Genomic DNA, 57,671 nt, shown 5'->3' on the forward strand with positions numbered 1-57,671 from the left:
CTTATGCCATTATAGAGGACAATCAGGCTATTCATCCTTATGCTGATAAAAATATTTTTTATCAGGAACAATGGGTATATGCAGAATACATTGATGAAGATGATGGGGCTGTTGTTTATTATGTCCAATGCCCTGCGACTTGGAGTCAAGCGGAAAAAAATAGAGCTGAAAACCACTTCAATAATTTAGATTTAGCTAATCGATACAGCTTAGAAGCAGGCAAACATTTAAGTGAAGTTATTGACCAAAAAAATGCTTTTGTAGATGTTATTCTTGGGGTTGCCCCACAAGCTACGACTCAAGTAATCAAAAATGGTTTTGTGAATGCTAACCTCCAACCTCTAATAGATTCAGGACAGTTTGCTAACCACTGGAAGAAGGTAATGTACCAATGTTTGGCAAACTCAGTCACATTCTTTGAAGGATAATACTGCGCTTTCTATGCGAAAGGATAGGTAACGGCACAGCAGAAGTAGTATTGTCTAGTAACCGAAAGACGGCATCTCCCTTTGTAACTGTATTAGAATACTTAAAAATAATTGGCGAAAAGACACTTAACAACTGCCTATACCTACTTTACATCTTCTCAGCTATTACTGAATACCTTTAGCCGTGAAGGCATGCTAGAAACCAAGAAAAAGTTTAACTATAATGGAATTGTGAGCTACTTGGATCGTGGGTGATAAGCCTCCCTCGTAGACAATTGTAAGAAAGCCCGTGTCGTTTGATACGGGCTTTTTTTATTTAGACATCAGTTTCTGGTAACAAGGTGTCTTGTGCGTTTTCTATTTCTTCAGCAATGTCTTCGTCATCTTCCGTAAAGTAGGCGATGTGGAACATGGCTTCGCCTTCTTGTACTAACGGGATGTTTTGCTGACCAATTAATATCCCTGCTCGATTCGCGATAACGGAGCCAATGATGTCGCCATATGGACTACCAATATTCGCTAGGGTGTCGCCTTTCTTGATTTGATCACCCAATTTAAAATGGTTGTTCACAATACCGCTGGCATTTGCTCGTAACCATTGGCTGCCGTTGGCAACAAAAGGTGTAATTGCCTTTTTACGCGTTGATGATTTACGCACCATGCCTAAATACTGCAATACATTTGTGATGCCTTTAATACCTGCCAAAATTGAGAAGTCATCAAAACGAAGTGCTTCGCCTGCTTCATAAAGCAAAACTGTCGTTTTGTGTTTTTCGGCGGCTTCTCGTAAAGAACCTTCAATGATATTTGAGTTCAATATCACGGGTACACCAAATGCTTGTGCAAGTTCTTTGGTTTCTACATCAGATAAATCGGCACGAATCTGTGGCAGGTTAGATCGATGGATCGCACCTGTATGCAGATCAATACCATAGTCGCAGTGTTTAACGATTTGATTCAAAAACGTATAAGCCACGCGGCCAGCTAAAGAGCCTTTTGCTGAACCTGGGAAGCAGCGGTTTAAGTCTCTTCGGTCTGGCATGTAACGGCTTTGATTCACAACACCATAAACATTCACCATAGGCACAGCAATTAAGGTGCCTTTGGTCAGTTTGAAGTTCTTTTGGTTAATTAGGCGTCGAATAATTTCGACGCCATTTAACTCATCACCATGAACTGCCGCGCTGATAAAGATAGTCGGGCCATCTTTTTTTGCCCGAGTAATGTAAACCGGCAAGGAAACATCCGCTCCTGTATAAAGCTTGGCAACGGGTAGTTCGATTTTCTTCGTTTCCCCAGGCGCGATGTCAAATTCACCTATCGATAATATAGCCATGATCTTCTCCTACTTACTTTCTCAATAATCTATGGTGCTTATTGATCTCTTGGTAAATCTACATTTTGTTCTATAAAGTCGAAAACCATACCAGCGATATTCTCGCCTGTTGCTGTTTCAATGCCTTCTAATCCCGGTGAAGAGTTTACTTCCATCACCATAGGGCCATTTTGAGAGCGAAGTAAGTCAACACCACAGAAGTTTAAGCCCATTGCTTTGGCTGCGTTGATCGCTGTGTCTTGCTCTTCTTGAGTCAATTTAACAATCTCGGCGCTGCCACCACGGTGTAGGTTTGATCTAAATTCACCTTCTGCACCTTGGCGTTTCATTGCGGCAACAATTTTACCGCCAACAACTAAGCAGCGAATGTCAGATCCGCCAGCTTCTTTAATGAATTCTTGTACAAGGATATTGGCTTTTAATCCCATGAAGGCTTCGATGATGGCTTCTGCGGCTTTGGTTGTGTCCGCAAGTACAACGCCGATGCCTTGAGTTCCCTCAAGCAGTTTAATAACAACCGGTGCGCCACCGACATTTTTTATCAAATCTTTGATGTTATCTGGCTTGCTTGCAAAACCTGTACGTGGAAGGCCAATGCCTTTACGAGATAACAATTGCAAAGAACGCAGTTTGTCACGTGAACGACTGATAGCAAGTGAGTCATTGACATTAAACGTTCCCATCATTTCGAATTGACGAGCAACTGCCGTACCGTAAAACGTAATAGACGAGCCGATGCGTGGAATAATGGCATCATAGCGAGGTAATTCTTCACCGTGGTAACGTACGGTTGGGCGACTACTGGTAATGTCCATGTAGCAATGTAGGGTGTCGATAATATCAACTTCATGCCCTTTTGCTTCGCCAGCTTCTTTCAAGCGTCGGGTTGAGTAAAGGTTTGGACCTCTTGATAAAATGGCAATTCTCATAGTGTTTTCCTTTGTCGTTTCGCCTCTTAAATAAGGCTGTCAGGTTGATAAAGCGCAGTGTATAGTTGATCGTTCAAACAACAAAACGATATATTATGGTGTGTTCGATCAAAATAATTGATTGGTGGGGGTTTTATGAGAATTGAGTTATTAAAGACATGTTTAGAAGTTAGCCAGACATTAAATTTCAGGATTGCGGCTGAAAACCTCTTTATTACTCAGTCTGCTGTGAGCGCTCGAATCAAATTGTTAGAAGACGATTTAGGTGTCTTGTTATTTGATCGTAGCCATAAGCATTTGAAGTTAACACCAGAAGGTAACCGCTTTATAAAGCACGCCAATGAGTTGGTTTTTATGTGGCAAAAAACCAAACATGATGTGGGCATTGCCGAAAACGACACCCATCAATTAACCATCGGTTCGATGATGTCCATTTGGGATATCGTGCTACAAGACTGGTTGCAAAAAATTCATCGAAACTTAGAAGACGTGAGTTTATTTACGAGCACTTATTCAACCACAGAGTTAAATAAAAAAGTGATTAGCCGAGTCATCGACATTGCGTTTGTGTTTGAACCTCCGTTTATCGAAGATTTTGTGACTGAAAAAGTGGCTACCGTGCCTTTGCATTTAGTGACTACTGACCCAGATTATGATGGTGTAGGTAAGTTAGAAAACTATGTCATGGTGGATTATGGTGAATCGGTAAACATACAACATATGAGAGCATTTCAAGATTCTCCGCCAGCAAAGCATCGTATGAGTCAGCCTAGAATTGCACTAAACTACATATTGGAGGCGGGCGGAAGTGCTCACTTACCAAGACAAATGACGTTTGAATATGTACAGAAAAATCAGCTGTTTATTATTGAAGACGCGCCAGTTTATTCCCGAGAAATATTTGCCATTTATTTAGCGAAAAGCCAAAAAGTCGACATCATTGAACAAGCGATTCAGCTTTTCCCTTACTTATCCCATTAACATGCTTGGTGACAATGGCAGAATGGTAACTAAGTGGCTATAGATAAGCATAGTTAAAATAAAGGTTATTTTTTAGTTTGAACAACTTACAACATATATTATTTATGGGGCTCTTATGCAGTATTCAGTTTTAATCACAGGTTGTTCCAGCGGTATTGGGCTTGAAGCCGCTAGAATGCTGCAAGCACGTGATTTTTTTGTGGTGGCGAGTTGCCGTAAAAAAGAAGATGTAGAAGCGTTAAAAGCACAAGGTATCAAACACGTTGTGCAATTGGATCTAGCTGATTCCGCTTCTCTCTCCAAAGGCTTAGAAGACACCTTGGCAATTACTAATGGCCAATTGTTTGCGCTGTTTAATAATGGCGCTTATGGGCAACCAGGGGCAGTGGAAGATCTACCTGTTGAGGCGTTACGAACGCAATTTGAAAGTAATTTTTTTGGTACTCATGAGCTAACAACAAAAGTACTTAAAGTGATGTTAGCGCAAGGTTATGGCCGTATTGTGACGAACAGTTCTGTGCTTGGTTTGGTGGCTGCTCCGTTTCGCGGGGCATACAACGCGAGTAAATTTGCCATTGAAGGTTTGACCGATACTTTGCGCTTAGAATTATCAGACACGCCGATTCATGTGAGTTTGATAGAGCCGGGCCCTATCGAGAGTCGATTTAGAGCTAATGCTCTAGTGGCTTTGAAGAATAATATCGACATGGAAAGTAGTCGTCATAAAAAAGGCTATGAAGAGGCGATTACTCGATTGTCGACAGAAGGGCCTGCGTCATCACATACACTACCAGCTAGTGCTGTGGTAGATAAATTAATCCATGCACTAGAGTCACCGCGTCCTAAAGTACGTTATTACGTGACAATACCTACCTATGGCGCGGCGATAATGAAACGACTTTTACCTGCATTTTTATTGGACAAAATTATGGTTCGTCAAGGTGCTTAGTGTGCTCATTAGTTTCTTCGTTAAGATTTTTAAGCCATTTTACCATGCTGGATAGGTATAAATCACGAGCGACTTGCTTGGATAAAAACAAGTCGTGAAAACCTTGTGGAATCGCTACACAGGTTAGATTTTTGAACGTCCTATTAGCGGCCTCTTGCATGCTATCTACGTCTAATACACCATCACCTTGCTGTATTTCAGAAACTGTTTTTTTGCCAATGGTGCTAATTTCAGATCTGCACATTAAGGTTGGAATGGTTATTTTCTGATTAGCAAGATCACGCTGAGCATGAATGATTTCTCTCAACCAATGGAAAGATAATCCGAAACCTTCTGCAGGTTTCCAGTCCAATCTATAATCCCATTCTCCACCAAACCTAGTGTGTAATGATTTTGAGTAGGTATTAGCTTTTTTACTGTTTAATAGAATAAAAGGCAGTGCGGACACAATCGCACGAATAGGCCAACTGATACTATTAAGTAATTTTGGTGAAAATGGTAACGCAAGGAAGGGACTGTTGAGCATTAGTCCTGTCACGTTAGGAAATGGCTTGTTGTAATGGCTTTCTTTATCAGAGAGGGAGTAAGGCTGTGCGAGGTAAGAGGAAGCAATTAAGCCGCCTGTTGAGTGCGCTAACATTACAACGTTTTTCATGCCATCTTGCTTCATGGTTGCTAAAGCAATGTCTAAATCTTGTCCGTACTGTTCAATTGAATCACACCAATTGGGTAGAGTTGATGGTCGAAGAGAGCGGCCATAACCTTGTAAGTCGACGGCATAAAAACGATAACCAAGCTTGATAAAGTATTCAGCTAGATCTGTTTGAAAAAAATAGTCTGTATAACCGTGTATATACAAAATCGCTTTAGGAGTCCTAGGCCGACCAATATGATTAATTAGCGTAGTGTGTACTTGGCTTTTTTGGCCAGAACTTCTTAATCCAGATAATTCAAAAGTACGAGCACGAAAATTGGCCCCCAATAGGTCTTCACAATCATTTACTTGTTTCCAGTGTTGTCCTATTGGTGCGCTCATAGTGGCTTTCCTATTGTGTTAAGGAGATAGCATTATTTGAATAAATTATCGCCAAGCTGATCAATGGTAAGTTTGGCTTTGCGTAGAGTGATTGTAATGCATTCATCACGACTACCTATTAAATCGGAACGGATGAAATTATGTGTTTTTTTCTCTTCGCCTTCACCTTTCGTGACGATTGCCGCTACTCTAAATTGTCCGTTATCTTTCATTGGTGCTGGCACTATTTCAAAGCCTTTATATTCTACTGTTTCTTCGGCTTTCTCTGGTGCACTCTCTGTTGCTGAAAATAAGCCTTTGAGGCTTGATAAAATACCCATTGTTAACATTCTCCTATGTGTTGCACTATTTCCAAGACTATTCTTCTGGGAACGGCGTCATTAGTCAAACACCATCGTATGATGTTTTCTTTTCTAAGAACAGTCTTAGGAATCTCAGAGACTCAGAAAATATTGATATCGATGAAGATACCGTCTGTTTGTTCTTGCTGTATACTCTCGTTAAATAGAAAATTGAATAATAGGAATCTGTTTATATGAGTGAAACGCAAGCCAACAATCCATTACACGGTATAAAACTAGAAAAAGTTGTGACCGATTTAGTGGAGCATTATGGTTGGGAAGAATTGGCTATTCGGATCAATATTAACTGCTTTAAAAGTGACCCGTCGGTTAAATCCAGCCTAAAATTCTTACGTAAAACGCCTTGGGCGAGAGACAAAGTTGAAGCTTTGTTTTTAGAAACCTCTTTTACTTAGGCTATTTGTTGTATTGATGATGGTGAGTTAGAAGTTACTTTGTCATTATCAAATGCATCATGATGGACAAGATTCCGGCCTAAGTGTTTGGCAGAATAAAGGTTTTTATCTGCATTTCGTAAGAACTCTCTGAAATTTTGATTCTTTTCTAGATTAGTAACACCAATGCTCACTGTGATTTGAATATTGTGGGGGCTGATGTGAAACTCATTGTCTTCAACTTTCTTTCGAATACTCTCCGCAAAATCGTAAGCTTGAACCGCTGTATTGTCCTGAAGAATAATAAGAAATTCTTCTCCACCAATGCGGTAAACATGGTTATTCGGTGTGCTTTCTTTAAGTAATGCTGTCATATCGACCAAAACCGCATCACCTACATCGTGACCAAACTCATCATTTACACTTTTAAAGTGGTCGATATCGACTATCAATAATTGAGTGTTGTCTTCTTTATACTGTGAGTCTTCTTGTTTTTTATTATGCTCTTCAAAAAATAATCTCAATGCGTGACGATTTTTAGCTTTTGTTAGAGGGTCTTCAAATGCCATTTTATGCAACGAAATATTATTTTTCATATGTTGTGATTCATAAAAATAACAAATAAGGAATGTTAAATAATAGGCTAAAGTGAAGTTGAGTAGTGATCGATAGGGGATATTATTATCGGAATCCGATTTTAAAAATAAAATTATAAATATAGGGAAAGAGAGTGAAATTGTGTAAATCAAACCAAGCCTTGCCCCTGCTAAGAGACAAAACATAGCCGGTGCTAGAAGCAACCAATAAATTGATCCTGCGCGTAAATCGGCATGGTAAAAAGTATATAATACTGTAATGCTAATCGAAAAAAGATGTATTGATATGTGCCATTTATGGTTTTTATCTTGGACGGCCATTACAAAGAAATAAAGATTCAACAAACCAAAAAATAACTCAACTAATCCAATGTTAAGCTGTTGTAATACTGTAATATTTAACATACCGAAAAGAACAATAATGACACCAGTAAAAAGGCTTAGCCATTTATGTAGCGTGTTTTTTGCGTCGGTTAATTGTAAGTTCCTTTGAGTATCCATTTATTCTCTATGCTAAATGATTGTTTTGCTTATTATTTATACAGTATTGTCTTTGAAAGGTTCAGTCTAAGTCTACTTATTTTAATAATAAATCATGAGTAATTGCAGTGAAATCGTCAGCAGATTGGATTAAAGACTGTGCGGTTAAGGCTTCCACTCCGTAGATTTCTACTCTGGTTTTATATTTGTCTCTTAATGTGGTGGCTAGCAATCCAAAGTCGCCATCGCCAGAAACTAGAATAAGCACATCACTGTCTTTACCATATTCAATGCCATCAATAGCGATTCCGACATCCCAGTCACCTTTTGCAGAGCCATCTGAGCGCTGAATAAAGGGTTTTAGTTTTACTTCAAAGCCAATCGCTCTAAGAATATTTTGGAACTGACGCTGCTTTTCATCACCTCGGTCTATGGCGTAAGCAATGGCTTTAACAACATTTCGACCTTCAGTCGCTTTCGCCCAAAATTTGTTGTAATCAAAAGGGCGTTTGAACGTATCACGGGTTGTGTAATAAACATTTTGCACATCAACTAAAATAGTGACATTGCTTCCATTCATATTGCTCGTAGCGGCGTTGTTTGTAGAGACAGTACTCATAGATATCCTAACGTGTATTTGATTAAGGCGTAGTAGACAGTGTCATCTTACTTGCTTGGTATAAGTTATTGTCGCCAGCCATTAAGGAGATTTCTTTCAGACTGATTGGAGATGAAGGAGACAATGCCAAGTTTAAAGAGGTAGATGATTGTAAAAAAGCTAAGACAGTATCGGCTATGTGTTTTGATTCTACTGAATAGGCTTGAGCTAAACCTAAGTCTTGGCTACTGATTTGAAGCTTACTTAATAATGCTGACTTATCCGTTTGTGTTGTTGGCGTGTTTGGCCATAAGTACTTCATCATTCCAGCATCTTGGTAACGTATATCTAAGTTGCTAATCTCAACATTATCACCATGAATAATAAAAATTGCTTCGGGTTGTCCTAGTGCTACAGAAGCCAGTAGATCCGTACGCAGCTCCGTCATGGATAAATTTGTATCTAGTAGGTTTATTTGGCTAGAAAATGAAACACGTCCAACATCTTTGATATTTAATACTAAATTAGATGCTGCTGTGAATTGCTCTGATGACGTATTACGCTCTATTTCTGAGACAAAAGATCCTTTGCCTAATAGCGTTTCTATACCAACCGCACGCATCCATCGAGAAGTATCACGAGAAAGGCTAGAAGCTGAGCTTTCTTTTATCCAAAAATCGACATCTAAGCTTGGGTATTTAATCGGATAATGATTAAACGAAATTCGTGCAAACTTTAGCCAAGGAGCGCTTTCCAGACCAAAACTAACGTCTTCAAGGGAAGGCGTTAGAGTGAAAGGATTAAAATGAATACCTTGATAATGCACAAACGGAGTTAGTCCTGAGCTTTCTAATTGTTGTTGAATTTTTTCTGCTGCGTACTGGGTACCAAAGTGTTTGATGGCGTAGATACCTATAATAATAAGGCTGAAAAGTACAAAGAAGGACATTAATAGGCCGACTTTGTTGTCTTTGATCTTTGTTATGAGACGATTCAAGATATTAACTCGTGAGTTGAAGTTGGTGTTGTAAATCACAATAAGCAGTCAGGTTAAGTGTCCTGTGAAAGGGATGCAAATAAAAACTAATAAAGTCTGCTGGAATGGAATAATTGAAATTAATTATTGTTATGTTATAACATAAATAGACTAATTCGATATATCTATAAAGGCAGCGATAAAATGATTCCCAAAAGAACTTTGCCAGTGACCGTGCTCTCAGGCTTTCTTGGTGCAGGAAAAACCACTGTGCTGAGTCATATCTTAAATAACCGTCAAGGTAAGAAAGTGGCGGTTATCGTCAATGATATGAGCGAAATCAATATAGATTCTGCGATTGTACAGAATGATGTGTCACTTAATCGTAGTGATGAAAAGCTTGTGGAAATGAGTAATGGATGTATCTGCTGTACTTTACGTGAAGACCTATTAGTTGAAGTGGGAAAATTAGCAGAAGAGGGACGATTTGATTATTTAGTGATTGAATCAACGGGGATTTCTGAGCCATTACCTGTAGCAGAAACCTTTACCTTTGCAGATGAAAATGGTGTTTCATTATCGGATGTCGCTACTTTGGATACCATGGTAACGGTTGTGGATGCAGTGAATTTTCTAAAAGATTATGACGAAGCGCAATCCTTGCAAGACACTGCGGAATCTTTGGGTGAGGAAGACGAACGCAGTGTAGCGGATTTACTCGTCGATCAGGTGGAATTCGCTGATGTCATTTTAATTAGCAAAACTGACTTAGTTGACGTGACTGAAGTCGAGCGACTCAGTGCGATTCTGAAAACACTCAATACTAACGCTCGAATCATTCCTATTTCGAAGGGCGATGTCGACATAGATGCCGTATTGAATACCAAGTTATTTAACTTCGAGCGAGCTCAACAAGCACCCGGTTGGCTAAAAGAAATGCGTGGTGAGCATCTTCCTGAAACGGAAGAATATGGCATTAGCAGCTTTAGTTATCTAGCTCGACGCCCGTTTCATCCTGAAAAATTCCATAAGTTTCTTCACAATACAGAACGCTATGGAAAATTGATTCGCTCGAAAGGGTATTTTTGGCTGGCGACCCGACCAGAGTTCGCGGGCCAATGGAATCAAGCCGGTGGTATTGCGCGTTATGGTTTTGGTGGTATGTTTTGGAAATCGGTTCCGAAGGCGCAATGGCCTACTGACGAAGAGTATTTGGCTTCTATAAAGGAACAATGGGTGGAGCCTTTTGGCGACATGCGTCAAGAGCTGGTTTTTATTGGCCAGAAGTTGGACCAAACGGCTATGACGTCGGCATTAGAAGAGTGCTTGTTATCGGATGATGAATTATTCAAAGGAAAAGCATTCTGGCAAACCTTAAGTGATCCTTTTGATGAATGGAGAGAAGGAACGTGAGTGCTGTTGCGATAATTGATCAAGAGGTGACTGATCAAACAAAAGAATGTTGCGGTTCGCCCGAGCCTTTATTTCGTCGTGTCAGTGAGCGCAACGATCCAGAAGTACTGACCGATATTTATCGCAATGATACGAATATCGCTATTTGGAAACGAGACGTTTCTGCTGAGTTAATCGCAGCGGTAGACGACTTTATAAACACAAATGAAATGAAGCGAACCATGCTGGCTATAACCGCTAAAAATGCGCATGAGGAACTCCGCAAAGCAATAGGGACAGAAAAAAACATCGCACCTTTAGTGGAAGATATGGCTCAGTTGATAGACATGTTTTGTTGTTTGTTTGATCTCAAACGAGCGGGTGTCAGGCTGACTTCTATGGATCAAGCTATGTGCCCTAGGTTTCATGTAGATAAAATTCCATGTCGGCTTGTTTCTACCTATCAAGGTATTGCAACCGACTGGTTGCCAAATCATCTGGTTGATCGAACAAAACTGGGAGCTGGAAGTGAGGGTAAGCCTGATGACATATCTGGTCTGTTTCATGACCTAAGTGATATTCAGTGTTTAAATCGAGGAGATGTTGCCTTGTTGAAAGGAGAGTTCTGGGAAGGGAACGAAGGTGCAGGATTGATTCATCGCTCCCCACCGCTTCCTGCAGGCGAGCATCGTTTATTACTAACATTGGATTTTATTGATCTTTAGTTCATGGATGGTTTGATTCTCGCTGTGTTATACAATGCATTCTGTTTTATTTATGGACTGATAAATATATGCATTTTCTTACTATTGCGTTAGTTGCCCTTGTTGCTGTTGAACACCTATATATTTTGATTCTGGAAATGTTTATGTGGACAAAGCCAAGAACCTTGAAAGTATTTGGTATGGAAGCAGGATTGGCGGAGCAGACTAAAAATCTTGCGGCGAACCAAGGTCTTTATAATGGTTTTCTAGCCTCAGGATTAGTGTTTAGCTTATTAAATACGAATTATGAATTCGCCCAACAGCTTCAAATGTTTTTTCTTTTTTGTGTGATTGTTGCAGCTGTTTATGGCAGCTTTACTGTGAAAAAAACCATCATATTTATACAAGGTGTTCCTGCAATTTTAGCGCTATTAAGTGTGTTTCTTCTTGGGTAACGTCACCTCTGGATCAGATGTGTTTTGACGAAAAGATTTTTCTTCTAAAAAAACGTACTATAGACAACTGTTTATAGTACGTTTTTTTATATATGAATCATCATTAAGTAGAAATACTAACAAGGAGTCAGTTATTTCATCTTTGATCCCATCACAAGACGATTTGTGGTTTTTGCCCTTAGGCGGCACCGGCGAAATCGGTATGAATATGAACCTCTACGGCCATGATGGACAATGGTTAATGGTAGATTGCGGTGTATCGTTTAATGAACCCTTAAAGCCAGATGACCTCCATACTGCAGAAGTAGTTTGTGCCGATCCTCGTTTTATCTCCGAACAAAAAGAACGTCTTGCTGGCATAGTTATTACCCACGCCCATGAAGACCATGTGGGTGCCTTGCCTGCACTATGGCGACGCTTCAAGTGTCCTGTTTACACCACAGCGTTTACCGCTGAAGTGCTTCGTCGTAAATTGGTTCAAGTCGGCTTGGCTGATGAAGTGCCAGTTATTGTAGTGAAAGACAATGAAACGAAAAAAATTGGCGTATTCAATGTGACTTGGCTGTCGTTAACGCATTCGATTCCAGAACCTTTTGCGATGACAATTGAAACACCTGTAGGAAAAATTTTTCATACGGGTGATTGGAAAATCGATAAGAAGCCAATTATTGGAGAAGGTTTTTCTTCTGCTCGTTTTAGTGTACTCGCAAAAGAAAACATTCTCGCCATGATGTGTGATTCCACCAACGCATTACGAGATGGTCATTCAGTGTCTGAGTCTGATTGTTATGAGGCGTTATTAGCCATCATCGCACCAGAGAAAAATCGTGTTGTCGTTGGTTGCTTTAGTAGTAACGTGGCGAGGTTGGTGGCATTAGGTCGAGTAGCGCAAGAAACAGGACGTTATCTTGCTTTGGTGGGTCGTTCTCTGATTAACATGGTTGGCGCGGCGAAAGCGACAGGACATTGGCCAAGCGACTTACCTTTAATTGACGCAGCTCACATGGGCTATTTACCACGTGAAGAAGTGTTGGCTGTTGTAACAGGCAGTCAAGGCGAGCCAAGGGCGACGTTAAATCGTCTTGCCGCAGGGAATTGTTTTGATTTAACGCTAAACTCAGATGACTTAGTGATTTTTTCCGCGATGATGATTCCTGGAAACGAAGATGCCATTATGCGCTTAGTTGAACAATTTAAAGGTCAAAAAATTCGTACCTTGCAACAGCAGGATACCGAGTTACCGATCCATGTGAGTGGACATCCTTGCGTGGACGAATTAAAACAACTTTATACTTGGGTGCAACCACAAATAGCGGTTCCTGTTCATGGCGAGCCAGAGCATTTAATTGCGAATGGAAAAGTCGCAAAGTCGAGTCATGTTCCACAGCAACTCGTTGGTCGAAATGGTGATATATACGAACTTGCGCCAAGCGTGAAAATACGTCGAAAGCAAGTGTCTGTTGGGCGAATTTCTTTATCTCGTTAGTTGAAGGTAGATATATATTTTTCTATTGGCCTACATATATCTTCGGTTACTAAGTCTTAATTATTTTTCTTATAAGTATTTACTTATATTTTTATGTTGGTGCCTGCATCATTAAATCTTTATTAAGAGGGACGGTTTTATTTTAAAGTATCTTTAGGAATATTTAAGTGAAAAAAAACATTCCTTTTTATCATCTCTTAGGATGCAAAAAACTCCCTTTTTTTGATCTTAAAATAATGTGACTCTGACATGATTCGTAGCAAGTCACAGAGAGCCGCTTTATGAGCACAGAAAACATTATTGCATTGAAAGAACAATTTAAAAAAATTCCAACCACAATTATTAGTGATGCTTTAGGTCGTAATACAGGTATTAATGGATTAAAAAAATATCACCAAAAAAGTCTTAAATTAGTTGGTCGCGCTCTTACGATAAAGTGCAGCCCTGGCGATAATTTGTATATTTATAAAGCTCTTAAGCAAATTAAAAGAGGCGATATTTTGGTGATTGATGGTCGAGGTGCGATAGACAACGCCTTAATGGGCGAGCTAATTATGCTTCAAGGTCTTAAAAATGGCTGTGATGGTTTTGTCATCGATGGTGCTATTCGAGACGTTGAAGCTTTTGAAGAAGTTCCAGTTTATGCGCGTAATAACACACATTTCGGACCTTTTAAGAATGGGCCTGGTGAAATTGGTGTACCCGTGTCTATTGGCGGTCACATTGTTATGAATGGCGATATTATTGTAGCGGACGATGATGGTGTGGTGTCTTTCCCTGTAGCAGACGCTGAGGAAGTTGTGAAAGCATCATTAGTATTGCTGGAAAAAGAGGACGGTATCATTGAGCAGATCACGACAGGTAAGATGGATTGGGTTGATCAGATTTTAGATAAGGCAGGTATATAAAATGACAGCCAGCATCCTATCTCAGAAAGTCATAAACCTTAACGAATCGGCGAGCTTGAAGGCTGCGGCCTTAGCTCAGAAATTGATTTCCGAAGGAAGAAGAATTATTAATTTTTCAATCGGAGAGCCTGATTTTAATACACCTGATGCTCCTTCGTTAGAGGCAATAAAAGCCATTACTATGGGCAAGACTCATTATTCTAATCCGCAAGGAAATTTAGATTTACGAGAATCTATTTGCGAAAAATTGCAACGCGATAATGCGCTTGACTATGGTACGGACGAAATAATTGTCGGCAGTGGTGGTAAACACATTATTTACCATGCTTTTTTAGCAACCATTAATCCAGATGATGAGGTGATTGTTCCATCTCCTTATTGGGTGTCTTACCCTGATATTGCGGCACTTTGTGGTGGTAAACCTATCATTGTTCAGCCAAATTCTGAAAGCCTAAAGCTAGAGGCAGAGGAGTTAGAGAAAAATATCAGTGCGAAAACAAAGTGGGTTGTATTGAATTCACCGTCTAACCCAACGGGAGCGGTTTACACTGAAGATGAGTTACAAGCGATTGCAGAGGTGCTTAAAAAGCAACCGCATGTACTAATTTTGTCAGATGAAATTTACGAAAAGTTTGTGTATCCGCCAGCGAAGCATGTCTCTCTTGTTAATGTCGCGCCAGACTTAAAAGAGCGTACTTTAATTGTTAATGGTGCGTCTAAAGGTTATGCCATGACAGGGTGGCGTATTGGGTTTGGTGCTGGTTCAACTACTTTGGTTGCCGCCATTAAAAAGCTTATTTCTCAAACAACCACTTGCCCAAGCTCCATAAGCCAAGAAGCCGCTAAAGTCGCATTTTCAGAGACTCAGCCTTCTATAATGATGCGCGATAGTTTTCAGGGAAGACGAGATCAAGCCGTTACGATTTTATCGACTTCTGAGCTTTTGGGAGACATACGCAAGCCAGAAGGCGCTTTTTACCTGTTCTTAAATCTAGAAAAGATTGTTGGTAAGCAAACAGCATCAGGTAAGGTACTTAATATGGATGATGATGTCGTCGAGTTTTTACTTGAAGAAGCAAATGTATCCACTGTTTCTGGCAGTGCTTACGGTTTTTCACCTTGTTTGAGAATCTCTTTTGCTTGTTCGATTGAGCAGATTACCCAAGGTTGTCAGGCGATTGTTGATGCGTTAGCAAGCCTAAAAGATTAGTCCAAGCTTTTTTGTTTCCATTACCCTCCCTGTGATGATTTACCACTGGATCCTTGTGATTCAGTGGTTTTTTTATTCTGACGAGCTTAGATTATTGGTAAAGTGGATTTCTTTATCTTGGGAGTATTTCTAGATATCTCATAAAACAAAAAATACATGTGCCCAAACACTGGCATTAGCTGGAGTATATAAATGATCACCTTTAAACAAGTAGAAGCTTTATATTGGATTTCAGAGCTAGGTAACTTTGCGGCTGCCGCAGATAAATTAAATACGACGCAATCTGCTATTTCGAAGCGAATAAATGAGCTTGAATCGGTTTTTGATATAGAGGTATTTGATCGGTCTAGACGAAATGCAAAATTGACAGAAAAAGGCACTGAATTATTGGCCTTGTCAAAAGACATGCTCGACATGCGAGATTATGTTCTTGAGCGAATGAGTAGCCCTGAAACCCTCCATAAGCGTTTTCGTATCGGCGTGACGGAACTCACCGCATTAACTTGGTTGCCTAAATTGGTGAAGCTGATTGCACACAACTATCCTAAATTAATTATTGAACCTCAAGTTGAGCTAAGTTCAACCCTACTTGAAAAACTGGCAAATGATTCTTTAGACATGATTATTGTGCCGGATGTTTATGAAGATACAGCCTACAAGGTGTGCCGTCTCAAAACGGTAAAAAATGCATGGATGTGTACGCCAGACTATGTACCGACTGATGGACCAATTGACTTTGAGTCTCTCTCTAAACTGAATGTGCTGACTCAAAGTAACTTGTCTGGAACTGGGGTGATTTATGAAAGATGGTTTTTGCAGAATGGTTTCAAAGTAACGAGAAAACTATTGAGTAACAGTTTGGTCGCGCAAATTGGTTTGACCCTATCCGGTATTGGTATTAGTTACTTACCTATTTCTGCGATGAAAAAGCACCTAGATAGCGGTTCATTAAAAATATTAGACATTACGCCTCAGCTTCCTGAAGTGAGATATGCCGCACTTCATAGGGCGGATCGCGATTCTAAACTTTATAGTGATGTTATCAGTTACGCATCTGCATCTTGTGATTTTGATGGGGTTTTGATCGGCGCTTCTTAATATCACTAAAAGTGATGGTTTCGAATGATTTTAAGTCTCTTTTTTATTTGTTTTCTTCGCTATAGAGTAATTTCATCACACAAGTTAAAACGTTTCCGATCAATATGAAGAACGACAATAGATTTTTTATTTATGAAAACGTCACCAGAAAATAAACCAGAATTAATCATAAGTATGATGGGTGAGGCCGCAATATTATTTGATGCAGGAATGGAATTAGATGCTCCTGAATTAGGATTGCAGACAAGAATTTGGAGTGTTTCCAAAAGGCTTGAAGCAATCAAAGGGGTTTCTGAAGTCATTGTTGGTATGAATAATTTCTTAGTGTCATTCGTACCAGCAGATTTACCTCATGCAGAAGTACAGCAGAAGGTCTCTGATTATTGGCAGCAAGATGCGCTTGAAGGCGCTTTGAATGTGAAATCACATATTATTGATGTGGTTTATGGCGGAGAGTATTTAGAGGATTTGAAACGGGTTGCGGAATACAGCCAGCTGTCTATAGATCAAGTTATTGAACTTCATTCCACATCAAAATACACGGTTTTTACTCTAGGTAGCCAACCCGGATTACCTTATTTGGGAGGTTTACCCAGTCAATTAGATATTCCTCGCAGGTCTTCTCCTAGAGCAAGAGTCGAGTCCGGTGCCGTTATTATTGCAGGTGGGCAAGCCAGCGTCTTGTCTCGAACATCTGCTTGCGGTTGGCATGTTATTGGCCAAACAGATTATGACGTTTTTAATATTAACAATGACAGTCCTGCGGTATTTGCTCCAGGTGATATTGTGGAATTCAGAGTAAAAGGGGTTCACCTTTGATTGAAGTTATTACTCCAGGTATTCAGACCACAATTCAGGATAGAGGGAGAACAAAATTCCGTGCAATAGGCGTTGGTTTTAGTGGTGCTATGGATGCATTTTCTTCTGCAATCGCTAATCATTTGGTTATGAATGATGAAGATGCCGCTGTATTGGAAATTACGTATGGTAACGCCAGTTTTCGTTTTCATAGTGATACATATATTGCTCTTACAGGCGCAGATACATCGGCTACTCTTGACGCAAAATCGATACCTTGTTGGTGGTCCTTTCCGGTAAAAGCTGGACAGGTATTAAGGTTAAAAATGAGCTCTGAGGGTTTAAGGACCTATTTGGCTGTTGCGGGTGGTTTCAATGCCCCAGAGGTTATGGGATCAAAGTCAACGGATCTAAAAACTCAAATAGGTGGACTGTCTGGTAGGCCATTACGTAAAGGAGATGAATTATCCATTCCTGCATACAAAGGGCCGCAATGCCCTTCCTTTGGTCTTTCTAAATCAATTCAGCCAATGCATAAGCCAGTGAATGGCGAGTGCGTGGTTCGCTTTATTGTAGGGGCTGAGTGGACATATTTAACAGATGATAGCCAGCAAATGGTTGTGTCATCTCCTTGGCAAGTGAGCAATGAAACTAACCGTCTTGGTGCTCGTCTAGAAGGAGTACCTCTTTCTCTGAAAGCACCTTTAGAATTAATGTCACACGGCATTGTGCCTGGCTGTATTCAGTTACCGCCTTCAGGGCAGCCTGTCATTCAGTTGCAGGATGCGAATACCTGTGGCGGTTACCCAAAAATAGGGGTTGTGATTGCCAGTGATATGAGATTGCTGGCACAGATTAAGCCGGGCAATACGGTGAAATTTGAGATGTGCAGTGTTGAAGATGCGTTAGAAATTGCAAAACAAGAAAGAAAAAAACTATCCAAGATATTTCATAATATTGACATGATGAGAAAAACTTTTTCTCATCAAAAGTAACGGTGATATATGCGAACAATTGATATAAATTCAGACATGGGCGAAGGCTTTGGTGTATACAAATCCGCTCCTGATAGTGAGTTATTACAGTATGTAACCTCTGCGAATATTGCTTGTGGTTTTCATGCTGGTGATCCACAGGTTATGTTAAAAACCATTAAAGAAGCACAACGAAATAATGTTCGTATTGGTGCGCACATAGGGTATCCAGACATCCAAGGCTTTGGTAGAAGAGACATTAAGTTTTCACTGGATGAGTTGTATTCGATGGCCTTATATCAATTGGGTGCATTGTCTGGTATCGCGAAATCTGTCGGTGCTAGTGTTACTTATGCAAATTTCCATGGTGCCTTAGGAAACCTTTCTTTTCGGGATGAAGAGGTAGCAAAAACACTTATTTCAGCGATAAAAGATTTTGACTCAAATTTGATTTATATCGGTATCTCAAATACCTGTGCAGCAAGCGAAGCAGAACGTCAAGGCCTAAAGGTTATGTACTCATTTTTGGCTGATCGAGGGTATACCTCTGCTGGTTTGTTGGCAAAAAGAGGCACACCTAATGCCGTGATAAAAAATTTAACTCAGGTTAGTGATAGAGTTAAAAAACTCTTAACAGAAGGCCTTGTTGAAACAACAGAGGGTGACTGTATCAACATGAAAGTTGATTCCATATTGGTTCACAGTGATACACCAAATGCTTTGGAATTAGCAAAAGTTATCAAAAACGCGGTTGTTGAAAGTGGCTGTACTGTGACTGCGGACTAAACTAATTATCTTATTCATAAAATCATATGGAATCACTTTGTTAATTGGTTTTAATGATTATGTAGCCCTTTACTTAACAAACCCTCGTTAGCTAACTGTGATTTTTTATTGAGTCCTAAAAGTGATCTATCAAGATAAATAAATATCCCTTTTTTTTCTATTATAAGTGCTGTCTACTGATTTCAACCCTACCAAAATAAAGCGACAGAGATTGCTTTTGCTGGGCATTTTAATTATTACTTAAGGAACTTTTACAATGAAATCATTAAAAAATATTGCTTCGCTGTGTATGGCAACAACGGTTGCTTTTACAGCCCAATACTCTATTGCTGCGACTCAGTGGGATCTTCCACTTGCTTGGCCTGCTGATAACTTTATTACTAAAGCGGTCACTGAATTCACTGATGATGTGAAAGCTACAACAAATGGAGAACTTGATATCATCACTCACCCTGGCGGCTCATTAGGTTTTAAAGGCCCAGATATGTTCGGTGCGGTACGTGATGGACTAGTGCCAATCGGTGATATGCTGCTGAGCCAACAAACAGGTGAAGACCCTCGTCTTGGTTTAGCATCTTTACCTTACTTAATTGGTAGTCTTAAAGAGCTTGAAAAATTTGGTACTTTCTACCGTCCTCTTCTGGATGAGATTTATGCAAAAAATAACCAAAAAATTCTTTTTACACTTCCTTGGCCTGATCAACAAATTTTTACTACAGAAGCCATCGAAACAATCGATGACATGAAAAATGTAAAAATCCGTACTTTTAATAAAAGTACTACAGAAGTATTTGAGGCTGTCGGTATGACTCCGGTTCAGCTTCCTTGGGGCGAAGTAGTGCCTTCATTAGCCTCTGGTGCAATCGACGCTGTAGCGACTTCTGCAGCTTCTGCGGTTGATGGGTCATTTTGGGAATTCCTAGGCTATATTTATCCGACTCGTCAATCTTGGAATACGAATGTAGTGAGCGTTAACCTTGATTACTGGAATGATTTGTCAAAAGATAACCAACAAAAAATTGAAGCATTAGCGAAAGAATTCGAACCTAAAGTATGGGCTTCTATAGATGGCATTAATGTTAGTGATATGAAAAAGTTAACAGATCACGGCATGGTTGCAGGTACTATTAGTGATGATTTGAGAGCAAAATTTAAAGAGCTTGCTTCACCATTGCGTGAGAAAGAAATCAAATTAATGGGACCATCTGCACGTAAAGTGGTAGACGCCTTTCAAGCAGCAAATTAATTTCTATTATTCAACCATAATAACCCTTGATAGCATTCAGCTTTCGAGGGTTATTTCTATTTATTTGGAGGAAATATGATTGTTGTATTAACCAAATTAGTTGACTGTGTTTGCTTGATTGCATGCTATATCTCAGGTATCGCTATTCTTGCTATTGCATTGATGCAAGTAACAGAAATTATTGTTCGCAATGCCTTTGACTACAGTTTTCCCTTTGTTTGGGAGTTTGCATCGTATTTGCATATTGGTGCTGTTTTTCTTGCCGCAGGCTATACGTTGCGTTCAGGAGGTCATATTCGAGTGACTATTCTTCAACGTTTTCATTCTAAGGCCTTTGAAATTGGTGCAACATTAGTAGCGTTAGCTATTTCTACTTTTTTATCCATGGCGATTTTTAAGTTTGCGTTTAAGTATTTTGAAACAGGGCGTACCTCAGGTACTGTGAATGATATCCCGCTTGCTATACCTGCTTTTTTTATGGCCTTCGGTGCTGCATTACTCACAGTACAGTTGGTGATGAGGTTGCTTCAAACCATCACAAATAAACCGTTTGAAAGCGCTCCGCATCTGAATAATGATAACTCGTAGAAGGAATGCACCGATATGTCACTTCCAATAATTACCACCTTTGCCTTGCTGTTTTCTTTATTAGCTTCTGGCGCATGGGTATTCCTTTCATTGCTTGGAGTAGGAATAGGTAGCCTTTCTATTTTTAAAAGCATTCCTGTTGATCGAATTTTGTCCCAAACGGTTTGGAATGGTCTTTCATCACCTGAACTGGTTGCTCTACCTCTTTTTATATTAATGTCTGAGTTGCTCATGCGTTCTCGTTTTATTGATGGGCTTTTTAGAGCCATTGAGCCTTGGGTAAGACGCTTACCTGGCGGACTCCTTCATACCAATGTGGTTGGTTGTACATTTTTTGCTTTGATTTCAGGTTCATCTGCCGCGACAACCAGTGCAGTGGGTAAGATCACCTTAAAAGAGCTAGATGCACGAGGTTATGATTCTCAGCTTGCTATGGGAACACTCGCTGGCGCAGGGACATTAGGTTTCTTAATCCCACCAAGTATTATCATGATTATCTATGGTGTGTTGTCTCAAACATCGGTATTGAAGTTGTTTGCCGCGGGTATTATCCCTGGGCTGATGTTAGCGCTTTTGTTGATGGTTTATATCGCGTTTGCTGATCGAAAAAGGCACACTCGTTCGGAAGCGATAGATGAAAACATATGGAAAGATAGGTTGGTAAACCTTCCTGCTTTGACGCCTTTTATTATCCTCATGTCTGGATTACTAATCGCTTTGTATGGTGGTTTTGCTAGCCCTTCTGAAGCCGCTTCGATTTCAGTTGTGATTACGCTGTGTATTATGTTGTGGGAGAAGTCACTTAATTTAAAAGCCCTAATGGCTGCTTTGATTGGTACGGCTCGAACGGCGAGTATGCTGGGGCTTATTATTGCATCGGCGTCTTTTTTATCGACGGCAATGGGCTTTCTTGGGCTTCCACAAGCGATATCGGGTTTGATTAGCTCATTTAACTTATCGCCACTCGAATTGGTTGCGCTCTTGGTTGTAGTGTACATTATTTTAGGGTGTTTCTTAGAAGGTATGTCTTTGATTCTAATGACATTGCCGCTAGTTTTACCACTTATTACTGCTGCAGGATACGATAAGATTTGGTTCGGTGTGTTCTTGATTATCGTCGTAGAACTGGCGCAAATATCGCCACCTGTTGGGATGAATTTATTTGTTATTCAAGGACTTACGGGCGAGAAGCTGGGTGAAATTGCGAAATCTGTGTTGCCTATCTTTATCATTATGGTGTGTTTTGTATTCTTCTTAGCTGTCTTTCCTGAAGTTGTAACCTTCTTGCCTTCATTAATGGGTTAATTATTTTCTCTTATAGATTTAACTTAATTCGCCCATGGATGGGCTGAATTAAGTTAAATCTGTTTAATCTGTGTTTCGATTGCTGCAGTTAGTTAATCGGTGCGAAAACGGTTTTAGAAGTTTGCCCTGGAATTTCTTTGGCAAGTTTTGGCACTAAATATCCTGGTAATTCTGCGGCGACTTTTCCCATTAATTTCTGTGCGTCTTCAACGCTTATATCAAAATGTGCTGCACCTTCTACTGGGTCGAGCGTGAACATGTAATAAGGCAAAATACCAGCAGAAAATACGGCTTCACTTAAGTTTACTTGCGCTTCTACGGAATCGTTTATGCCTTTGAGTAATACGCCTTGGTTCAATACTGTAACGCCAGCTTGTTTGAGCTTGAATGCGGCTTGAGCCAGTTCTTCGTCCATTTCGTTAGCATGGTTAATATGCCACACCATAATAATGTCGAGTCGAGAAGCGCGAATCCAATCGATCATGTCCTTTGTTACTCGTGCTGGAATGACCACGGGCAACCTAGAGTGAATGCGTAGGCGTTTTATTTGGGGTAAGGCTTCGAGTTGTCGAATCTTTTTAACCAGTAGGGCGTCTTTCATCATCAAAGGGTCACCGCCGCTTAGAATGACTTCGTTTACGTCTGGGTGTGCTTGGAGATAATCTATGACAGATTGCCATTCTGCTTGCGCCAGTTGATTATCACCATAAGGAAAATGACGGCGGAAGCAGTAACGGCAGTTCACCGCACAAGTACCTGTTGTGATGACTAATAAGCGCCGTTTGTACTTATGTACTATGGCTTTTTGTGGGTTATGATCCGCTTCTTCTAATGGGTCTTTATTGTAGCCCAATACTTTTTGCATCTCGGTTGCACTGGGTAAAATTTGTAACAACAGCGGATCGTTCGGATTACCGTATTCAATACGTGATAAATAAGGGCGCGGTACCAAAAGCTTAAAACTCTGATGTGCTTCTGTACCTTGTTCGATCAAACTCTCAGGAAGGCCAAGGTGATAAATTAGCTTAGGTAAAGAGGTAATTGCCCGTGAAAGGTGCTGTGACCAGCTTAACTCGTTCTCTGTTTGATTGTTTGTTTGTATTGGTATCACGTCAAATGTCTGCAAAATTGAGTTCAATTAGGGTATGATTGCGCCATCTTATTTTTTGGTCTGTAAGGCTGATGGCTCTTGAATCGATCTTAAGACTGACATCATACGTCAGTCAGAGCTTTTTCTCTAAAATATACTGTGAGGATGTATGGCTAATCTTTCTACCAGCGATATGCGCACCGGCGCTAAAGTACTTGTTGATGGCGACCCATGTTCTGTATTAGAAAACGAACATGTTCGACCAGGTAAAGGTCAGGCGTTTAACCGCCTTAAGTTACGTAACCTGAAAAGTGGTCGTGTATGGGAACGTACTTTTAAATCTGGCGAATCTTTAGAAGCGGCAGATGTGATGGAAACCGATATGGAGTACTTGTACACCGACGGTGAGTTTTGGCACTTCATGGCAGTTGATGGCACTTTTGAACAACACGCAGCTGATGCCAATGCTATTGCTGACACAATCAAATGGTTGAAAGAACAAGAGAAATACGTTGTGACTTTGTACAACGGCGCACCATTACTCGTAACACCACCTAACTTCATTGAACTTGAAGTAAAAGACACAGATCCAGGTGTAAAAGGCGATACGGCAAACGGCGGTTCTAAACCTGCTTATTTGGTTACTGACGCTATGGTTCGTGTACCCTTGTTTATCAATATTGGTGAAGTATTACGAATTGATACGCGTACAGGCGAATACGTTTCTCGCGCAACAGGTAAGTAATAGCTTACTCGTTTTAGCAAGCGAACATTAAAAAGCCCTCGATAGGAAACTATCGAGGGCTTTTTTCATTAACTTCATACTATTTCGTATTATCTGTAATTGCCTTATCAATTGAATAAGCACCAGCGCCGCTGAAGACTAAAGATACAGCAACGACGAATAGGGTAAGCGCATATTCGTAGCCATTTGCAGACATGAATAACCCATTAGAAATATGTACAGTAAAAATAGCCATTAGCATAGTAAAGGCAATAACAGCTGCTGCTGGTCGGACGAGTAAGCCAATAATCAGTGCTAAGCCTCCGAAGAATTCAGCACTACCAGCCATAAGGGCCATGAAATAACCAGGTTCTAAACCAATAGAAGCCATCCATTGTCCTGTACCCTCTAGACCATATCCACCAAACGAGCCAAATAATTTTTGTGCTCCATGCGCCATTAAAATAACGCCAACTGGAATACGTAATATCGTGCTAGCTATGCCTGATGTTGTATTGGTTAAAGTATTGATCAAAGCGTTTTTCATTTAGGTTTACCTTATGTATTCAGATTGTTCTATTAAGTTGAACGCACTATAACGAATAAGGTGACGCTTAAATAGCGGAGGTTTTTGAGGTGGCAGTTCAAATAAATTGAACATAGACGAAACGGTTCGCTTGTGATTTGCTTGCTCACTATTAATCAATCGAAAAACAATAATAAGTAAGGTGAAATATGACAAAGTCATTAATGGGTAAAGTTGCTGTTGTTACTGGTGGTGCGTCAGGAATTGGTCTTGCTAGCGCTGAATCTATGATGGCTGAAGGTGCTTTAGTCGTTATTGTCGATCGAGATGAGGCGACATTAGCGACATTGAAAGAAAAGCATGGCGACGCTTTGATAACCTTACCTACGGATTTACTTGATACAGAAAGTTGTGCCGCTTTGATTCCTCGAATTTTGGAAAAAACCAAAGTGATTGATATTTTCCACTCTAATGCTGGATTATACGTAGGTGGTGATTTGGTGGATGCAGAAAACGATGCCATTGACCGCATGTTAAATTTAAACATCAATGTTGTGATGAAAAACGTGCGTGATGTTCTTCCTCACATGATCGAGCGTGGTGTTGGGGATATTCTTGTTACCAGTTCACTGGCAGGGCATTATCCAACACCTTGGGAGCCTGTTTACGCGTCGTCAAAATGGGCGATTAATTGTTTTGTACAAACTGTACGTCGCCAAGTTTGTAAGCAAGGGATTCGTGTAGGCTCTGTTTCACCAGGTCCAGTAATTACTTCCTTGTTGTCTGATTGGCCAGCCGAAAAACTAGAAGAGGCAAAAAACTCAGGTAGCCTGATGGACGCCAGTGAAGTCGCTGAGGCTTTGTTGTTTATGGTGACTCGCCCACGTCATGTGACTATTCGAGATATTGTCATCATGCCTTCACAGTTTGACTTATAGGTGCGTTGATTAGTTTGCTTTAGTTCAACAGGGAAGAGGTGACCAAATGGGTGTTCTCTTCTTGTTATTAAAGTAGTCCTAGTAGGGCTACATTAGGGCTACTTCCTATTCAGCTTAAGTTGCAGGCGTTTTTAGATAGGAAGTTATTTACGGCGTTCAATGCCTATTAGTTAGTAGGGATGGTGATTAATGCGCTCAGTAATACTTTGTTTAGACTGCGCTTAATTACTATGTTGTTTTCTTTATTTGGTTCATCCGCTTTTGTAACTCTTTTTCTATCCTATTACGGTCATAAGGTTTCATTTTTTTCCATTGACTGCACTCTGGGCGAGTACGTGCACAACCTAAGCACCAGCTGTTTGGTCCTGAAAAATTACAGAGGTCTATACATGGGCTTTTCTGCTTTTTCACGAGCTCTCCACTTCAATGTTCTGCTTGTCAGAAAACTTATTATTTATAATTTTTTTAATGTTTCTTCGACACCTGTTTCCAGTTGGCGTAGGCGGTTGAGTTCCTCAAAAATTCGTTGTTCTAAATTTTTAAAGTTGAGGGGCAGAGTTCGCTGGCAGATATGGTAGCCTTTGCCTATCGTTTGGTATCCTTTCCAGCTTTTTATACGGTCGCTTTCTCGCTCTAGAAATTTTTCAATAAATTCAGGTTGAGATGGACAGTCTTCTTCCGCATGCATGCAAATAGGAAAAGATTTTTGCTTTATCTGAGGTGCTTCAATAAACGTTTCAAAATGAATGCCACCCTGGTTATGGTTATGCCAGCTTGATTTGTAGAGTTGTAGATAAGGGCCGCGGTTGTATATCTCCCAGCCATCGTCAAACCAGTTTGCATTTCTGAGCAACTTTTCGAGATTGCGGAAAACATTTTTTACATCTTTCATAAAGCTAAGCCATGTCTATTATTCGATTTTTGTAGCGCTCTTGAGTGGAACGGTGTCCATTCAAGAGCGCTATTTTATCTTACTAAAGGCCGCGTCACTAACGGCCTTTCTAGATGGATAGTGAACTATTTATATAGGCATCTTTCTAGTGAACCGCGGATATAGTCTTCATCGAGATTTTTTCCAATAAAAACCATTTTGTTGGTTGGTGCTTCATCACCCCAAGGTTTACCTTGTTGTGCACCAAGCAGCATATGAACTCCTTGATACACAATTCGATGACTTTCATCATGTATACCTAGCACGCCTTTCATACGGTAGATGTCAGCGCCTTTTTCTTGCAAGAAAATCCCTAGCCATGCATTGATAATATCGCCATCAAATACTCCCTGTAATTCGATAGATACCGAAGATACGACATCGTTGTGTTCATGCTCGGCATTAAAGTAATGCTCAGCCACGGGGAAATATTCTGTATCGTCTTGGCTTAAGAGTGCTAATTCAAACTCTTCAGGTGTGTGCTGAGCAAAAACAGCGATGTCTTTAGGTGTTTTTACTTCCAAATAGAACTCATACATATCCTGACCTTCTAGCTGAAGTTGATAGCACTGATTGGTTAGATTGAGTATTTGCTTATGGTTAATGGGCTCACCTGTTTTCGAGAACTCAATAAATATCGTTTCTGCCAAATCAAGCACTGTGGTCTCAGAGGTCTTATTGACGTCAGTCATAAGAAAAGTCATGTCAGGATCTGGACCATTTGCCATTTTAAAATGATACTGTCCAGCTGGTAATTGCCATATGCCACCCCACTCGAAAGGGTACTCTGGTTCCAAAAAGTTTGGTTTCATATCCATGGCGCGTTGAAGGTTAAAACCACCTATGTCTAGTAGCTCCGCTATAGGGGCGTCAGCCATAGTGGCAGAATAGAACCCCGCTATTTTGTTCATGTCTTGCAAACGTTTTTTCAGGTCGAACATTTGATCTGTTGTTACTAAATCGGCTTTGTTTAATATTATGCGATCAGCGAAACCCACCTGTGACATAACTTCATTAGTACCGTCATCTAGATGCATACTCACGTGCTTGGCATCCACAAGGGTGATAATACCATCAAGTTCGTATAGTTCATTAATAGAAGGATCGACGAAAAATGTTTGCGCAACAGGGCCGGGATCGGCCATGCCTGTGGTTTCTAAAATGACGCGGTCGAATTTGTCTTTACGCTCAGCCAATTCATTTAAAATACGAATTAAATCCCCACGGACAGTGCAACAGATACAACCGTTATTCATTTCGAATATTTCTTCATCGGCGTTAATCACTAGGTCTTGATCTATGCCTATTTCACCAAACTCGTTCTCGATTACCGCGATGCGCAGACCATGCTCCTCTGACAAAATACGATTAAGCAGAGTCGTCTTGCCACTACCAAGAAAGCCAGTGAGCACGGTAACGGGAATCGTATTAGACATTTTTTTCTCCTAAGATATTTTTATTATGTTATATCATAACTTTTAAGTGTGTTGACGATACTCCTTGGAAGCCAGTTTTTCAAGATTTACGAGTGAGGGTCATTAACAGAAGTGTCATTACTTTTATTGGCTTACAAACCTTTCACTAATATGCACAAGGTTTTTAATTGTTGATAAGTATTGAGTTTATCAACAATGTTTTCCGGATATGAATCAACAGAAAAATCCAGCGGCCAGCCGCAGTTGATCCGAAAGCAGTCATGATAAAAATCATGCGTACTAAAACAAGCGCCACTGCGCATGTCGATCTGTTTTTCTAGAGCGGCTTTTTCTAGCTCGATGCTATTTAAGTTCGGGATCTGAACCCAGAGAACCATGCCGCCTTGCGGTTGGCTTATTCTTGCTTCATTGGGCAAATGTTCAATAAGAAACTGTCGATATTGATGGACTTGTTTACTGAGCATTAAGCAGGTTTTATTTACATGGCTGCGATAATCCCCTGTATTGATAAATTCTGCCATAGAGGATTGCATTAAACCGTTTACGCCAAATCCTGTGGCGATGTGTTTTTTTAGATACTGGGCTAAATATCGCCCCGGTAAACACCAACCAAGACGCAAGCCCGCAGCGAGGGTTTTTGATACCGAACCACACCAAAGTACATAACCTTCTTTGTCCCAATGTTTCGAAGGTAGGGCGTTTTGCTTTTGATGGCTGAGTTCAAAATAAATATCGTCTTCAATCATAGGTGTTTGGTATGTCGCAGCCAATTGGGCCAGCGCTTGTTTCTGTTTGGCTGGTAAGGTTAATCCTGTTGGATTGATGTTCGAGGTGCTGAAAAGCGACGCGGCGACTAAGCCTTGCTGCAATATCGATTCGAAATATTCCAAATCGAGCCCTGTTTCTTGCACTGGAATTTCAATGACATTGCGAGAAAGGCCGACCAACAAATCCAATAAACCACTGAAACAAGGCGAGCCAATCGCAATGGTATCGCCTTCGTTGGTGGTGGTTTCTATGGCTGTGCGTATTGCATCGATACAACCATGAGTAATCACCAATTCGTCTGCTAGAAAAGAAAGGTTGTCATACTGAAAGTGATTGGCTAACGAGCTTCTTAAATTTTGTTCACCTTGTGGCTCAGGGTAGTCAAATAGTTGTTGTCCTGCTCTCCTGGTGACGCGCTTTATGCAACGTTGTAACTCGTTGGTGGGTTGTAGCTCTGGCGCAATCATCGATGTTCCCAATGGCGTAAAAAGTGCTGATATTGGGTTGTAGCCATTACTCGGTGCGAATTTTTTGGGATCTCGTTGTTCCATGTTTTGAAAGTCTATCGTAGGAAAAATATTGCCCTCAGGTTGATTAATCATGTGTTGATTGGCAACAAAGTAGCCTGATTGTGGTTGTGCGTATATCCAGCCCGTTTGTTGTAGATAATCATAGGTTTTGGTGGCGGTTGTCATGCTCACTTGATGTTGTTTCGCCATCGCTCGTAAGGCGGGTAAGCGCGTACCAACCGATAATTTTTGCGATTTGATGTCTTCAATAAATTGATTGGCGAGGCTTTCGTATAGCGTCATTACATGACCTTTAGCTTAATTAATAAAAACGTTTTTTGTGAATTGTACTCTGTTTTTTGTTAAAAATTGAATCTGCACTCTTTTTGTTTTTTCACTGATACTGCTGTTATTGACATTATTCTTGATAGAGAACGCAGAAATGAAATTACGAGATTTAGGGTTATTGTTTGCTTTAATGGCGCTGTGGGGATTTAACTTTAGTGTGATTAAGCTTGGGGTGAATACGATTGATCCTTTGGTGCTCACCGCATTACGTTTCAGTTTTGCTGTGTTTCCCTTAGTGTTTTTTATTAAAAAGCCTGATGTGCAATGGCGTTATTTAATCGCTTATGGCTTGTCTTTTGGTGTTGGCGTTTGGGGGATGACGACCTTGTCGATTGGTGCTGGATTATCGGCTGGCATGGCATCTTTGTTATTGGATATGAGTGTCGTGAGTGGTTTATTTGTAGGTTGGTTTTTCCTTCACGAGAAGATCACTAAGAATAAACTTTTGGGTACAGGCCTAGCCTTATTAGGTTTGGTGTTGATCATGTACTCAGAAGGCGGAGCGGTTACTTTAAAAGGCTTAGTTTTTGTGTTGATCGCTTCGATATTTTGGAGCTTTAATGCTTTGATTGTGAAGCGAGCCAATACCCAATCCATCTTTGCTTTTAATATTTGGGGAATGCTATTCGCCCCTTTGCCATTGCTATTATTGGCCGTGTTTTCTCATGGTTCAGAAATAGTGACAAACCTGCCTAATCAGTTTAACCAATGGACGCTGTTTTCTGCTTTGTTTCAGGCGTATCCAACGACCTTGTTGGGCTATTGGTTCTGGAATAAGATGATTATGAAATACAGCATTTCAAGCGTTGCGCCCATGACATTACTGGTGCCTGTATTTGGTATCTTGGGTGGGTGTTTTTTTTATGATGAAGTGATTGGCGTGAACCAGTTAGTGGCGGCCATACTCATTCTATCGGGATTGTTTATTGGGCAAATGGCGTTACCACGGTTCTTACAGATTAATAAGACCAAAATCATATAGGAGAAAATGAATGCAAGATATTCATTACGGTTTGATTATGATCGCCGCACTTATTGCGACGGGAAGTCCAGGGCCAGCGACATTAGCCATTGCAGGAACTTCAATGAATTTTGGCCACCGTCATGGGATTGTGATGGCGTTAGGCATATTAACAGGGTCTTTTATATGGTCCTTTTCGGCTGCATTCGGCATGGCGGCCTTGATGTATGCGAATGCATGGTTGTTTGATATTTTTCGTTATTTTGGCGCGGCGTATTTACTGTATTTAGCCTACAAATCGTTCAAATCCGCTTTATCTCCTAAAGAACTCATATTAGAGAGAACGGTGGGATTTTCGATAAGAAGTGCGTATTTACGAGGGTTGGCGATTCATCTTACGAACCCTAAAGTCATCTTGTTTTTTGGTGCGTTATATTCAATGGGCGTGCCTAGCACTGTTGGTATAGATGGATTGCTATCGATTATTTTTCTTGTGGGAATACAGAGCGCTTGCCTGTTTATCGGTTATGCCCTGTTATTTTCTTATGCCCCCGTCAGGCATTTCTATTTTAAAATGAGTCGTGTTTTTGACACTGCTTTCGCGTTTTTCTTCGGCGTCGCCGGTATTAAAATACTGCTGAGTAAGCTAACGGCTTAACTCAGCCTTTGCTATGATGGCTTTTATTTTCCAGAGCTTTTCTTATGTACGATGCATCGTTATGGCAACCCAGTGCTGATCTCTCCATTTTAAAAAAGCGTGCTCAGCTGCTGAAGGCTGTTCGCGCTTTTTTTGATACACGATATGTGATGGAAGTGGATACGCCTTGCTTGTCGTTGGGAAGTATTTCTGATCCTCATATTGAAGTGTTAAACAGTCATACTCGCTCCCAAGGCCAAGATTTAACCTACTATTTACAGACTTCTCCTGAATACGCTATGAAACGCCTGCTTTGTGCTGGCTCTGGTTCTATTTATCAATTGGGGAAAGTCTTTCGAGCGGAAGATGTTGGTCGTCGTCACAGTATCGAATTCACCATGCTGGAATGGTATCGTGTTGGATTTGACCATTGGCAATTGATGGATGAAATTCAGTGTTTACTGGTGACCTTGTTTGGTGATGACTCTCTACAGTGTGAACGTCTAAGCTATCAAGATGCATTTCTGCGTCACACAGGACTTGACCCTTTTTCAGCCAGCTTGGCTCAGTTGCAAGAATATTCTCATGCATGCACCGAATACGGGTTACAAGAAGTCGACAGAGATACCTTATTAGAGTTGATTTTTTCCAGTGTGGTAGAGGCTGCTATAGGTACTCAGCAGCCTTGTTTTGTTCATAGTTATCCCGCGTCGCAAGCCGCGTTAGCAAAGACACACATGGATGAAAATGGTCAGCTGGTCGCCGCAAGATTCGAGTTGTATTGGCAAGGTATGGAACTGGCAAATGGGTATCATGAACTGACGGATGCAGAAGAACAGGCAAAACGTTTTGCTGAAGATAAAGCGACCCGTTCATCTTTAAAACTTGCAGACAGACAGTTTGATGAGCGCCTGATTCATGCACTAGAAAGTGGTATGCCTGAATGCGCTGGCGTGGCATTGGGTATTGATAGGTTGTTAATGCTGAAGTGTAGTAAGTCACATATTTCTGAAGTATTGCCGTTTGCCCATTCACGCTCTTGATGATTGTTTTTATAGTCTCAGGGTAGTTACTAAAATAATAACAATGACGTACTAGTTTTTGGAGTCAAAGTGTTGAAAGAAAAATACGGTGTGAGTATGAAATGGTTTGCGTCATCAAAACAGGCCGTTTGGCTGTATTTTTGTGCATTTTTCATCGTCATTTTATTGATCTGGAAAGGTGGCGAAGCCGTTCGCAATCAGCAAATTAAGACTTTACGACTTGATTCCTTTGAAGAGTTAAATCAGCTTGCCAGTGTGTTAGAAAGTGCTATTGCCAAATACCAGCACATGCCAACTTTGCTGGCTTCTAACGATAGAGTGAAAAAGGCTCTGCGAGATGGTTTTGAATCAGACATCAATCAGTTGAATCGAGAACTAGAGCAAATCAACCGGATTACCGAAGCATCGGACAGTTATATTTTGAATGCGGATGGATTGACGATAGCCGCTTCTAACTACGCAGGTGCCAGTAGCTTTGTTGGCAGTAATTATGTATTTCGACCTTATTTTAAAGACGCTATTGTAGGCAAACCAGGACGATATTATGCATTAGGCATTATGTCGAATCGCCGCGGCTATTATTTTTCTTACCCTATTTATGAAGGCGATTCTATTATAGGCGTGGCGGTTGTAAAGGTGGATTTAACACAATTTGAAAAACGTTTTGCCAACCAAAATTATGAGTTTGTACTATTAGATCCAGATAATGTTGTATTTAGTGGCTCCCGTCCTAACTGGCTGTATCGCGTATTAGGTGAGTTATCTCATGAAGAGCTAAAACGCATTGCGGATTCTCAGCGTTATGGCGATAAAACGATTGAAAAATTGGCGATCACCTACAAGAAGCCGTTTGATGATCAGTCTTACATTGTAGAAATTCTAGAAAATCGGATGACGAACAATAGCGATAATTTGAATCGCGTTTCTTACCTTAAAATGAGTCGACCGATTCGTCTGTTGAATTTCCAAATTTCTATTTTAGCACCGCTTAAAATCATCAATGAAGATATTGCATTATGGCGTGCTATTTTTGCTGGTGGTGTGACGATTACCGCCTTACTTTTTGGTTTGGCTATGTTGCGTACTCGAATGTTGCGTGAGCGTTCCGATGCTAATGAAATGACACGACACAATCAGGCTTATATTCGTGAGGTCATTCAAAATACTCAGGCAGGCTTGGTGACGTTGGACGGAAGCCACAGAATAGAGTCTTTTAACCCTGCCGTTGAAAAGCTAGTAGGACAACCACTTGCGCCTTTGGTGGGGCAGCCTTTGAGTGTTTTATTTCAACCTGACGAGCAAGATGCATCAATATTATCTGATCATGAGAATTTTTGGGATGCGGCAAACAGTTTAGGTATTAAAGTTCTCACTAGAGAAGGCCGCTTATATTATTCGAATAAGGTGTCTGTACCTGTAGAAATGACTCTGTGTGAAATGCAGTTGCCTAATCGCCTTAGTTATTTGGTTACTTTCCATGATATGACAGAGCGTAAACGTTATGAGCAAGAAATCACCCAAGCGAGAATAGATTTAGAAGAGCGAGTAAAAGCCAGAACCTTCGAATTGGAGAGTGCGAACACACGATTACGTGATGAAATGGAAGAGCATAAGGGGACTCAGCGTGAGCTAATTCAAACGGCGAAATTGGCTGTGTTGGGCCAGCTCAGTGCGGGTTTAAATCACGAGTTAAATCAACCATTAACGGCTATTCGAGCCTTTGCTGGTAACAGTTTAAAGTTTCTTGATAGAGGCCTTTATGATCAGGCTCATGCAAACTTGCAGCATATTAACCAGCTTGGTCATCATATGGGGGATATCATTGCTCGTTTCAAAGTATTCGCTCGTAAAGGTGATGTTCAGCATGGACCTATTGCGGTTCAAACTGCCATTATGGGGGCGCTTAAAATTATTGGCACTCGTTATAAAGAAGTAGATATCACGCTCACAGTAATGGAAGACCAAGACTTTATCGTCAATGGTGATATGGTTTTTTTAGAGCAAGTTTTAGTTAACTTATTGGCAAACTCTGCTGATGCGATCGTAGAGCAGCCGAATGGCTCGCGACAGGTTGCTATCATCCAAACGGCTATAGAAAACGACATTGTTATTCGCATACAGGATTCAGGAAGTGGTTTAAGTGAAGAGGCGATTAAGCATCTTTTTGAACCCTTCTTTACATCTAAATCGTCGGGGTTGGGTTTAGGTCTCGGCTTGTCTATTAGTCAGCGTATAGTTGAAGCGATGGGTGGGCAAATTAGTGCACAGAACCAAGTAACAGGTGGTGCAGAATTTTGTGTTAGGCTACCTCGTTTTATTCCACATACATCCCTTTCTGATGCAGCTATAGAGGAACACTAATGCAAAGTGGTAACCAAGTACTCTTAATTGATGATGAGCAAGCGGTTCGCATGGCTATTTCTCAGACATTGCAGCTGGAAGATTTTGATGTCGCTGAATTTTCAAGTACGCAAGGTGTTGTTGAACGCCTGTCTTTGGATTGGTCCGGCGTCATTGTTAGTGATATTAACTTGCCTGGAAAAAGTGGTTTAGAGCTTTTTGAAGAAGTTAAAAAAATAGACGCTGAAATTCCTTTTATTTTAATTACAGGTCACGGTGACATCAGTATGGCTGTCAGTGCAATACGTGACGGTGCCTATGATTTTATTGAAAAACCTTTTTCTAACGAAGATTTTATTGAAGTTGTACGTCGAGCCTCTGAAAAACGTCGTTTAACGTTAGAGAATCGAAACTTACGTCTTGAATTGGTAGCGCAAAATGCGCCAGGCCCCCGAATCATTGGTAACACATCGGGTATTCACCGTTTACGTCAGGCGCTATTACATGTGGCGGACACTGCCGCAGATATCTTAATTCAAGGTGAGACTGGCACAGGGAAGGAGTTAGTTGCCCGATACATTCATGAACATAGCTCACGTCGAGGCCATGCTTTCGTAGCTATTAACTGTGGCGCAGTACCTGACTCTATTATGGAATCTGAGCTTTTTGGTCATGAAAAGGGTGCTTTTACAGATGCTAAAACTCAGCGTATTGGTAAGTTAGAACACGCTAATGGTGGTACTTTATTTCTTGATGAAATTGAAAGCATGCCCATGTCTATGCAAATACGTTTATTGCGTGTTTTGGAAGAACGTCGCTTAGAGCGTTTAGGGTCAAATACTGGTATTGATTTAGACTTGCGGATTTTAGCTGCGACTAAAGTAGATCTGAAACAACTGAGTGAAGGTGGCACGTTTCGCGAAGATTTGTATTATCGATTAAACGTAGTGCGAGTAGATATTCCGCCATTGCGTGAACGAAAAGATGATATCTCACTGCTCTGGCAACATTTCTGTTTGGTGGCCATCGCGCAATATAAGCGTGAGTCTGAATCTATTTCGGCAGAGCGAATGCACAGCTTATTAACCTACGATTGGCCAGGTAATGTACGAGAGTTAAGAAACCTTGCTGAGCGATATGTTTTGATGGGTGAGGCTGGGTCTTTTGAGTTCGATGAAATTATCACAAATGAGAATAATCCCGGTGTCATGACTTTACCAGAGCAAATGGAGCGTTTCGAAAAAACCTTGTTAGAACAGGAATTAATGCGCCAAAAAGGGTCAATAAAAAGCACCATGGATGCACTTGGCCTGCCTCGTAAAACGCTGTATGACAAAATGCGGAAATATGGTTTAGATAAGGACATTTTTAAGCAGTAATCTTTGGTCTAGAGTAGTAATTGTACTATTATATTAACCTCTAATTATTAGACATAACGCTCTGAATGATTAGCTTATATCTTTTAATAACATTTCTTATTGTTTGGAGGTTAAGTGTCGCCACTTATTAGACATTGCCTGCGTAAACTCGGGCGAGTTGGTTTAGTAGCAACATTAACAGTTTTATCTACTATTTTGGCTTATCTGCTTAATTTCTTCCTTGTTGAAATATTGGGTTTTACGTACATTCCTTTCGAAGATTTTATTTTAGTTTCTAGTATTACTGTTTTAGTTACTCCGCTTCTTTCCTGGTATTTAGTTGGTCTATTTTTCAAGCTAGATGAAATGGAAGTTAAGATGACTCAATTGGCGACAATAGATAGCCTAACAAATACCTATAATCGCGGGTATTTTTATGAAAAAGTTGAACAGTTTTTATCGAGCATTCCTAACAGTACTAGTTTACCCGCGAGGGCTGAAAAGCTATCTCAGGGCAATAGATTAGATCATGGGCATTTACCTGGTTTTTTCATCTTAGATTTAGACAACTTAAAACCAATTAATGACCAATATGGTCATGCAGCGGGTGATAAAGTGTTAGCTGCTTTTAGTTCTGTATTGCTTGAATTGGCCCCTGAGCCGAATGTTGTTGGCCGTTTGGGTGGTGATGAGTTTGTTGTTTTTTTGCATAAAACCACTCAAATTATTCCGCAAGATTTTGCAGAACAGATTTTAGAACGTGTTCGATCTGCAAACGTAGAGTTTGATGGATGCCCTATCTCATTTGCTGCCAGTATTGGATTCTCTAACATTCACGGCTCCGATAGCCATGCTATCGATATGGCAATGAAAGCCGCCGATAATGCGTTATATAAAGTGAAACGCTCAGGTCGAAATGGTTTTGCAATGGGTTATGCTGAGCATTGATATCACCTAGGTGTAGATAAATATTACAACAAAAATGGCGGTCTTGATGGTCGCCATTTTTGATTCTATTGATACTTTTAGTTATTCACCCTTTAGTCTCCTAGGACAAGACCTTCACGCCTTGGATCCGCTCCACCGAGTAAACCTTTGTCTTCAACAATAATACCTTGGATACCTGAGTTCAAATCTCTAACCAAGACTTTGAATCCCATTTTGGTCAATGGCTTCTCGAAACGTTCGGCTTGAGTGCCTTTTTCAAGGTCGTATGTACCAAATCGATTTAACATATTCGGTAGGGATATAGCGTCCTGAATATCCATTCCCCACTCAAGATGAGCAATCAGAGTTTTCGCTACATAACCAATAATACGGGAGCCTCCAGGAGAGCCAACCACCAAATAAGGTTTGTTGTCTTTCATTACAATGGTTGGAGACATAGAAGAGCGAGGGCGTTTTCCAGGTTCTAAACGGTTGGCAATTGGATAGCCATTTTGGTGAGATTTGAAAGAAAAATCTGTTAGTTCGTTATTTAATAAGAAGCCGTTGCTCATAACCGTTGAGCCGAAACCGCTTTCAATTGTCGTGGTGACAGACACGGCGTTGCCTTCTTTATCAACAATAGAGATATGACTAGTTGAAGGGAATTCAATTGCTATGTCGTCTGCTTGTGCAATTGGGTGGTGCCATTCTGGCTCACCAGCGGTAACTGTTTCTAATGCTTTACCTGGAGTAATGAGCTTGGCACGTTCTGCTAAATAGCTTTTGTCCAATAACCCTTGAGGCATAGGTACATAATCTGTGTCAGCCATGTAGCGACCGCGGTCTGCAAAAGCAAGGCGAGAGGCGTCGCCGATTATTTGCCATGCTTCGGGAGAGTCTGCACCTAGCTTGGCAAGATCAAATTCCTGTGTGATCCCTAAAATTTGACCAACAGTTAATGCGCCAGAGCTTGGCGGCCCCATTCCACATACATCAAATTGTTTGTAAGGTAAGCACACTGGTGAACGTTCTTTGATTTGGTAGCTGGCAAGATCTTGTTCAGAGAGCAGGCCCGGATTATCAGCGATGCCTTGTACCTGAGAGATAATGTCTTTGGCAATTCGGCCTGTGTAAAATTCATCAGCACCGTAAATCGCTAGTAAACGTAATGTTTCATAGTATGGGGTATTTTGTAAACGGCTACCTGCCGCACGAGGTGTGCCGTCATAATTGAAAAAATAGGCCTTTGTTTCTGGATAGCGCGATAAATACTCAGCACTTCCCTTAATGGATTCAGCAAGACGTGGTGACACAATAAAACCTTCCTGTGCAAGTTCTGTTGCTGGTGCTAACAAGTCTTCCCAAGGCATTTTACCGTAACGTTCGTGCAACTCAGCCATTAGTTTTACTGTACCAGGTGTGCCAACAGAACGACCACCTACAACAGCTTTATAGAATGACAGCGGCTCGCCATTCTCATCTTGAAATAACTCTGGTGTTGCCGCCATTGGAGCCGTTTCTCGGCCATCAAAGGTCGTCAGTTTTTGTTTTTTTGCATCGTAATATACGGCGAAAGCACCACCGCCTAGACCAGAAGATTGAGGCTCAACTAAACCTAACATCATTTGTACAGCAACTAAGGCGTCGATGGCAGAGCCGCCAGCTTTCAAAACATCATAGCCTGCTTTACTGGCGACCGGATTGGCGGAAGCCACCATAAAGTCCTGCGCATGTGTTAATGCTTTGGTTTGTATACCACTGGAGGCCTCTGGTGCAACAGAGTCAGCTACTTGTCCAGCAGCAAAAGAATGGGAACCAAATAGGCATAATGGAGTGAGTACTAATAAATGTCGCCATAGTATTGATCGCGTCATGATAAAAAACCTTTTCATCTAATGAGTGGAATAGGTCTGTATTGTTTAAGACCTATAGGCAAAATTGAAATCCATTACCTTAATATCTAAGCATAATTATTTTTTACCGAAAATACTTAAATGAGATAAGGGTCAACATTTACAATAAATGGATGTAGTTTTCTTTGTGTTATTCTGGATAAATAACCATCGATATCTTATAGGTATCGATGGTCTACAAAACATAAACTCTATAAACATAATTTGGGTGTTGTTATGAAAGAGATGTTTGATCTAAGGGGTAAAGTCGCGATTATTACTGGCTGTAATACAGGATTAGGGCAAGGTATGGCATTGGCTCTGGCTGAAGCTGGCGCAGACATAGTGGGTATTAACAGAAGTAACCCAACAGAGACTGCTTTACTAATCGAAAAAACAGGTCGTAAGTTTCATAGTGTTATTGCGGATATGAGTAAGATGGAAACCACAGACCTTGTTATAAAAGAGGCTGTTTCTGCGTTTGGTAAAGTCGATATTCTAGTCAACAATGCAGGCATTATTCGTCGTAATGACGCCATCGACTTTACTGAGAAAGATTGGGATGAGGTGATGGATGTTAACTTGAAAACCTTGTTCTTTATGTCTCAGACTTTTGCCAAACAAGTGATGAAACAAGGTTCTGCAGGCAATATTATTAACATTGCTTCTATGTTGTCTTATCAAGGTGGTATCCGTGTACCGTCTTATACTTCGTCAAAAAGTGGCGTGTTGGGTTTGACTAAAGCCTTAGCGAATGAATGGGCGCAACATGGTATTAACGTCAATGCCATCGCACCAGGTTACATGGAAACCAACAATACCCAAGCGTTACGAGCGGATGAAAATAGATCGAGTGAAATATTAGGACGTATTCCAGCCGGACGTTGGGGAACGCCAAGTGATATGGCGGGGCCGATTGTGTTTCTGGCGTCTGAAGCATCACGCTATGTTCATGGTTATACCATTGCCGTTGATGGCGGTTGGCTAGCCCGTTAGTAAGTTTTATTAAGTTGTTAGTATGGTTTAAATAAAAAAAGCGCCTTTCGGCGCTTTTTTTATTTGGAGCTGATAATAGATATTCAGCTGTTACTGAACAATCTCTGGTCCCATGATGCTGTACGGCAACGCAGTAGAAAGCGCTGGAATGTACGTCACCAATACCAAGAACACCATTAATACAGCAACGAAAGGCATAGCGGCTTTAACAACGCGCGCTAAGCTCATTCCGGTAATGCCAGATGTCACAAATAGGTTCAGACCAATCGGCGGTGTGATCATACCGATTTCCATGTTTACTACCATGATGATACCTAGGTGAATCGGGTCAATACCCAATTGCATCGCGATAGGGAAAACAACAGGTGCAACGATAACCAATAGGCCAGATGGCTCCATGAACTGTCCACCAATTAACAACAAGATATTGACCGCGATCAGGAAGGTAAACCAGTTGAAACCAACATCCAGCATCCATTCTGTGATCATTTGTGGAATACGTTCTGCAGAAAGCGTGTGAGCAAACAACAAAGCGTTAGCGATGATGAACATCAGCATAACGGTTGTTTTTGTGCCTTCTAGCATAACTTTACGAGACTCTTCACCAAACAACGAAGGGAAGAAACCGCGTAGCATCATAGATAAGTTACGGCCCCAAATAGGCATACCAGCCAACAAACAAGTGCCGATGGATTCTTCTAACTTGCTAGAGCGTTTGAAGACATAAAAGATCGCCAGCATAGCAGACATGATCACGCCCCAAATGGCACGGTCTCCACCAGTGATGGTTTCGCTGTCTGCCCAAACAAAGAAAGACATGATTTCCCAAACAAGGAAGAAAGAAACACCGTAAACCATGCCGTTAAAACCAACACGAGCATGTGGTGCGTCTTCATCGTTTGTCCATGTTTTGCCTTTTAAAGGTCCCATGTCACGGTAAACAAACAAGGCGATAAACATAGAGTAAACCGCTGCAACAACTGCTGCTTCTGTTGGTGTAAATACACCACCGTAAATACCGCCCATGATGATAACAACAAGGAACAAGCCCCAGCCTGCTTCTTTACCACCACGAATAAGGTGACTAAAACCTTTCCATTCTTCTGATGGAAGGTTCTTGATACGAGCCACAACATAAATCGCTAGCATCAACATACCGCCAGCCATCAAACCAGGAATCACACCTGCTAAGAACATACGACCAACAGAAACATCAACGGATGCAGCGTAAACCACCATAACGATAGAAGGTGGAATCAAAATACCCAATGTACCCGCGTTGGCAATGATGCCTGCTGCGAATTCTTTTGAATAACCTACTTGAGTCATACCCGCAATCGCAATCGTACCGATCGCAACTACAGTCGCTGGAGATGAACCAGACAACGCGGCGAACATCATACATGCCAACACAGACGCCATTGCTAGGCCGCCTCTGAAGTGACCAACACTAGCAATAGCAAAGTTAATTAAACGTTTTGCCACACCACCGGTCGACATATAAGACGAGGCAATGATGAAGAACGGAATCGCCAACAAGGTGTAATGTTGACCTGCACCAAATAATGAAATGGCAACAGATGACAAAGAGTCGTGAGAGAAAAAAGTAATAAACAAAATGGACGATAAGCCCAAAGAAATACCAACCGGCAAGCCAATAAATAGCAGGATTAGTACAGATGAAAATAGAATAATAGATTCCACGATTAAGCTCCCGCGTTAGTCTTTCAAGACGTTTTTGTTTTCTTCGACAAGATCTTGAGCTTCATGCCCACTGATCAACATGCCACGTTTTCCACGAGCGATATCAATAAACGCTTGTAAAGAACGGTAAGAAAGCAGAGCCAAACTGATTGGCAAAATAACAAGCACTACCCAACGATGTAGGCGAGGGCGCAAATCAAACATTTCCTGGAAGAAAACAGGGTAACGAAGTTCTTCTGACCCTAGACCGATTTTGAACATTTTCAGCCAGTACTCGATCGCACCACCTCTAACGTCTACGCCGAGCATAGCTAACCAAGTCGAGTCGAGTAAAATCAATCCGTACAGCATAGCGGCCGCTGCACCTACCATAGACAAGGCTTTAGAAATGCGTTTAGGAACAGCATTTAAAACAATGTCGACACCAAGGTGAAGGCCAGTTTTTATACCGTAGCTCATACCCAATAGAATTAACCATGAGAAAGCAACGGTATTGAATTCAAGTGCCGCATCCCAACCTGTATTAAAGCCATAACGAGCAACAACCTGCCCAAATGAAACCGCCATAATGGAAGAGATAACGATAATTAGGAGATTTTCTTCTGCCCGCTCCATGACTTTTGGAAAGCACTTTTCCAGTACCCAAAGGGCAATAATAAATACTAATAAATAAAGGTGTGGCCAATGTGCCATGGGGGTCGTCTCCTAAAAGAAATGGACCTTAACAAGTTAAAGCGCAGTATGAGGGATACATTGTGTATTCGAAGGGTATGATCAAAAAGCACAGGGTAAATCACAAAAGCTGACTCAGTTTAAAACTGAGTCAGCTGACTGCAATGTAAAAATTAATTAAGCGCCAGCAGCGGCTTTAATCAAATCTTTACCGATATCATTTTCAAACTTTTTCCAAACAGGGCTCATTGTATCTACCCACTCTTGGCGCTGAGCTGGAGTCAATGTGTTTACTTTGCCGCCTGCTTTGATGATGTTTGCACGGTTTGTTGCTTCAGCCGCTTTAACATTCAAGTTTGCTGCTTGTGTTACTTCGTCTGCAATTTGAAGGAATTGCGTACGATCAGCAGTAGAAAGGCTTGCTAAGAATTCAGAAGACGTCATGAACAAGTAAGCTAAAAGCTGGTGGTTTGTTTCAGTCGTGCTGTCTTGAACTTCATAGAATTTCTTAGTGTAGATGTTTGACCAAGTATTTTCTTGACCATCTACAACACCCGTTTGCAATGCGCCGTATACTTCAGAGAACGCCATTGCTTGTGGAGATGCGCCCATTGCTGAAATCATTGCTTTTGAAACATCAGATGTTTGTACTCGGAATTTCAAGCCTTCAGCATCGCTAGGAACGGTAAGTTGTTTGCCAGCTGAGAAGTACTTCATGCCTGACATCCAGTATCCTAGTCCAACAAAACCAGCGTACTCGTCCATTGCTAACAAAAGGTCTTTACCTTCTTTTGTTTTAGTGAAACGGATCGCGTGGTCCATGTCTTTAAAGATGAAAGGTAGATCGAAAACACCGTATTTAGGTGTGTATGAACCAAACTTAGAAAGTGATGGTGCAAGTAGTTGAACATCACCTAATAGAAGGGCTTCAAGCTCTTTAGAATCACCAAATAGTGTAGAGTTTGGGAAAACTTCTACACACAACTTACCGTTCATTTCTGTGTTTACACGGTCTGCTAAGCTATTAGCTGCAACTACTTTAGGGTGTGTAGTACCGCCAGTTACGTGGCTGAATTTAACAACACGCTCACCTGGATCACAGTTAGCGATAGCAGTACCTGCTGTAAGAGCAAGTGCTAGAGACGTTAGAGTAAGGCTGATTTTTTTCATTTTTATAGGACTCCAAAAAACTGAATTATTATTGTTTTATCTACTTTTTAGTCTAAAAATAACCATTCTAATTATAGAACAAAAATAGAAAGACTCAGCAATGTAGATATTGCCTGACTCATATTCTTTACACAATCTATGCCAAGTACTTTGTTTTCATTTTAAGTTATTGATTTAAATGTTAATTATATTTTTTCTATATGAGGTGATTCTATTTTATTTGACTAATAAAAATAGAATGGGTGGAATGTCGCACAAATAATTCTTCCTTATGGGTGGAAAACCGCTCATTTTCTATTTTTCTTTCAATAGTTCGTTTACTGCTAACTTCAAATGCTTTTCAACTTGTTTCTTTGTTTTCAACCCAAAGGCGGTGAAGTCTATCTCATCTGTTGATTGGCTTATTACTGTGTTTAGCAATAAATAATTCCTGTTGCTGGCTATTAGTGTCTTTTGGGCGATAGCCTGTCTCACTAAGCGAGTGAGTTGAGCTCGAATAGTAAGGTAAGGTCGATGATGATCCACAAATAAAGTCAGGTCATTTCTGTCCTTTTCGGTAAAAATGTTCTCTAACTTTCTTTTATCTGACGCATTATTGTTGAGAGCTTCTGCCAACTCGGTGTCTAAGTCTTGGTAATCTCTCGGTAAGTTGATAGCCAGGTTAGCGAGGTAGTCTTGATGCCATATCGAAGCTCTTTCCTGTGCTATTTTACTTAGTGGTTTTACCATCATTAATGAATAACAGCCGCTGGCTTGGTCTTTAGTTGTACCAAGGCGCACAGGTATAAAGCCATTTTTAAGCCAAAAGGCGATGACTTCAGCTGTCGCTGCAAAGCTGGTACTGAGAAAATCACATGGCGCTGTGTCTTGTATTGAGCAGTCTTTCATTATGTCGTTTCTAGCAAAGGAACGTTTGGCAACTGTTTCAATATGATTGAGTAGCTGGCTTGCTACACCTTTGTTCTGTGCGTTTTCTTGCGTTGCGATACGGCTGATACGCCAGTAGCGATATTGTCCTGCGTCTTCAATGCCTTCATGCGCTAATAAAGATTGTGGTATTAAATGACCACGAGGCCGACGTGTACCTTGTAAAACCGCTCGACTAAGTTCATCTGGTAACTGTCCTTCTTCAGTTACGATGGCCACACTATTTACAGCGGAGCCTTGTAAGGAAAGATGTGCATAAACAGACGGGTCATCTAATATCCAGCGTAAATTATCAGGAGACGTTTGATAGTGTGCGCTTACTAATAGTTGGAATGTGCGGGATAGGAAATCTGGCTGGGTTAGCCATTCTGCACCTGCTATGGCTTTATAAGTATGAGATTTTACTAAATTATCAGAATGAATACGTGATGTTTCTAATTCTTGATTGGGTGTTAAAAAGAAGCAATCATTGATCCAGTTTTCAAGTGGGTCATTTCCCCCCCATCTTATTGGAAGGCTCAATGTAAGTGATTGGACCGACAAAGTTTTTTGTGTCGATTGCGCTTCCAAATAACGATAAAAGCGAATTCCAAAACCTTTTCCTGCCCCTTCGTAACCATAATCTGTTGTACTAAAAAGACAATGCTCTGCTTTCTTATTGAGTGCCACTAGTAAAGGCACTGGGATCATAGAAGCTTCATCCACAAACAACATATCCCAATGGGTATCATTAACGAGTAAGGCGTCAGGCGCGAAGAAGGGCATCTCTACGTCTAAGTTTGCGTTTTTTAAAACATGCTCGAATCGATTTTTTAAGGTTTGAATAGCACTTTGATTTGGCGCGGTCAGTGCGACTTTTTTACCTGCTTGTAGCATTTTGGCGAGGCTATCACCAAGTAGCGTAGATTTACCACGACCCCGAGGTGCGATAAGTACATAAGACTTGGCTTTCTTTTTAAATAAACAAGATTGAGCTTTGGCTTGTTCCTTGGTTAATGGCGCATTCTCTTCGATTAAATCCAGTGCAGGAAAAGCTTGTATTTTTGCTCGTTTAGACGGTGTTTGACTTTGCTGCTTTTCATAAGAATTTATGGTTTTAAAAGGTGATGTATCACTGTGTAAATGGTTTAGCAGAAAAAGCTTAAAGTTCGACTCTATTTGCTCGCTTTCATAAGGCCAAGGCAGATAACGGGGTAGATCTTGATCGACAATGGATAGCCAATTTTCATTTGGTAAAGCAATGGCAAATACTCCATTCCCACGAACGGTTCCTGATAAAATGGCTAAGGCACTAGCAGAAACGCCTTGGGTTAAATCTATTAAGACCGCATCATTGGTTTGACCAAGTTCTTGCCGCGCTTGTTTAAAGGAGCAGGTCCTAAAAAGAGGTTTCCTTGATGAAGGAAGATTTAGCTGATCGTATTGAGCCACATCGTGAGCGCAAATTAGCGGCGTAGAAAAATATTCACACAGGCGTAAAAAATCCGACAAAACTTCATTGATAGAGCCTTTTAATAAAAAACAATGGCGATGCTTGTCTACTGAATTGTCCGATGAATACATGAAATCTCCTTGTCGTCTCACCATCATACTGTGACCACAAGGCCGAGCCAATTTTAACTACATTATTTTGAGTAAAAAAAGCACTCAAAAATGAGTGCTTTTAGGCAATTTAAAAATAACTGACTACTTATGCGATAACAAACAAATCCATAAAGCGGTTCACAGGTGTTTGTTCAAGTTTGGTTTGGTCTTTACAGAGAGAGAAAATCGTTTGGCATTGACGGTTTGGAAAGCGCGTTGCCAAGTTATTTTTAAACTTCTGCTCTAACAAAGGAATACCTTCTACACGGCGGCGGCGATGACCAACAGGGTATTCAACAACCACTTCTTCTGTGCTGCTGCCGTCTTTAAAAAATACCTGAATCGCGTTAGCGATAGAACGTTTATCGGCTTCTAGATATTCAGCGGTGAAACGCTTGTCTTCTACAATCTCCATCTTGTTGCGCAGCTCATCAATGATGGGATGTGTTGCATGGAAATCGTCTTCGTAATGCTCGGCAATTAAGTTACCAAAGGCTAATGGCACCGCGGCCATGTATTGCAAACAATGGTCTCTGTCTGCTGCGTTTGCCAAAGGGCCTGATTTTGAAATGATGCGAATCGCAGATTCATGAGTACGAATCACAATTTTATCAATATCAGCCAAACGATCTTTAACTTGAGGGTGAAGTGTAACCGCGGCTTCTGCTGCGGTTTGTGCGTGAAATTCCGCAGGGAAGGAAATTTTAAACAAAATATTGTCCATCACGTAAGTGCCATAATCCTGAGAGAATGAAAACTGACGTTGTGCTTCTGGTTTAATGGCTTGGTCTTTGTTGGTTTTCGAAAAAGACACATCATAGAACCCCCACTGTGGTGCAGTTAGCACACTAGGAACCCCCATCTCACCGCGCATCGACATATCGGCTAAACGTACTGCTCGTGAAGTGGCATCGCCTGCCGCCCATGATTTTCGTGAGCCAGCGTTTGGTGCGTGACGGTAAGTTCGTAAGGCAGAACCATCGACCCAAGCCTGAGAAATCGCTGCCATTATCTGTTCTCTATCGCCCCCCATCATCTTGGTAACCACAGCCGCAGACGCGACTCGCACCAATAACACGTGACACAAACCGACGCGATTAAACGAATTTTCTAAGGCGATAACGCCTTGAATCTCATGAGCCATTACCATGGATTCTAAAACGTCACGCATGGTTAACGGTGAGTCGCCATTCGATAATCGAACTTGAGACAAGTGATCGGCGATGGCTAAGATGCCACCTAAATTGTCTGATGGATGCCCCCACTCTGCCGCCAACCAAGTGTCGTTGTAATCGAGCCAACGAATAATACAACCAATGTCCCAAGCGGCTTTTACTGGATCGAGTGCAAACGAGGTTCCTGGTACGCGAGCGCCATTAGGGACGACAGTGCCTTGTACCATTGGCCCTAAATGTTTAGTGCATTCTGGGAAGCGCAGGGCGAGTAAACCACAACCAAGCGTATCCATTAGGCAGTTACGAGCCGTGTCTAACGCTTCTTCACTGGTGACTTTAAAGTCAATCACATAGTCCACGATATCTTGAATAACTTGGTCGTAATCTGGACGATTATTTACATCTACATTGGCACTCATTGTCTTTCCCTTTAATTCTAAACTTTAAAATTTTAGTGTGTTGGTAAGGTCGCTTTATGGACGATCGTCTATCGCAACCCAATCAGCATGATCTGGCCCGATATAATCGGCGCTAGGGCGAATAATTCGGTTATTGGCTCTTTGTTCCATTACATGAGCGGCCCAACCAGTAACGCGTGAACAAACAAAAATGGGTGTGAACAGCTTGGTCGGAATGTTCATAAAACGGTACGCACTGGCATGGAAAAAATCCGCATTGCAGAAGAGTTTCTTTTCTCGCCACATCACTTCTTCGCAGCGTTCAGATACTGCGTATAAGTGATCATCTCCAGTTGCTTCGCTGAGTTTTTTAGACCACTTTTTAATGATGTCATTGCGTGGATCTCGTTCGCTGTAAATAGCGTGACCAAACCCCATAATCTTTTCTTTATTAGCCAGTTTTTGCATCAGAGCTGCTTCGGCTTCATCTGCGCTTTTCCACGGTTCTATCATGTCCATGGCCGCTTCGTTTGCGCCACCGTGTAATGGTCCGCGTAAGCTACCAATGCCGCCTGTCACACAAGAATGCATATCCGATAACGTAGAGGCACAGACACGTGCCGTAAACGTAGACGCATTGAACTCGTGTTCTGCGTACAGAATTAAAGAGGCATTCATTACTTGAGTATGCAGCTCGCTTGGCTCCTCATCGTGCAGCATGGTTAAGAAATGCCCCGCCAAGGACGAGATGTGCATATTGTGGGTATCGACACGAACGCCATCGTGACTGAAACGATACCAATACACGACGATAGCAGGCAACGTTGCCAATAAGCGGTCAGCGGCGTGTAATCCTAATGAAGGTTGTTTTTCAAAAGGGAGTTCAGGCTCAATATTACCTAGAAAAGAACAACCCGTACGCATTACATCCATTGGGTGAGCATCTTTTGGAATAAGCTCCAAGACAGCTTTTAATTCTTCCGGCAGACTACGTAAACTCATCAACTTGTGTTCATAATCGTGAAGTTGAGTTCGGTTGGGTAGGGTTCCATAAAGTAATAAATAAGCTACTTCTTCAAAGCTAGCGTTGTCGGCTAAAACATCGATATCATAACCGCGATAAGTTAACCCTGCAGCGGCTTTGCCAACGGTGCATAATGCTGTTTCACCTGCGCTTTGGCCTCTTAAGCCTGCGCCAGAAAGTACTTTTGTCATATCGTTTCTCCATTGTTATTTTTAGCTGAGAAATCATTAGATTTTTTGTATTTTAGATTTTGTGTTTTTAAGTGCTACTGGTTCTTTTCTTTTAGTTCTTTTTTTCAGAGAAGAGCGCATCTAGCTTTTCTTCATATTCATGATAGTTGAGAAATTCGTAGAGCTCATTTCGTGTCTGCATAGAATCGACGACATCACGCTGATGGCCATCGTTTAACAAATGCTGATACACATTTAACGCTGCTTTATTCATCGCTCTAAAAGCGCTGAGAGGATAGAGCACTAAGTCGACGCCTGCGCCAGCCAGCTCTTCTTTACTGAACAAGGGGGTTGCGCCGAATTCAGTAATATTGGCTAAAACTGGGACATTCACCGCAGCAACAAATTCTTTGTATTGATCTAATGTGATCATGGCTTCTGGGAAAATCATATCGGCGCCAGCGTCTACGCAAGCAATTGCACGTTCGATGGCAGATTCCATACCTTCCACTGCCAACGCATCGGTACGCGCCATAATGACAAAATTGTCGTCAACACGAGCGTCTACGCATGCTTTGACGCGATCGACCATTTCACTCTGGCTAACAATGGCTTTATTAGGTCGATGACCACAGCGTTTTTGCTGTACTTGGTCTTCAATATGAACCGCTGCAGCGCCCGCTTTTTCCATTTCTTGAATGGCTCTAGTGATATTAAATGCGCCACCGAAGCCTGTGTCGATATCAACTAATAATGGCAAGTTTGACGCTGACGTAATGCGGCGTACATCTTCGAGTACATCATGTAAATCTGTCATGCCTAAGTCGGGTAAGCCATAAGATGCATTGGCGACACCTCCGCCAGATAAATACAGCGCGTGGTGTCCTGTTTGCTCTGCCATCATCGCGCAATAGGCGTTAACAGCTCCAACTACTTGCAATGGGGACTGATCTTTTACTGCTTGTCTAAAGCGTGCACCGGGGGAAAGTCTTGTCATGGTATTCCTCTCTTTTGCTTTTTCTTATTCGAATTTAAAGGACATTTCATTAATGGGAAGCGAGAACCGCTTGTTCCATTGCTTGCTTTAGTAAATGACAGGATCGACTGATATGACGACGCATAAGTAGCTCGGCCAAGTCACCTTCATGGTTGGCAATTGCATCCAAAATAGCTCTATGTTCACGCAATGCTTGACGAGGGTCGCTACGTTTATCGGCTGTGTGACGACGATACATGCGGATCACGGCATACAACTCTTCTGTCAGTAGTCGTATTAATTTGGCGTTGCCACTGGCGTGAATGATACGTAAATGGAAATCGTCATTACCGCCCTGTTGTAAGTAATGCTCATCTTGGTTGTTATCAAGGTGGGCTTGATGTTTGTCGAGTAAGGCATACAAGCTGTTCACTTCATCTGTATGCATTGTGGTGGCTGCCAATCTTGTTGCCATACCTTCCAATGCTTCACGCATAGTAAAGGTGTCTTGCATGTCTTGGATGTTTAACTGGATAACGCGCGCACCAACATTGGCAGTACGAGTCACCAAACCTAATCCTTCTAACTTAACGATGGCTTCCCTGAGTGGCCCACGAGAAACACCGTACTGTTTGGCAAGCTCAGGTTCGGAAATCTTACTTCCCTGTGGAATGTGGCCTTGCACGATAGCGTTAATAAGCTGCTGTGCGATATCTTCAGATAAAGTGGCAGATTTGATGGAAACAAGATTATTCATAAAAAACCAAATAACTATATTGTTGACAATGTAGGTATTTATAATCTTGTTTTTGAGGTTTATCAAGTCATATTGTCGACAATGAGGTTGTTTTTTCATTATCCTTTAGTCGTATAAGGTGTGTGTTTTTTGCTTTTCACAGTGGATAACAGTGTGTTTATTAAAAGGTTTTTCATATTTACTCGATAGAGAGCTAGAAAAACTGATAAAGTCATACAAATTATTTAAATAGTATTTTTATCAAGTGTCGACAATCCTATGCAGTTAGTCATTGCTTTAGTCCGTTTGTTTTGGCCTTTTGATAAAAGAAGAAATAAGGGAAGTCATGAAAAAAATTAAAAACGAAGCAGCCCTAAGTAAAAAAGCCATCCAAGTTGGCGAGAACTACGCGCTTAAACGAGGTTACGAAGGTTTTTCTGCAACAATGTCTGCCAATGAAAAAACGGAATCCATCTATCGCTTGTTAGTGTTAGACAAACTTATAGTCGGTTTACCTGCAGACAAAGAAGACTTGCCGAGCATGAAGCACAAATTAGCTCTATGGATTCAAAAACACTTACCAAAAGATGATCCTTTGCTGAAATAAGCTTACAGGCGATAAAAGCAGAGACATTAAGTCGTTAAAAATATTTTTAAAGTAAGGAACAACCAGATGGACAACAAAGCATTAGCAATAGAAGCCATAAACCTTGTAAAACCAGCGATTGATCAATTGTTTGAAAAGACTTGCCGTAAAGAGCTTCATATCGTGATCATGAACCCACAGCTAAAGCCATGGGAAGCGCCTTTTGAAGACGCTATTTTGCATGAATGTACATTTGGTACGCCAGAAAGCTGGCCTGCGCCTTTTGATGAATTAGCTCGTAACAAAGCCGCTCAAGCATGGCGTGATTCGGTTTCAAATATTGATCATCAAACGCTTCATCCTTCTTCATTACGCGAAGGTGATGTGCTGTTCTACGGTTCTTTCGTTTATGGCAACATCGTTGTTGCTTGCAGTGGCGTAGAGCCTTGGTTTGACATGTTAGTAAGTGGTTGGATTGCTGTAGCACTTGAGCAATTGACCATTAATGAATATCAAACGACGAAAGCCTCAGAACCAACACGACGTTATAGAGCTTAGTTATGTGTTGCGAATACCAAGCAATCACCAATCGATTGCTTGGTTGTTCCAATCTAAAAATGCCGCCTCGTTATCCATCGTTACTGTTTCCATAATCGACAATAACTGATTTGCTACAAATTCAGCCGTAAAAAGTTTCCCTTCAGGAACAGAGTGTTGGAAAGGTTTTGATAAGGGTGTGTCTGTTGTACCAGGGTGAAACGCGATGAGCTTAACGTTTTTTCCGCGTCTTGCGTACTCGATAGAGCTGGTCTTTATCAGCATATTTAACGCCGCTTTCGAAGCGCGGTAACTGTACCAACCACCACTCTTATTATCTGAAATACTACCAATTCGAGCGCTTAACAAAGCCACTTGTGTCGCCTCATTACCTTTTAAAACAGGCAGCAGCTGACTCAACCACAGCATGGGAACCACTGTGTTTGCATAAAAAGTGGCTTCTAATTGCATCGCATTAATATCTTCCAGCTTTTTCTCAGGCATCATATCTTCATTGTGCAGTATGCCATTACAAATTAGAACTTTAGTAATGGTTCCTGATGATGCCTTAAGATGTTGGCAAACTTCTCGAATACGCATTTCTGAGTTATCGCATTCTATCCAATGGGTTTTGCCTTCTTTCAATTTACCTTGTACAGAACGACTAATGGCATAAACACCGAAACAATCAGAATCTTCTTCAAACTGATTAATAGCGGCTTGAGCAATGGTACTGCTCGCACCAATAACAAGGGCATGGAATGGCTGCATAGATAGGCTCCTATTTTTCACAAGGAAGGCAATTGTCTTTGCCCCTGCTTTTACCGGAAATAAAAGACGATAGTTGATGGCGGTAACGGGCAAAGAAACGATAACCAAGGTCTGCAAAAATACGAATGACAGGCCAGCGTAATACCTGCATCCATTTATGCTTTCCGACCAACTTCCACGACAAGTAGGTGACATCAAGACCAGTGATTATCTGACCATTTTCTAATTGGCCATGGAGTCTTTTGTCAGCTTCAATTGGATCAATATGAGGAAAACGGTCACCGAAATCGCTAGCGTGAATGTCTTCTAGTATCAGCTTTTTATTCACATCTAAGCTCTGCAGTTGCTTCATTTCAGCAGCGCAAAGCGGGCAATAGCCATCATAAAAAATAGTTAACATAGTCAGTTACTCTTATGAATGCTTACACCGCGTAAACAGTGAAGCATAAATTAGTTGCGCACGTGTTTTATGGCGCACTCAGTAAATGATACGCAGTGGAGAAGTGATTAGATCAGTATTTATATGTTGCCGTTAGTGTTGTCATTAAGACTGGTGTTAGTCATGAGGGTAAAGCATAAGCAAATGCAATACACAGACTATAAGAGTGATACCAAAGCGCATATTTAAATAACGAGAGTGAACACTGTTTTCTTCTCTAAGTGATCTTGCCTCAACCCAAAAAAGGCTGATAAAACCAAGCAAGAGAAGGGCAATGGATAATGACGACACTTCAAGCAATAAAGAGAACCAAGCACCAAGCGCAATCACATTACTTGAAATTAGCAAGTACTGACTCATCGTACTGATTCTTTTGTTAATGCATTGTCCCCAAAGCGTGCCGCTTAAGAAACTCAGAATAATGGCGCTGTAGGTGGTGAATAAATAAGACCCTGACTCATCAAATAGCATTTGATTAGTCCAGCTCAAGTAGGTTGAAAAGGCAAAAGGAATGATACCTAATACACTAAGCTGAAGTGACAAAATAGAAGAAGACGTTCGCATAATAAAAGCCTTACCTTTTTTTGAAGTGAAATGCGTAAGTAAAGTGAACGCAAATGAATTTTAGTCTTAATAGAAGACTAAATGCCAGTTATCAGAGATATCTTCTACGTACTTTACGTTTCTTTATCCCTTTTAGTTCACTCTTGTTACTTTCTATAGGTCCAATGGGTAATCGTCATTGAGCGAAATACAGTCAAAGAGTACAATGTACGGCAATAATGATCGTTTGATCGTGAAGTCACTAGACTTTACGTTTTAGAATGGTCGCGTCTTACTTAACAAAATTTGCTATTAAGGTTGTTTCGAAATGCCAGCTAAAACAATGGATGAACTTGTTTCCCTATGTAAACGTCGTGGATTTATTTTCCAAGGCAGCGAAATCTACGGTGGTATGCAAGGTGCTTACGATTATGGTCCGTTGGGCGTTGAGTTAAAAAACAACATCAAAGCGGCTTGGTGGCGTTCAATGGTTTATGAACGTGATGACGTAGAAGGGTTAGACGCTGCGATTATTCAAAACAAGCACGTTTACAAATATTCTGGTCACGAAGACACGTTTACAGACCCAATGGTCGATTGTCACGAATGTAAATCTCGTCTACGCGCCGATCACATGAAAGACATCAAAGTATGTGACAACTGTGGTTCTACAAATGTAACAGAGCCTCGTGACTTCAATTTGATGTTTAAGACCAATGTTGGCCCAATGGTGGATGAAGAGTCTTACACTTACCTTCGTCCAGAAACGGCTCAAGGTATCTTCACTAACTTCAAAAACGTGGTCGATTCTACTTCTCGTACTTTGCCTTTTGGTATTGCTCAGATAGGTAAATCATTCCGTAACGAAATTACTCCTCGTAACTTCATCTTCCGTGTTCGTGAATTCGAACAAATGGAATTAGAATTCTTCTGTAAACCAGGTGAAGATGAAAAATGGCATGACTTCTGGGTGAACACACGTAAACAGTGGTGGTTGGATCAAGGTCTAACAGAAGAAAACATCCAGTTTGAATACGTAACGGGTGATGACCTTTCTCATTACTCAAAATCGACTGTGGATATCTTGTACAAATTCCCACATGGTTTTGAAGAACTAGAAGGCGTTGCGAACCGTACAGATTACGATCTAGGTTCACACACCAAAGCACAAGACGAGTTCGACATTACGGCAAAAGTGAAAAAGAACGAGCACTCTACGACGAAATTGGCAATGCGTGATCTAGAAGCCAACAAATGGGATGTGCCTTTCTGTATCGAACCTTCTGCCGGTCTAGACCGTGGTTTATTGGCTATCATCACTGAAGCCTACACAGAAGAAGAACTTCCAAATGGAACGTCACGTACGGTTCTTAAACTTAAGCCACATCTAGCGCCAATTAAAGTCGCTATTATGCCGCTGAAAAAGAACAAACCTGAAATCGTTGCCCTAGCAAAAGAGCTTAAAAACAAGCTTCAAAAACTGGGCCTAGGTCGTATTCTTTATGAAAACACAGGTAACGTAGGGAAAGGCTACCGTCGTCATGACGAAGTCGGTACGCCAATCTGTGTAACGGTTGATTTTGATTCAATTGAACAAGAAGGCGCACCAGTGACGGTTCGTGACCGTGATACGATGGAACAGATTGTTGTTCCAGCAGCTGATCTACCAGCTTACGTGGTGAATTATTTTATTAATCAAGATTAATTTTTTGGGTTAGTAATTTAGAGATTAGAAATCCCTTTAAGGCGAGAGTCTTAAAGGGATTTTTTTGTTTTTATAAAAAGGTTTTATTGAGTGTGAGAGTTTTTTTAGTTTCCATTTGAACGCTTTGGGAAGGGAGCATCTTTTCGCCCTGCTGGGCGAGTAACTTTTGCCCAGAGCCGCAAAAGTAACCAAAAGGTCTCTCTAAGATCTTTAACGGCTCACTTTTTACTGCTAGTGAAAACTCTAGCACAACGGTCGCTTACGTAAGGTGTTTAGTCGACCTTCGTTTATTTTTGAATGCTTCAAACACGGTTACGTGAATATCGAGGTGTCGTGCAATCGGGATTGCATCGAAGGTTTATTGTGGGAAAAGTATGCCTATTAATAAATAGGTTAGGAATACTTATTCCTAAATCAAAAACAAACGGCAGTATGTGGTGCATATGACAAGTAAAAGCTATCAACAAAAAATGCCCTAATGATGGGACATTTTTTATTAGTTGGTATGTAATTAAGGTCGTGTTATCACTGATAATAACTTTTTTGAACGATGGAATGATAATAATGTATCTAAATAAATGGTTGGTTGTTTTAGGGGGTATGTTTTTAAGTTTTTTTGGTACATTTTCAGTTTTAACAATCTATAGTTTGATAAATGTCGACATAGTGAATTATGAGATCGAGGGCAATCTTAGTCTCTATGAATGGCTATCCTTAATTACTCAATTCTCACTATTTTTAGGTGCTATCTGGACATTAAGAGGTACTTTATTTTCTATAAAGAACCAGAAAAATCAATGGTTAAACGATGCTTTTATAAAATATGAAGCTGAGGTTCTCTTAGAATTTAGAAATAAATTTCCTGAGGCGTCGAATGCAATTCGTTTTTTTAAACAGGCCGCTTTTCAACCAAAAAAGTATGGATTCAATTTAACTGAGGATAAGAAGCCAAGATTAAAACGGAGTGAATTTGTAAAAAATTACAATGTACTTTGCCACTTTAATAATCTGTATAATACGAATGAACATATTTTTAGAAAACATGGTTTAGATCATGAAATGTCAGCAGTAATTTTGATTTTTAAAACTCTGCGAAACTTTCCCGCTAGGGACTTGGAGTATAATCAAGTAGAAAAAAGAGAAGGATATGAAGAATACCATATAGAAAATTGGGGAGATATAAGACATGGTTTTATTCATTTTGCAGTTTTTGAATTTGATAAAGTTGATCATGAAAACATGTTAGATTTTTTGAATAACATAAAAGATGAAGACTTTGATCGATTGTATAGTGAGCAATGTACTCGTGAGGGTTCATTGCAATGGAAGCTTGATGAGCTGACTATGTATGTTGAAGATAAAAATGAAAGTTTAGCAAGGAGAAGTCAGTATTTTAGTCCATTATTGGAGGAGAGGTAGATGGAAAAAATCGTTAAATAATGACCTCAACATCAAGATAAGACATTTGGGGTCAGATCAAAAATTGCATCCCCATTTTAGCTGAGAGCAGTTGTTGACTGGTGGATTTATTTTAGTATTGTTAGCTTATTGATGTAGCGGACATGTTTTTAACATGACATCACGTAACCTCTATGAGGTCGAGGCTGTGCCTGGTAATGATGTTCTGAATCCAAGGTCATATCTTGGCAAAGGCTCCCTAGATGGAGCCTTTGTTATCTCTAGAGTAAGTTAAATCTCTTTTTATCGTCCCCTCTTTTTGTTTGAGTTTTGTATCTACGACGTTCAAAACTTTGCATTTTTCAGTTTCTCAACCAGACTGAGTTTAATCAGTTAACAAAAATTCTAAAATAACTGATTGTCGGGAGGGTTCTATGAAACGTTTATTTTATAGTACGAATGACCTTGATGATGCAGAGTTGATATCGGATGAGGTTCATAAGCAGGGTGTTGATGATCAGCACTTTTTTGTTTTATCTCGGGATGATAAAGGAATTCTTTCCCACCACCTTCATGGTGGTAATGGTTTTGAAAACACGAGTTTACTTGCCACGGGAAAACGCGCGGGTGTGTTTGCTTTTTGTGTGTTGGTGTTGGCCGCTGTTATCGGTTTTGCGGTAATGGATATCACGGCACAAAATTTATTATGGCTGGCTTTGGTCTGTGGTGTTGCTTTCACGGCGGCTAAAATGTTGGCTTCTGTTGTTTGTGCGTCTTTTGATTCCTATTTTAAAGATATTTTTAATAGACATTTAGACAATGGTGAGGTGATTGTCATTATTGATGTTACGCCTGATCAAAGTTTAAAAGTTACTTCGCAGTTAAAACAGCATTCCGCTGTTAGTTTTATTGCTGAAAGTTCTAATATTGTTTCCCCCATTCCTAGTTAGTCATCGAAAAGAATATAAATAATTTGGGTTAGTGGAAAAGCGCGTTTATAACGTTGAATCAAAAACCGTTAAGATTTTATCTTAACGGTTTTTTTTGGGGAGGGTGGCGCGATAGCTGCTTGTCGAGCTGGCGTAGCGCTTTATAAAGAGCGTTCGGGTCATAATAAAACGTGGTCACGTATTGAGAACAAAGTCTGAAAAATTAGCCATTAACTTTATCCTTTCCTAAATGCTTTTAGAACAATATAAACGTATCTGGTGTTCTTGATTATAATTGTAAACGTTTACATAAAATGAAGTTTTCTCATTTTAAAAGGTTTACAAGCCAATTTTCATGGGCTAGTCTGCATAAAAATAAAAAAGATAACGTTTACATTATGGCAAAAGCAACCTTAAAAGAAGTCGCCAAACTTGCTGGTGTGAGCATTGCGACGGTATCTCGTGTATTGAACCAACAACCGGATACGGTGAAGGCGAGCACACGTGAAAAAGTCATTGCTGCTAGCAAAAAATTAGATTTCAAGCTCGACCGAGCAGCGCGCCGTTTGCGTACCGGCGAGACACGCGTTATTGCCTATATCCTAAATCGTCGTGACCCTTCTGTGCAGTTCGTGAGTGAGCTTTTACTTGGCTTAACAGACCGTGCATTACTTGATGAATATCATGTTGTCATTTTACCTGAAGCTGAAATTTCCCCTCTCGGTTCTGTTGAGTATTTAAGCGGCAGTAAAAATTGTGATGGTGTTGTACTGACTCACACAAAACTTGATGATCCTCGTGTACGTTG

The 57,671-nt window shown here is 40.8% G+C and carries 57 protein-coding genes (1 of these 57 running past the window's edge); 32 read left to right on the top strand and 25 right to left on the bottom strand.

Annotated features, from left to right (window positions below):
- Positions 1–428, top strand: a 428-nt coding sequence (locus IF202_RS17380) for a hypothetical protein (RefSeq protein ID WP_456238040.1), incomplete at its 5' end; no start/stop codon positions are given.
- Positions 429–744: 316 nt separating this feature from the next.
- Here IF202_RS17380 and IF202_RS00720 read toward each other — a convergent pair.
- Together IF202_RS00720 and rimK are read right to left on the bottom strand one after the other, a co-directional pair.
- Entirely contained in the window at positions 745–1,764 is a 1,020-nt protein-coding gene (locus tag IF202_RS00720) for a succinylglutamate desuccinylase/aspartoacylase family protein (RefSeq protein ID WP_191592957.1), read from the bottom strand.
- Positions 1,765–1,802: 38 nt separating this feature from the next.
- Positions 1,803–2,693, bottom strand: a complete 891-nt coding sequence (gene rimK / locus IF202_RS00725; RefSeq protein WP_191592958.1) for a 30S ribosomal protein S6--L-glutamate ligase — start codon at positions 2,691–2,693, stop codon at positions 1,803–1,805.
- Positions 2,694–2,828: 135 nt separating this feature from the next.
- On the opposite strand from rimK, the gene IF202_RS00730 reads away from it, so the two are divergent.
- On the top strand, positions 2,829–3,674 hold the full coding sequence (locus tag IF202_RS00730; protein ID WP_191592959.1) for a LysR family transcriptional regulator: 846 nt from the start codon (positions 2,829–2,831) through the stop codon (positions 3,672–3,674).
- 115 nt (positions 3,675–3,789) lie between these two features.
- A complete protein-coding gene (locus tag IF202_RS00735) occupies positions 3,790–4,623 on the top strand; it encodes an SDR family NAD(P)-dependent oxidoreductase (protein WP_191592960.1) in 834 nt (277 codons plus the stop codon).
- Here IF202_RS00735 and IF202_RS00740 read toward each other — a convergent pair.
- Positions 4,601–5,659 (bottom strand): alpha/beta hydrolase, encoded by a 1,059-nt coding sequence (locus IF202_RS00740; RefSeq protein ID WP_191592961.1) that lies wholly within the window; start codon positions 5,657–5,659, stop codon positions 4,601–4,603. The two genes, IF202_RS00735 and IF202_RS00740, sit on opposite strands and share 23 nt — an antisense overlap.
- Positions 5,660–5,691: 32 nt before the next feature.
- Positions 5,692–5,979 (bottom strand): HlyU family transcriptional regulator, encoded by a 288-nt coding sequence (locus tag IF202_RS00745; RefSeq protein WP_191592962.1) that lies wholly within the window; start codon positions 5,977–5,979, stop codon positions 5,692–5,694.
- Positions 5,980–6,194: 215 nt separating this feature from the next.
- Here IF202_RS00745 and IF202_RS00750 point away from each other — a divergent pair, with 215 nt between their 5' ends.
- The gene (locus IF202_RS00750) at positions 6,195–6,416 is read left to right on the top strand and encodes a VF530 family protein (protein WP_191592963.1); all 222 of its coding nucleotides are present in this window, start codon (positions 6,195–6,197) and stop codon (positions 6,414–6,416) included.
- Here the strand turns inward: IF202_RS00750 and IF202_RS00755 are convergent.
- The 3 genes from IF202_RS00755 to IF202_RS00765 form a co-directional block, all read right to left on the bottom strand.
- Positions 6,413–7,492, bottom strand: a complete 1,080-nt coding sequence (locus IF202_RS00755) for a GGDEF domain-containing protein (RefSeq protein ID WP_206705334.1) — start codon at positions 7,490–7,492, stop codon at positions 6,413–6,415. The two genes, IF202_RS00750 and IF202_RS00755, sit on opposite strands and share 4 nt — an antisense overlap.
- Positions 7,493–7,568: 76 nt before the next feature.
- Positions 7,569–8,090 (bottom strand): NYN domain-containing protein, encoded by a 522-nt coding sequence (locus IF202_RS00760; RefSeq protein ID WP_235963152.1) that lies wholly within the window; start codon positions 8,088–8,090, stop codon positions 7,569–7,571.
- Positions 8,091–8,112: 22 nt separating this feature from the next.
- The gene (locus tag IF202_RS00765) at positions 8,113–9,066 is read right to left on the bottom strand and encodes a hypothetical protein (protein WP_191592964.1); all 954 of its coding nucleotides are present in this window, start codon (positions 9,064–9,066) and stop codon (positions 8,113–8,115) included.
- A gap of 183 nt (positions 9,067–9,249) precedes the next feature.
- Between IF202_RS00765 and zigA the strand changes: the two genes are divergently transcribed.
- The 13 genes from zigA to IF202_RS00830 all read left to right on the top strand — a co-directional run bounded on the left by zigA (position 9,250) and on the right by IF202_RS00830 (position 21,995).
- Positions 9,250–10,458 (top strand): zinc metallochaperone GTPase ZigA, encoded by a 1,209-nt coding sequence (gene zigA / locus IF202_RS00770; protein WP_191592965.1) that lies wholly within the window; start codon positions 9,250–9,252, stop codon positions 10,456–10,458.
- On the top strand, positions 10,455–11,162 hold the full coding sequence (locus tag IF202_RS00775; protein ID WP_206705335.1) for a DUF1826 domain-containing protein: 708 nt from the start codon (positions 10,455–10,457) through the stop codon (positions 11,160–11,162). Before zigA ends, IF202_RS00775 begins: the two co-directional genes overlap by 4 nt.
- Before the next feature lie 68 nt (positions 11,163–11,230).
- The gene (locus IF202_RS00780) at positions 11,231–11,596 is read left to right on the top strand and encodes a DUF1304 domain-containing protein (protein ID WP_191592967.1); all 366 of its coding nucleotides are present in this window, start codon (positions 11,231–11,233) and stop codon (positions 11,594–11,596) included.
- A 142-nt stretch (positions 11,597–11,738) separates the two neighbouring features.
- Positions 11,739–13,082, top strand: a complete 1,344-nt coding sequence (locus IF202_RS00785) for a ribonuclease J (RefSeq protein WP_206705336.1) — start codon at positions 11,739–11,741, stop codon at positions 13,080–13,082.
- A gap of 281 nt (positions 13,083–13,363) precedes the next feature.
- Entirely contained in the window at positions 13,364–13,990 is a 627-nt protein-coding gene (locus IF202_RS00790) for an RraA family protein (protein WP_191592968.1), read from the top strand.
- Position 13,991: 1 nt separating this feature from the next.
- Positions 13,992–15,200: a pyridoxal phosphate-dependent aminotransferase gene (locus tag IF202_RS00795; RefSeq protein WP_191592969.1), complete on the top strand. Its 1,209-nt coding sequence runs from the start codon at positions 13,992–13,994 to the stop codon at positions 15,198–15,200.
- Between the two features lie 192 nt (positions 15,201–15,392).
- On the top strand, positions 15,393–16,298 hold the full coding sequence (locus IF202_RS00800; RefSeq protein ID WP_191592970.1) for a LysR family transcriptional regulator: 906 nt from the start codon (positions 15,393–15,395) through the stop codon (positions 16,296–16,298).
- Between the two features lie 132 nt (positions 16,299–16,430).
- A complete protein-coding gene (gene pxpB / locus IF202_RS00805) occupies positions 16,431–17,117 on the top strand; it encodes a 5-oxoprolinase subunit PxpB (RefSeq protein WP_191592971.1) in 687 nt (228 codons plus the stop codon).
- A complete protein-coding gene (locus IF202_RS00810) occupies positions 17,114–18,091 on the top strand; it encodes a 5-oxoprolinase subunit C family protein (RefSeq protein ID WP_191592972.1) in 978 nt (325 codons plus the stop codon). Before pxpB ends, IF202_RS00810 begins: the two co-directional genes overlap by 4 nt.
- Before the next feature lie 9 nt (positions 18,092–18,100).
- Positions 18,101–18,856, top strand: coding sequence for a LamB/YcsF family protein (locus IF202_RS00815; RefSeq protein WP_191592973.1), 756 nt, complete (start codon positions 18,101–18,103; stop codon positions 18,854–18,856).
- A 256-nt stretch (positions 18,857–19,112) separates the two neighbouring features.
- Entirely contained in the window at positions 19,113–20,102 is a 990-nt protein-coding gene (locus IF202_RS00820) for a TRAP transporter substrate-binding protein (protein WP_191592974.1), read from the top strand.
- 75 nt (positions 20,103–20,177) lie between these two features.
- Entirely contained in the window at positions 20,178–20,690 is a 513-nt protein-coding gene (locus tag IF202_RS00825) for a TRAP transporter small permease subunit (RefSeq protein ID WP_191592975.1), read from the top strand.
- 15 nt (positions 20,691–20,705) lie between these two features.
- Positions 20,706–21,995, top strand: coding sequence for a TRAP transporter large permease (locus IF202_RS00830; protein WP_191592976.1), 1,290 nt, complete (start codon positions 20,706–20,708; stop codon positions 21,993–21,995).
- A gap of 88 nt (positions 21,996–22,083) precedes the next feature.
- Here the strand turns inward: IF202_RS00830 and epmB are convergent, their stop codons facing one another.
- A complete protein-coding gene (gene epmB / locus IF202_RS00835; RefSeq protein WP_191592977.1) occupies positions 22,084–23,106 on the bottom strand; it encodes an EF-P beta-lysylation protein EpmB in 1,023 nt (340 codons plus the stop codon).
- Positions 23,107–23,254: 148 nt separating this feature from the next.
- On the opposite strand from epmB, the gene efp reads away from it, so the two are divergent.
- Positions 23,255–23,830, top strand: coding sequence for an elongation factor P (gene efp / locus IF202_RS00840; RefSeq protein WP_191592978.1), 576 nt, complete (start codon positions 23,255–23,257; stop codon positions 23,828–23,830).
- 79 nt (positions 23,831–23,909) lie between these two features.
- Here efp and IF202_RS00845 read toward each other — a convergent pair whose 3' ends face one another.
- Positions 23,910–24,356: a DoxX family protein gene (locus IF202_RS00845; protein WP_191592979.1), complete on the bottom strand. Its 447-nt coding sequence runs from the start codon at positions 24,354–24,356 to the stop codon at positions 23,910–23,912.
- Positions 24,357–24,544: 188 nt separating this feature from the next.
- Between IF202_RS00845 and IF202_RS00850 the strand changes: the two genes are divergently transcribed.
- Entirely contained in the window at positions 24,545–25,273 is a 729-nt protein-coding gene (locus IF202_RS00850) for an SDR family oxidoreductase (protein ID WP_191592980.1), read from the top strand.
- 228 nt (positions 25,274–25,501) lie between these two features.
- On the opposite strand, the gene IF202_RS17385 is transcribed toward IF202_RS00850, so the two are convergent.
- From IF202_RS17385 to IF202_RS00870, 4 genes are all read right to left on the bottom strand, one after another.
- Positions 25,502–25,684, bottom strand: a complete 183-nt coding sequence (locus IF202_RS17385; RefSeq protein WP_191592981.1) for a DUF1289 domain-containing protein — start codon at positions 25,682–25,684, stop codon at positions 25,502–25,504.
- A gap of 43 nt (positions 25,685–25,727) precedes the next feature.
- Positions 25,728–26,165: a hypothetical protein gene (locus tag IF202_RS00860; RefSeq protein WP_191592982.1), complete on the bottom strand. Its 438-nt coding sequence runs from the start codon at positions 26,163–26,165 to the stop codon at positions 25,728–25,730.
- 125 nt (positions 26,166–26,290) lie between these two features.
- Positions 26,291–27,640 (bottom strand): CobW family GTP-binding protein, encoded by a 1,350-nt coding sequence (locus tag IF202_RS00865; RefSeq protein ID WP_191592983.1) that lies wholly within the window; start codon positions 27,638–27,640, stop codon positions 26,291–26,293.
- Between the two features lie 131 nt (positions 27,641–27,771).
- Entirely contained in the window at positions 27,772–29,220 is a 1,449-nt protein-coding gene (locus IF202_RS00870; protein ID WP_191592984.1) for an aminotransferase-like domain-containing protein, read from the bottom strand.
- Between the two features lie 139 nt (positions 29,221–29,359).
- On the opposite strand from IF202_RS00870, the gene IF202_RS00875 reads away from it, so the two are divergent.
- From IF202_RS00875 to IF202_RS00900, 6 genes are all read left to right on the top strand, one after another.
- On the top strand, positions 29,360–30,247 hold the full coding sequence (locus IF202_RS00875; RefSeq protein ID WP_191592985.1) for an EamA family transporter: 888 nt from the start codon (positions 29,360–29,362) through the stop codon (positions 30,245–30,247).
- Between the two features lie 10 nt (positions 30,248–30,257).
- Positions 30,258–30,884: a LysE family translocator gene (locus IF202_RS00880; RefSeq protein ID WP_191592986.1), complete on the top strand. Its 627-nt coding sequence runs from the start codon at positions 30,258–30,260 to the stop codon at positions 30,882–30,884.
- Between the two features lie 44 nt (positions 30,885–30,928).
- The gene (epmA, locus tag IF202_RS00885; RefSeq protein ID WP_191592987.1) at positions 30,929–31,906 is read left to right on the top strand and encodes an EF-P lysine aminoacylase EpmA; all 978 of its coding nucleotides are present in this window, start codon (positions 30,929–30,931) and stop codon (positions 31,904–31,906) included.
- A 69-nt stretch (positions 31,907–31,975) separates the two neighbouring features.
- Positions 31,976–34,267, top strand: a complete 2,292-nt coding sequence (locus tag IF202_RS00890; RefSeq protein ID WP_328797178.1) for an ATP-binding protein — start codon at positions 31,976–31,978, stop codon at positions 34,265–34,267.
- Positions 34,267–35,625: a sigma-54-dependent transcriptional regulator gene (locus tag IF202_RS00895; protein WP_191592988.1), complete on the top strand. Its 1,359-nt coding sequence runs from the start codon at positions 34,267–34,269 to the stop codon at positions 35,623–35,625. Before IF202_RS00890 ends, IF202_RS00895 begins: the two co-directional genes overlap by 1 nt.
- Positions 35,626–35,739: 114 nt before the next feature.
- Positions 35,740–36,552: a GGDEF domain-containing protein gene (locus tag IF202_RS00900; RefSeq protein WP_191592989.1), complete on the top strand. Its 813-nt coding sequence runs from the start codon at positions 35,740–35,742 to the stop codon at positions 36,550–36,552.
- Positions 36,553–36,644: 92 nt separating this feature from the next.
- Here IF202_RS00900 and ggt read toward each other — a convergent pair whose 3' ends face one another.
- Positions 36,645–38,405, bottom strand: a complete 1,761-nt coding sequence (gene ggt, locus IF202_RS00905; RefSeq protein WP_191592990.1) for a gamma-glutamyltransferase — start codon at positions 38,403–38,405, stop codon at positions 36,645–36,647.
- 255 nt (positions 38,406–38,660) lie between these two features.
- On the opposite strand from ggt, the gene kduD reads away from it, so the two are divergent.
- Positions 38,661–39,419, top strand: a complete 759-nt coding sequence (gene kduD, locus IF202_RS00910) for a 2-dehydro-3-deoxy-D-gluconate 5-dehydrogenase KduD (RefSeq protein WP_191592991.1) — start codon at positions 38,661–38,663, stop codon at positions 39,417–39,419.
- 90 nt (positions 39,420–39,509) lie between these two features.
- Here the strand turns inward: kduD and IF202_RS00915 are convergent, their stop codons facing one another.
- From IF202_RS00915 to IF202_RS00950, 8 genes are all read right to left on the bottom strand, one after another.
- Positions 39,510–41,123: a TRAP transporter large permease gene (locus IF202_RS00915; protein ID WP_191592992.1), complete on the bottom strand. Its 1,614-nt coding sequence runs from the start codon at positions 41,121–41,123 to the stop codon at positions 39,510–39,512.
- Between the two features lie 15 nt (positions 41,124–41,138).
- On the bottom strand, positions 41,139–41,816 hold the full coding sequence (locus IF202_RS00920; RefSeq protein ID WP_191592993.1) for a TRAP transporter small permease: 678 nt from the start codon (positions 41,814–41,816) through the stop codon (positions 41,139–41,141).
- Positions 41,817–41,972: 156 nt separating this feature from the next.
- On the bottom strand, positions 41,973–42,965 hold the full coding sequence (locus IF202_RS00925; protein WP_191592994.1) for a TRAP transporter substrate-binding protein: 993 nt from the start codon (positions 42,963–42,965) through the stop codon (positions 41,973–41,975).
- 294 nt (positions 42,966–43,259) lie between these two features.
- On the bottom strand, positions 43,260–45,455 hold the full coding sequence (locus IF202_RS00930) for a tRNA(Met) cytidine acetyltransferase TmcA (protein WP_191592995.1): 2,196 nt from the start codon (positions 45,453–45,455) through the stop codon (positions 43,260–43,262).
- 127 nt (positions 45,456–45,582) lie between these two features.
- Positions 45,583–47,070, bottom strand: coding sequence for a 2-methylcitrate dehydratase (gene prpD, locus IF202_RS00935; RefSeq protein WP_191592996.1), 1,488 nt, complete (start codon positions 47,068–47,070; stop codon positions 45,583–45,585).
- Between the two features lie 54 nt (positions 47,071–47,124).
- Entirely contained in the window at positions 47,125–48,264 is a 1,140-nt protein-coding gene (gene prpC, locus IF202_RS00940) for a bifunctional 2-methylcitrate synthase/citrate synthase (RefSeq protein ID WP_191592997.1), read from the bottom strand.
- Positions 48,265–48,355: 91 nt separating this feature from the next.
- Positions 48,356–49,240 (bottom strand): methylisocitrate lyase, encoded by an 885-nt coding sequence (gene prpB, locus IF202_RS00945; protein WP_191592998.1) that lies wholly within the window; start codon positions 49,238–49,240, stop codon positions 48,356–48,358.
- A 49-nt stretch (positions 49,241–49,289) separates the two neighbouring features.
- On the bottom strand, positions 49,290–49,976 hold the full coding sequence (locus IF202_RS00950; RefSeq protein WP_191592999.1) for a GntR family transcriptional regulator: 687 nt from the start codon (positions 49,974–49,976) through the stop codon (positions 49,290–49,292).
- 325 nt (positions 49,977–50,301) lie between these two features.
- Between IF202_RS00950 and IF202_RS00955 the strand changes: the two genes are divergently transcribed.
- Both IF202_RS00955 and IF202_RS00960 read left to right on the top strand, forming a co-directional pair.
- Positions 50,302–50,562, top strand: a complete 261-nt coding sequence (locus IF202_RS00955) for a DUF5062 family protein (RefSeq protein WP_191593000.1) — start codon at positions 50,302–50,304, stop codon at positions 50,560–50,562.
- A gap of 66 nt (positions 50,563–50,628) precedes the next feature.
- Positions 50,629–51,099 (top strand): hypothetical protein, encoded by a 471-nt coding sequence (locus IF202_RS00960; RefSeq protein ID WP_191593001.1) that lies wholly within the window; start codon positions 50,629–50,631, stop codon positions 51,097–51,099.
- Positions 51,100–51,123: 24 nt separating this feature from the next.
- On the opposite strand, the gene IF202_RS00965 is transcribed toward IF202_RS00960, so the two are convergent.
- From IF202_RS00965 to IF202_RS00975, 3 genes are all read right to left on the bottom strand, one after another.
- Positions 51,124–51,849: an SDR family NAD(P)-dependent oxidoreductase gene (locus IF202_RS00965; RefSeq protein ID WP_191593002.1), complete on the bottom strand. Its 726-nt coding sequence runs from the start codon at positions 51,847–51,849 to the stop codon at positions 51,124–51,126.
- A 10-nt stretch (positions 51,850–51,859) separates the two neighbouring features.
- A complete protein-coding gene (locus tag IF202_RS00970; protein ID WP_191593003.1) occupies positions 51,860–52,249 on the bottom strand; it encodes a thiol-disulfide oxidoreductase DCC family protein in 390 nt (129 codons plus the stop codon).
- A gap of 156 nt (positions 52,250–52,405) precedes the next feature.
- Entirely contained in the window at positions 52,406–52,852 is a 447-nt protein-coding gene (locus tag IF202_RS00975; protein ID WP_191593004.1) for a DUF3429 domain-containing protein, read from the bottom strand.
- A 307-nt stretch (positions 52,853–53,159) separates the two neighbouring features.
- Here IF202_RS00975 and IF202_RS00980 point away from each other — a divergent pair, with 307 nt between their 5' ends.
- The 4 genes from IF202_RS00980 to IF202_RS00995 form a co-directional block, all read left to right on the top strand.
- The gene (locus IF202_RS00980; RefSeq protein WP_191593005.1) at positions 53,160–54,536 is read left to right on the top strand and encodes a glycine--tRNA ligase; all 1,377 of its coding nucleotides are present in this window, start codon (positions 53,160–53,162) and stop codon (positions 54,534–54,536) included.
- 564 nt (positions 54,537–55,100) lie between these two features.
- Positions 55,101–55,955 (top strand): hypothetical protein, encoded by an 855-nt coding sequence (locus IF202_RS00985; protein WP_191593006.1) that lies wholly within the window; start codon positions 55,101–55,103, stop codon positions 55,953–55,955.
- A gap of 413 nt (positions 55,956–56,368) precedes the next feature.
- Positions 56,369–56,884, top strand: a complete 516-nt coding sequence (locus IF202_RS00990; protein WP_191593007.1) for a hypothetical protein — start codon at positions 56,369–56,371, stop codon at positions 56,882–56,884.
- A gap of 377 nt (positions 56,885–57,261) precedes the next feature.
- Positions 57,262–57,671, top strand: the 5' end (the start) of a protein-coding gene (locus IF202_RS00995) for a LacI family DNA-binding transcriptional regulator (protein ID WP_191593008.1). The gene runs 562 nt beyond the window's last position; only the first 410 of its 972 coding nucleotides appear in the window; its start codon is at positions 57,262–57,264; its stop codon lies off the right edge, out of view.

This window comes from Marinomonas colpomeniae (genome assembly GCF_014803385.1).
In the GTDB taxonomy this organism is placed as follows: Bacteria; Pseudomonadota; Gammaproteobacteria; order Pseudomonadales; family Marinomonadaceae; genus Marinomonas; species Marinomonas colpomeniae.

Excerpts from the sequence above, each read along its gene's own strand:
- IF202_RS00720 (WP_191592957.1), bottom strand. The coding sequence starts at position 1,764 with ATGGCTATATTATCGATAGGTGAATTTGACATCGCGCCTGGGGAAACG.
- rimK (WP_191592958.1), bottom strand. The coding sequence starts at position 2,693 with ATGAGAATTGCCATTTTATCAAGAGGTCCAAACCTTTACTCAACCCGA.
- IF202_RS00730 (WP_191592959.1), top strand. The coding sequence starts at position 2,829 with ATGAGAATTGAGTTATTAAAGACATGTTTAGAAGTTAGCCAGACATTA.
- IF202_RS00735 (WP_191592960.1), top strand. The coding sequence starts at position 3,790 with ATGCAGTATTCAGTTTTAATCACAGGTTGTTCCAGCGGTATTGGGCTT.
- IF202_RS00740 (WP_191592961.1), bottom strand. The coding sequence starts at position 5,659 with ATGAGCGCACCAATAGGACAACACTGGAAACAAGTAAATGATTGTGAA.
- IF202_RS00745 (WP_191592962.1), bottom strand. The coding sequence starts at position 5,979 with ATGGGTATTTTATCAAGCCTCAAAGGCTTATTTTCAGCAACAGAGAGT.
- IF202_RS00750 (WP_191592963.1), top strand. The coding sequence starts at position 6,195 with ATGAGTGAAACGCAAGCCAACAATCCATTACACGGTATAAAACTAGAA.
- IF202_RS00755 (WP_206705334.1), bottom strand. The coding sequence starts at position 7,492 with ATGGATACTCAAAGGAACTTACAATTAACCGACGCAAAAAACACGCTA.
- IF202_RS00760 (WP_235963152.1), bottom strand. The coding sequence starts at position 8,090 with ATGAGTACTGTCTCTACAAACAACGCCGCTACGAGCAATATGAATGGA.
- zigA (WP_191592965.1), top strand. The coding sequence starts at position 9,250 with ATGATTCCCAAAAGAACTTTGCCAGTGACCGTGCTCTCAGGCTTTCTT.
- IF202_RS00780 (WP_191592967.1), top strand. The coding sequence starts at position 11,231 with ATGCATTTTCTTACTATTGCGTTAGTTGCCCTTGTTGCTGTTGAACAC.
- IF202_RS00790 (WP_191592968.1), top strand. The coding sequence starts at position 13,364 with ATGAGCACAGAAAACATTATTGCATTGAAAGAACAATTTAAAAAAATT.
- IF202_RS00795 (WP_191592969.1), top strand. The coding sequence starts at position 13,992 with ATGACAGCCAGCATCCTATCTCAGAAAGTCATAAACCTTAACGAATCG.
- IF202_RS00800 (WP_191592970.1), top strand. The coding sequence starts at position 15,393 with ATGATCACCTTTAAACAAGTAGAAGCTTTATATTGGATTTCAGAGCTA.
- pxpB (WP_191592971.1), top strand. The coding sequence starts at position 16,431 with ATGAAAACGTCACCAGAAAATAAACCAGAATTAATCATAAGTATGATG.
- IF202_RS00815 (WP_191592973.1), top strand. The coding sequence starts at position 18,101 with ATGCGAACAATTGATATAAATTCAGACATGGGCGAAGGCTTTGGTGTA.
- IF202_RS00820 (WP_191592974.1), top strand. The coding sequence starts at position 19,113 with ATGAAATCATTAAAAAATATTGCTTCGCTGTGTATGGCAACAACGGTT.
- IF202_RS00825 (WP_191592975.1), top strand. The coding sequence starts at position 20,178 with ATGATTGTTGTATTAACCAAATTAGTTGACTGTGTTTGCTTGATTGCA.
- IF202_RS00830 (WP_191592976.1), top strand. The coding sequence starts at position 20,706 with ATGTCACTTCCAATAATTACCACCTTTGCCTTGCTGTTTTCTTTATTA.
- efp (WP_191592978.1), top strand. The coding sequence starts at position 23,255 with ATGGCTAATCTTTCTACCAGCGATATGCGCACCGGCGCTAAAGTACTT.
- IF202_RS00845 (WP_191592979.1), bottom strand. The coding sequence starts at position 24,356 with ATGAAAAACGCTTTGATCAATACTTTAACCAATACAACATCAGGCATA.
- IF202_RS00850 (WP_191592980.1), top strand. The coding sequence starts at position 24,545 with ATGACAAAGTCATTAATGGGTAAAGTTGCTGTTGTTACTGGTGGTGCG.
- IF202_RS00860 (WP_191592982.1), bottom strand. The coding sequence starts at position 26,165 with ATGAAAGATGTAAAAAATGTTTTCCGCAATCTCGAAAAGTTGCTCAGA.
- IF202_RS00865 (WP_191592983.1), bottom strand. The coding sequence starts at position 27,640 with ATGTCTAATACGATTCCCGTTACCGTGCTCACTGGCTTTCTTGGTAGT.
- IF202_RS00870 (WP_191592984.1), bottom strand. The coding sequence starts at position 29,220 with ATGACGCTATACGAAAGCCTCGCCAATCAATTTATTGAAGACATCAAA.
- IF202_RS00875 (WP_191592985.1), top strand. The coding sequence starts at position 29,360 with ATGAAATTACGAGATTTAGGGTTATTGTTTGCTTTAATGGCGCTGTGG.
- IF202_RS00880 (WP_191592986.1), top strand. The coding sequence starts at position 30,258 with ATGCAAGATATTCATTACGGTTTGATTATGATCGCCGCACTTATTGCG.
- epmA (WP_191592987.1), top strand. The coding sequence starts at position 30,929 with ATGTACGATGCATCGTTATGGCAACCCAGTGCTGATCTCTCCATTTTA.
- IF202_RS00895 (WP_191592988.1), top strand. The coding sequence starts at position 34,267 with ATGCAAAGTGGTAACCAAGTACTCTTAATTGATGATGAGCAAGCGGTT.
- ggt (WP_191592990.1), bottom strand. The coding sequence starts at position 38,405 with ATGACGCGATCAATACTATGGCGACATTTATTAGTACTCACTCCATTA.
- kduD (WP_191592991.1), top strand. The coding sequence starts at position 38,661 with ATGAAAGAGATGTTTGATCTAAGGGGTAAAGTCGCGATTATTACTGGC.
- IF202_RS00920 (WP_191592993.1), bottom strand. The coding sequence starts at position 41,816 with ATGGCACATTGGCCACACCTTTATTTATTAGTATTTATTATTGCCCTT.
- IF202_RS00925 (WP_191592994.1), bottom strand. The coding sequence starts at position 42,965 with ATGAAAAAAATCAGCCTTACTCTAACGTCTCTAGCACTTGCTCTTACA.
- IF202_RS00930 (WP_191592995.1), bottom strand. The coding sequence starts at position 45,455 with ATGTATTCATCGGACAATTCAGTAGACAAGCATCGCCATTGTTTTTTA.
- prpD (WP_191592996.1), bottom strand. The coding sequence starts at position 47,070 with ATGAGTGCCAATGTAGATGTAAATAATCGTCCAGATTACGACCAAGTT.
- prpC (WP_191592997.1), bottom strand. The coding sequence starts at position 48,264 with ATGACAAAAGTACTTTCTGGCGCAGGCTTAAGAGGCCAAAGCGCAGGT.
- prpB (WP_191592998.1), bottom strand. The coding sequence starts at position 49,240 with ATGACAAGACTTTCCCCCGGTGCACGCTTTAGACAAGCAGTAAAAGAT.
- IF202_RS00950 (WP_191592999.1), bottom strand. The coding sequence starts at position 49,976 with ATGAATAATCTTGTTTCCATCAAATCTGCCACTTTATCTGAAGATATC.
- IF202_RS00955 (WP_191593000.1), top strand. The coding sequence starts at position 50,302 with ATGAAAAAAATTAAAAACGAAGCAGCCCTAAGTAAAAAAGCCATCCAA.
- IF202_RS00960 (WP_191593001.1), top strand. The coding sequence starts at position 50,629 with ATGGACAACAAAGCATTAGCAATAGAAGCCATAAACCTTGTAAAACCA.
- IF202_RS00965 (WP_191593002.1), bottom strand. The coding sequence starts at position 51,849 with ATGCAGCCATTCCATGCCCTTGTTATTGGTGCGAGCAGTACCATTGCT.
- IF202_RS00970 (WP_191593003.1), bottom strand. The coding sequence starts at position 52,249 with ATGTTAACTATTTTTTATGATGGCTATTGCCCGCTTTGCGCTGCTGAA.
- IF202_RS00975 (WP_191593004.1), bottom strand. The coding sequence starts at position 52,852 with ATGCGAACGTCTTCTTCTATTTTGTCACTTCAGCTTAGTGTATTAGGT.
- IF202_RS00980 (WP_191593005.1), top strand. The coding sequence starts at position 53,160 with ATGCCAGCTAAAACAATGGATGAACTTGTTTCCCTATGTAAACGTCGT.
- IF202_RS00985 (WP_191593006.1), top strand. The coding sequence starts at position 55,101 with ATGTATCTAAATAAATGGTTGGTTGTTTTAGGGGGTATGTTTTTAAGT.
- IF202_RS00990 (WP_191593007.1), top strand. The coding sequence starts at position 56,369 with ATGAAACGTTTATTTTATAGTACGAATGACCTTGATGATGCAGAGTTG.